Annotated in this window: 48 protein-coding genes (2 of these 48 running past the window's edge); 29 read left to right on the top strand and 19 right to left on the bottom strand. The window is 68.4% G+C overall.

All coding sequences use genetic code 11. The features are described from left to right. The 3 genes in view from DMB80_RS06105 to DMB80_RS06095 are tightly spaced (at most 43 nt apart) and all read right to left on the bottom strand, a layout consistent with a single transcriptional unit that may run on beyond the window. Window positions 1-2,443, bottom strand: the 5' portion of a protein-coding gene (locus DMB80_RS06105) for a circularly permuted type 2 ATP-grasp protein (RefSeq protein WP_111509009.1). It extends 191 nt beyond the left edge of the window; the window shows 2,443 of its 2,634 coding nt (coding positions 1-2,443); the start codon lies at window positions 2,441-2,443; its stop codon lies beyond the left edge, outside the window. Then, window positions 2,443-5,802 (bottom strand): transglutaminase family protein, encoded by a 3,360-nt coding sequence (locus DMB80_RS06100; protein ID WP_111509008.1) that lies wholly within the window; start codon window positions 5,800-5,802, stop codon window positions 2,443-2,445. Before DMB80_RS06100 ends, DMB80_RS06105 begins: the two co-directional genes overlap by 1 nt. A gap of 43 nt (window positions 5,803-5,845) precedes the next feature. Next, window positions 5,846-6,778 (bottom strand): DUF389 domain-containing protein, encoded by a 933-nt coding sequence (locus DMB80_RS06095; RefSeq protein ID WP_111509007.1) that lies wholly within the window; start codon window positions 6,776-6,778, stop codon window positions 5,846-5,848. Between the two features lie 185 nt (window positions 6,779-6,963). Here DMB80_RS06095 and DMB80_RS06090 point away from each other — a divergent pair, with 185 nt between their 5' ends. From DMB80_RS06090 to DMB80_RS06050, 9 genes are read left to right on the top strand one after another with little or no spacing between them, the layout of a single operon-like run. Then, window positions 6,964-7,770 (top strand): DeoR/GlpR family DNA-binding transcription regulator, encoded by an 807-nt coding sequence (locus DMB80_RS06090; protein ID WP_162938426.1) that lies wholly within the window; start codon window positions 6,964-6,966, stop codon window positions 7,768-7,770. Next, window positions 7,767-9,248 carry an FGGY-family carbohydrate kinase gene (locus DMB80_RS06085; RefSeq protein ID WP_111509006.1) on the top strand — a complete coding sequence of 494 codons (1,482 nt, stop codon included), beginning with the start codon at window positions 7,767-7,769 and terminating at the stop codon, window positions 9,246-9,248. The genes DMB80_RS06090 and DMB80_RS06085 overlap by 4 nt, the downstream gene beginning before the upstream one ends. 14 nt (window positions 9,249-9,262) lie before the next feature. Next, entirely contained in the window at window positions 9,263-10,588 is a 1,326-nt protein-coding gene (locus DMB80_RS06080; protein WP_111509005.1) for an ABC transporter substrate-binding protein, read from the top strand. A gap of 53 nt (window positions 10,589-10,641) precedes the next feature. Continuing rightward, the gene (locus tag DMB80_RS06075) at window positions 10,642-11,505 is read left to right on the top strand and encodes a carbohydrate ABC transporter permease (protein WP_111509004.1); all 864 of its coding nucleotides are present in this window, start codon (window positions 10,642-10,644) and stop codon (window positions 11,503-11,505) included. Next, on the top strand, window positions 11,502-12,317 hold the full coding sequence (locus DMB80_RS06070; protein WP_111509003.1) for a carbohydrate ABC transporter permease: 816 nt from the start codon (window positions 11,502-11,504) through the stop codon (window positions 12,315-12,317). The genes DMB80_RS06075 and DMB80_RS06070 overlap by 4 nt, the downstream gene beginning before the upstream one ends. A 10-nt stretch (window positions 12,318-12,327) precedes the next feature. Then, a complete protein-coding gene (locus tag DMB80_RS06065) occupies window positions 12,328-13,392 on the top strand; it encodes an ABC transporter ATP-binding protein (RefSeq protein ID WP_111509002.1) in 1,065 nt (354 codons plus the stop codon). A gap of 25 nt (window positions 13,393-13,417) precedes the next feature. After that, complete coding sequence (locus DMB80_RS06060) at window positions 13,418-14,188, top strand: SDR family NAD(P)-dependent oxidoreductase (RefSeq protein WP_111509001.1); 771 nt, start codon at window positions 13,418-13,420, stop codon at window positions 14,186-14,188. A 44-nt stretch (window positions 14,189-14,232) separates the two neighbouring features. Beyond that, window positions 14,233-15,054: a BtpA family protein gene (locus DMB80_RS06055; RefSeq protein WP_111509000.1), complete on the top strand. Its 822-nt coding sequence runs from the start codon at window positions 14,233-14,235 to the stop codon at window positions 15,052-15,054. After that, window positions 15,051-15,395 (top strand): cupin domain-containing protein, encoded by a 345-nt coding sequence (locus tag DMB80_RS06050; protein ID WP_111508999.1) that lies wholly within the window; start codon window positions 15,051-15,053, stop codon window positions 15,393-15,395. Before DMB80_RS06055 ends, DMB80_RS06050 begins: the two co-directional genes overlap by 4 nt. Here DMB80_RS06050 and DMB80_RS06045 read toward each other — a convergent pair. Further along, window positions 15,388-15,849: a winged helix-turn-helix transcriptional regulator gene (locus DMB80_RS06045; protein ID WP_111509062.1), complete on the bottom strand. Its 462-nt coding sequence runs from the start codon at window positions 15,847-15,849 to the stop codon at window positions 15,388-15,390. The two genes, DMB80_RS06050 and DMB80_RS06045, sit on opposite strands and share 8 nt — an antisense overlap. A gap of 94 nt (window positions 15,850-15,943) precedes the next feature. Here DMB80_RS06045 and DMB80_RS06040 point away from each other — a divergent pair, with 94 nt between their 5' ends. Continuing rightward, the gene (locus DMB80_RS06040) at window positions 15,944-17,128 is read left to right on the top strand and encodes a thiolase family protein (RefSeq protein WP_111508998.1); all 1,185 of its coding nucleotides are present in this window, start codon (window positions 15,944-15,946) and stop codon (window positions 17,126-17,128) included. A 1-nt stretch (window position 17,129) separates the two neighbouring features. Continuing rightward, the gene (locus DMB80_RS06035; RefSeq protein ID WP_111508997.1) at window positions 17,130-17,618 is read left to right on the top strand and encodes a DUF302 domain-containing protein; all 489 of its coding nucleotides are present in this window, start codon (window positions 17,130-17,132) and stop codon (window positions 17,616-17,618) included. On the opposite strand, the gene DMB80_RS06030 is transcribed toward DMB80_RS06035, so the two are convergent. Beyond that, entirely contained in the window at window positions 17,608-18,000 is a 393-nt protein-coding gene (locus tag DMB80_RS06030; protein WP_111509061.1) for a nitroreductase family deazaflavin-dependent oxidoreductase, read from the bottom strand. The genes DMB80_RS06035 and DMB80_RS06030 overlap by 11 nt on opposite strands. A gap of 89 nt (window positions 18,001-18,089) precedes the next feature. Then, complete coding sequence (locus DMB80_RS06025) at window positions 18,090-19,517, bottom strand: APC family permease (protein WP_162938421.1); 1,428 nt, start codon at window positions 19,515-19,517, stop codon at window positions 18,090-18,092. A 115-nt stretch (window positions 19,518-19,632) separates the two neighbouring features. Between DMB80_RS06025 and DMB80_RS06020 the strand changes: the two genes are divergently transcribed. Continuing rightward, entirely contained in the window at window positions 19,633-21,315 is a 1,683-nt protein-coding gene (locus DMB80_RS06020) for a serine hydrolase domain-containing protein (protein ID WP_162938420.1), read from the top strand. Here the strand turns inward: DMB80_RS06020 and DMB80_RS06015 are convergent. After that, the gene (locus DMB80_RS06015) at window positions 21,305-22,054 is read right to left on the bottom strand and encodes a glucosamine-6-phosphate deaminase (protein ID WP_240431032.1); all 750 of its coding nucleotides are present in this window, start codon (window positions 22,052-22,054) and stop codon (window positions 21,305-21,307) included. The two genes, DMB80_RS06020 and DMB80_RS06015, sit on opposite strands and share 11 nt — an antisense overlap. A gap of 115 nt (window positions 22,055-22,169) precedes the next feature. On the opposite strand from DMB80_RS06015, the gene DMB80_RS06010 reads away from it, so the two are divergent. Continuing rightward, window positions 22,170-23,021: a GntR family transcriptional regulator gene (locus DMB80_RS06010; RefSeq protein WP_111508993.1), complete on the top strand. Its 852-nt coding sequence runs from the start codon at window positions 22,170-22,172 to the stop codon at window positions 23,019-23,021. A gap of 19 nt (window positions 23,022-23,040) precedes the next feature. On the opposite strand, the gene nikE is transcribed toward DMB80_RS06010, so the two are convergent. The 3 genes from nikE to DMB80_RS05995 are packed head-to-tail and all read right to left on the bottom strand — an operon-like array spanning window position 23,041 to window position 26,614. After that, window positions 23,041-24,717 (bottom strand): nickel ABC transporter ATP-binding protein NikE, encoded by a 1,677-nt coding sequence (gene nikE, locus DMB80_RS06005; RefSeq protein WP_111508992.1) that lies wholly within the window; start codon window positions 24,715-24,717, stop codon window positions 23,041-23,043. Then, window positions 24,714-25,661: an ABC transporter permease gene (locus tag DMB80_RS06000; protein ID WP_111508991.1), complete on the bottom strand. Its 948-nt coding sequence runs from the start codon at window positions 25,659-25,661 to the stop codon at window positions 24,714-24,716. The genes nikE and DMB80_RS06000 overlap by 4 nt, the downstream gene beginning before the upstream one ends. Further along, window positions 25,658-26,614, bottom strand: coding sequence for an ABC transporter permease (locus DMB80_RS05995; RefSeq protein WP_111508990.1), 957 nt, complete (start codon window positions 26,612-26,614; stop codon window positions 25,658-25,660). The genes DMB80_RS06000 and DMB80_RS05995 overlap by 4 nt, the downstream gene beginning before the upstream one ends. A 124-nt stretch (window positions 26,615-26,738) precedes the next feature. Here DMB80_RS05995 and DMB80_RS05990 point away from each other — a divergent pair, with 124 nt between their 5' ends. The 5 genes from DMB80_RS05990 to lysA all read left to right on the top strand — a co-directional run bounded on the left by DMB80_RS05990 (window position 26,739) and on the right by lysA (window position 34,035). After that, a complete protein-coding gene (locus DMB80_RS05990; RefSeq protein WP_111508989.1) occupies window positions 26,739-28,376 on the top strand; it encodes an ABC transporter substrate-binding protein in 1,638 nt (545 codons plus the stop codon). Beyond that, on the top strand, window positions 28,376-29,842 hold the full coding sequence (locus DMB80_RS05985; protein ID WP_162938419.1) for a leucyl aminopeptidase family protein: 1,467 nt from the start codon (window positions 28,376-28,378) through the stop codon (window positions 29,840-29,842). The genes DMB80_RS05990 and DMB80_RS05985 overlap by 1 nt, the downstream gene beginning before the upstream one ends. Window positions 29,843-29,910: 68 nt before the next feature. Beyond that, a complete protein-coding gene (locus tag DMB80_RS05980; RefSeq protein WP_240431030.1) occupies window positions 29,911-31,275 on the top strand; it encodes an aspartate aminotransferase family protein in 1,365 nt (454 codons plus the stop codon). Further along, complete coding sequence (locus DMB80_RS05975) at window positions 31,265-32,749, top strand: xylulokinase (RefSeq protein WP_111508987.1); 1,485 nt, start codon at window positions 31,265-31,267, stop codon at window positions 32,747-32,749. Before DMB80_RS05980 ends, DMB80_RS05975 begins: the two co-directional genes overlap by 11 nt. Then, window positions 32,746-34,035, top strand: coding sequence for a diaminopimelate decarboxylase (lysA, locus tag DMB80_RS05970; RefSeq protein WP_111508986.1), 1,290 nt, complete (start codon window positions 32,746-32,748; stop codon window positions 34,033-34,035). Before DMB80_RS05975 ends, lysA begins: the two co-directional genes overlap by 4 nt. On the opposite strand, the gene DMB80_RS05965 is transcribed toward lysA, so the two are convergent. The 4 genes from DMB80_RS05965 to DMB80_RS05950 form a co-directional block, all read right to left on the bottom strand. Then, window positions 34,032-34,481, bottom strand: coding sequence for a nitroreductase family deazaflavin-dependent oxidoreductase (locus tag DMB80_RS05965; protein ID WP_111508985.1), 450 nt, complete (start codon window positions 34,479-34,481; stop codon window positions 34,032-34,034). The genes lysA and DMB80_RS05965 overlap by 4 nt on opposite strands. Further along, a complete protein-coding gene (locus tag DMB80_RS05960; protein ID WP_111508984.1) occupies window positions 34,478-35,392 on the bottom strand; it encodes a DUF4436 domain-containing protein in 915 nt (304 codons plus the stop codon). Before DMB80_RS05960 ends, DMB80_RS05965 begins: the two co-directional genes overlap by 4 nt. Before the next feature lie 2 nt (window positions 35,393-35,394). Beyond that, complete coding sequence (gene aspS, locus DMB80_RS05955) at window positions 35,395-37,167, bottom strand: aspartate--tRNA ligase (RefSeq protein WP_111508983.1); 1,773 nt, start codon at window positions 37,165-37,167, stop codon at window positions 35,395-35,397. Window positions 37,168-37,248: 81 nt separating this feature from the next. Further along, window positions 37,249-40,035, bottom strand: coding sequence for an AAA family ATPase (locus DMB80_RS05950; RefSeq protein WP_111509059.1), 2,787 nt, complete (start codon window positions 40,033-40,035; stop codon window positions 37,249-37,251). A 25-nt stretch (window positions 40,036-40,060) separates the two neighbouring features. On the opposite strand from DMB80_RS05950, the gene DMB80_RS05945 reads away from it, so the two are divergent. Then, window positions 40,061-40,558, top strand: coding sequence for an SRPBCC family protein (locus tag DMB80_RS05945; RefSeq protein ID WP_111509057.1), 498 nt, complete (start codon window positions 40,061-40,063; stop codon window positions 40,556-40,558). On the opposite strand, the gene DMB80_RS05940 is transcribed toward DMB80_RS05945, so the two are convergent. Continuing rightward, on the bottom strand, window positions 40,552-42,129 hold the full coding sequence (locus DMB80_RS05940; RefSeq protein WP_205538553.1) for a carboxylesterase/lipase family protein: 1,578 nt from the start codon (window positions 42,127-42,129) through the stop codon (window positions 40,552-40,554). The genes DMB80_RS05945 and DMB80_RS05940 overlap by 7 nt on opposite strands. On the opposite strand from DMB80_RS05940, the gene ypfJ reads away from it, so the two are divergent. Together ypfJ and DMB80_RS05930 are read left to right on the top strand one after the other, a co-directional pair. Next, complete coding sequence (gene ypfJ, locus DMB80_RS05935) at window positions 42,110-42,997, top strand: KPN_02809 family neutral zinc metallopeptidase (protein WP_111508981.1); 888 nt, start codon at window positions 42,110-42,112, stop codon at window positions 42,995-42,997. The two genes, DMB80_RS05940 and ypfJ, sit on opposite strands and share 20 nt — an antisense overlap. After that, on the top strand, window positions 42,990-44,621 hold the full coding sequence (locus tag DMB80_RS05930; RefSeq protein ID WP_111508980.1) for a DUF885 domain-containing protein: 1,632 nt from the start codon (window positions 42,990-42,992) through the stop codon (window positions 44,619-44,621). Before ypfJ ends, DMB80_RS05930 begins: the two co-directional genes overlap by 8 nt. Here the strand turns inward: DMB80_RS05930 and DMB80_RS05925 are convergent, their stop codons facing one another. After that, window positions 44,622-45,641 (bottom strand): Rv2578c family radical SAM protein, encoded by a 1,020-nt coding sequence (locus DMB80_RS05925; protein WP_111509058.1) that lies wholly within the window; start codon window positions 45,639-45,641, stop codon window positions 44,622-44,624. It abuts the gene before it with no gap. Window positions 45,642-45,696: 55 nt separating this feature from the next. Between DMB80_RS05925 and helR the strand changes: the two genes are divergently transcribed. Beyond that, the gene (helR, locus tag DMB80_RS05920; RefSeq protein WP_111509056.1) at window positions 45,697-47,892 is read left to right on the top strand and encodes an RNA polymerase recycling motor ATPase HelR; all 2,196 of its coding nucleotides are present in this window, start codon (window positions 45,697-45,699) and stop codon (window positions 47,890-47,892) included. A 29-nt stretch (window positions 47,893-47,921) separates the two neighbouring features. Here helR and DMB80_RS05915 read toward each other — a convergent pair whose 3' ends face one another. Then, entirely contained in the window at window positions 47,922-48,341 is a 420-nt protein-coding gene (locus DMB80_RS05915; protein ID WP_111509055.1) for a hypothetical protein, read from the bottom strand. 276 nt (window positions 48,342-48,617) lie between these two features. On the opposite strand from DMB80_RS05915, the gene urtA reads away from it, so the two are divergent. The 6 genes from urtA (at window position 48,618) to DMB80_RS05885 (ending at window position 54,782) form a co-directional block, all read left to right on the top strand. Continuing rightward, a complete protein-coding gene (gene urtA, locus DMB80_RS05910; protein ID WP_111508979.1) occupies window positions 48,618-49,883 on the top strand; it encodes an urea ABC transporter substrate-binding protein in 1,266 nt (421 codons plus the stop codon). Window positions 49,884-49,887: 4 nt separating this feature from the next. Further along, window positions 49,888-50,772, top strand: a complete 885-nt coding sequence (urtB, locus tag DMB80_RS05905; protein WP_048423151.1) for an urea ABC transporter permease subunit UrtB — start codon at window positions 49,888-49,890, stop codon at window positions 50,770-50,772. Continuing rightward, entirely contained in the window at window positions 50,769-51,869 is a 1,101-nt protein-coding gene (gene urtC / locus DMB80_RS05900; RefSeq protein WP_111508978.1) for an urea ABC transporter permease subunit UrtC, read from the top strand. Before urtB ends, urtC begins: the two co-directional genes overlap by 4 nt. After that, a complete protein-coding gene (gene urtD / locus DMB80_RS05895; RefSeq protein ID WP_048423149.1) occupies window positions 51,866-52,681 on the top strand; it encodes an urea ABC transporter ATP-binding protein UrtD in 816 nt (271 codons plus the stop codon). Before urtC ends, urtD begins: the two co-directional genes overlap by 4 nt. After that, window positions 52,678-53,373, top strand: coding sequence for an urea ABC transporter ATP-binding subunit UrtE (gene urtE / locus DMB80_RS05890; RefSeq protein ID WP_111508977.1), 696 nt, complete (start codon window positions 52,678-52,680; stop codon window positions 53,371-53,373). Before urtD ends, urtE begins: the two co-directional genes overlap by 4 nt. A gap of 89 nt (window positions 53,374-53,462) precedes the next feature. Then, complete coding sequence (locus DMB80_RS05885) at window positions 53,463-54,782, top strand: DUF2254 domain-containing protein (RefSeq protein ID WP_111508976.1); 1,320 nt, start codon at window positions 53,463-53,465, stop codon at window positions 54,780-54,782. 7 nt (window positions 54,783-54,789) lie between these two features. On the opposite strand, the gene hisS is transcribed toward DMB80_RS05885, so the two are convergent. Then, window positions 54,790-56,061 carry a histidine--tRNA ligase gene (gene hisS, locus DMB80_RS05880; protein WP_111508975.1) on the bottom strand — a complete coding sequence of 424 codons (1,272 nt, stop codon included), beginning with the start codon at window positions 56,059-56,061 and terminating at the stop codon, window positions 54,790-54,792. Further along, window positions 56,058-56,735, bottom strand: a complete 678-nt coding sequence (locus DMB80_RS05875) for an MBL fold metallo-hydrolase (protein WP_111508974.1) — start codon at window positions 56,733-56,735, stop codon at window positions 56,058-56,060. Before DMB80_RS05875 ends, hisS begins: the two co-directional genes overlap by 4 nt. Window positions 56,736-56,852: 117 nt before the next feature. On the opposite strand from DMB80_RS05875, the gene DMB80_RS05870 reads away from it, so the two are divergent. After that, window positions 56,853-57,671 carry the 5' portion of a peptidylprolyl isomerase gene (locus DMB80_RS05870; protein ID WP_111509054.1) on the top strand. The gene runs 78 nt beyond the window's last position, so the window shows 819 of its 897 coding nt (coding positions 1-819); the start codon lies at window positions 56,853-56,855; its stop codon lies off the right edge, out of view.

Raw genomic sequence — 57,671 nt, 5'->3', positions numbered from 1 at the left:
GCAAGCGCATCGCGATCTCCTCGACCAGCCGTTCCGGGCGCGAGGACCCCGACGACCCGGGCAGCGACTTCAGATGCGCGCGGAGCCGATCCAGTTGGAACACCAGCGATCTCGGGTTCTCGGCATCGAACAGGACCAGCTCGGCCACCCCGGCGACACTGATCGTGCCGGGGTTGCGCCTGCGGTAGATCACCAGCGATTCACACACCGAGAGCGTGGATTCGATGACCGTCTGCTCGGCTTCGGGCGGTCGCGCCGTGGTGAGTGTCGCCCGCAGCAGCGCGGTCAGCACCTGCGCCCGCTCGATGCGCTTACCGATGTCGAGCATCGTCCAGCCGACGTCGTGGACCATGGATTCGGCGATCACCCCCGACAGCGCCAGCAGCCCGGCGAGGGCGACGGTGTTGGTCGAGCTCAGGAACGTCTCGCCTTCGCTCTGCGATTCCGGCGGGCTGTCCCCCGCATGCAGCAGCGTCCGCTCCAACGTGGAGAGCAACATCCAGGTGTCGTTGGACATCTGATCGCGCACCGCACGGGCCGCCGACCCGAGTCGCTCGACCGACTGCGCGAGCGATCCGGGCCGGTGCCGATCAGCGGTCAACGACCACAGCGTCGTCGGCGCGGTGGCCACCATCTCGTGGTGATCGCCCGCGCCGGTGTCGGTTCCGGTGATGTCACCCAATGCGGCAAGAAGTACCGGCACGCACTGGCTGCCGTCCATCGCCTGCCTGCGCCGGAATTCGTGGTACCGCTCCCGGGTCACGGTCAGCAGACGCGCGGTGTGCTCGGCACGTTCGGCGTAGCGACCGATCCAGAACAGGTCCGACAGCACACGCGGCGAGCTGATCTCGTGCGTCGGGCTGGCCGTGATCGGGGCAGGCAGGGCATCCTCGGGCGGGGGCACCACCACGGTCTCGGCAGTGACGCGCGCCGGGGTGCGAACCCAGACATCTTTGGCGGCAAGGCTGTTCAGGTCGTAGGCGGCCGATCCAGGCGCCAGCAGGTAGCCGAGCCCACCGATCATCGGCGCGTACCCGCTCCGCTGGGAGACGGTGAACAGCCGCATCCCGACCGGCGACAACGACAATCCGCCGGGCAGGTAATCGGCTGGGGCCGAGGAGAATTCGGGCAGCTCCTGGCCCACCCACTGCCACGGGGTGGCCGCAATCCGTGCCGCCAAGGCCTCGCGGCTTCGCGCCGACAGATCAGGGCCGACGATCGGTTCGCCGCCGGTGACCGGCCGGATCAGCAGAGACGACAGATGAGTCAACAGATGGGAACGTTCGACATCGATGCCGCCCCAGTACATCGGCACGGTCGACAGCAGCGGGGTTTCGCCGAGCAGCGCTTCGGCCAGCGCGGGCAGGAAGCGCATCACACCCGGGCTTTCCAGCACCCCGCTGCCGAGAGTGTTGACGACCGTCACCGCACCGCGGCGCAGCACCTCCACCAGACCCACCACACCCAGCCGGGAATCAGCCCGCAGGTCCAGTGGATCGGCGTAGGCCGCGTCGACCCGGCGCAGCACCACGTCGACGCGCTTGAGCGTGCCCATCGACCGCATCCACAGCTTGCCGTCCCGCACCACCAGATCCGCACTCTCGACCAGCGGCACGCCGAGCACGCCGGCGAGGTACGCCTGGTCGAACGCCGTCTCGGAGTGGATGCCCGGGCTGAGCACCACCACGGTCGGCTCCTCAGCCGATTCGGGTGCGGCGTCGACGAGGGCCAGCCGCAACGCCTGCGCCCACGGCGACGCCGGCTGCGGCCCGATCTGCTCGTAGAGATCCGGGATCGCGTGCGCGATGACGCGGCGATCAGCCAGGGCGTAACCCGCCCCCGACGGGGCCTGCGTCCAGTCGGCGTTGACGACGAACTCGCCGGAGCCGGCCCGGCTGATGTCACAGCCGTGCAGGAACAGCTGATGCCTGCCCGGGATCTGGATGTTCTGCGCGGCACGCACATACCCCTGGTGGGCGAACAGCAGCTGTGGCGGGAGGACGCCGCCGGTGATGAGGCGCCGCTCGCCGTACAAGTCGGTCAGCACGGCGTCGAGGAGTCGCGAGCGCTGCACCAGGCCGGCTTCCACGCGATTCCAGTCGGCGGCCGAGACGATCAGCGGCAGGGCATCCAGTTGCCACGGGCCGGGCATCCCGGACTCGTCGCCGCTCCCGCTGTAGGTGATGCCGTCGTTGTCGACCAGGGCCCGCACCACTGCGCGCAGACGGTCGAGCCCTGCCCTGCCGCGGTCGGTGACGCATTCCGCCAGCTCGTGCCAATCGGCCCTGATTTGTCCTGCGACGTCGAACAATTCGTCGTACCCGCTGACCGGTGCGCCCACCCCGTTGCGCACGTCGAACAGAGTCTGCTGAGCGCGCATCGCCGCATAGGGCACCAGCGGATCGTCGTGGCTGGGTGAATCCAGTCCGCTCGGTAGGGCCATCAGGAGAGCACGGTACGCACTCGCCGCATGTCGAGGATCCCCGGCGCGCCCACATCGGTGGATTGGCGGGCCTGCTTCTCGCGCAGACCCTGCAGATCCACCGCCCCGGCGGTGAAACCGGTCGCCTCGAAGCGGCGTCCCCGCCGGGACTCGGCTTCCACGGCGTTGACCGGCGGGGTGTCGTAGGAGCGCCCGCCGGGGTGCGACACGTGGTAGGTGCAGCCGCCGCGGGCCACGCCGGCGGCGGTGTCGACCAATTCGAAGCGCAGCGGCCCGTCCACGGTGATCGTGGGGTGCAGCGCACTCGGCGGCTGCCAGGCCCGGTAGCGCACGCCGCCGACCTGGACGTCCGGATTGTCGGTCGCCAGCAGCGGAATCGGGTGACCGTTGACGGTGACCACGAAGCGCTGCCGATCGGCGCCGATCAGCCGGACCTGCAGGCGTTCCACCGAAGAATCCACGTAGCGCGCGGTGCCGCCGGCGGTGGCCTCCTCACCGAGTACGTTCCACGGTTCGATGGCGCCGCGCAGTTCGATCTCCACGCCCCCGAACACGGCGGTGCCGATGCGCGCGAAGCGGAACTCCGTGAACGGGTCCAGCCAGCTGGTGTCGAACTCGATGCCGTGGTCGCGCAGGTCGGCAGCGACCTCGGCGATGTCGCCGATGATGAAGTGCGGCAACAGGTATCGACCATGCAGGTTTGCGCCGTGGCGGATCAGCGGAGCGCGCAGCGGCTTCTCCCAGAAGCGTGCGACCAGTGCACGCACCAGCAGGGACTGCACCATCGCCATCTGCGGATGCGGCGGCATCTCGAAGCCACGCAACTCCAGCAGGCCGAGCCGGCCGCGCGCACTGTCGGGGCTGTAGAGCTTGTCGATGCAGAATTCGGCGCGGTGGGTGTTGCCGGTGATGTCGGTGAGAAGGTGACGCAAGGCGCGATCCACGATCCACGCGCGCGCACCGTCACCGTCACCGTCACCGTCGCCGTCATCGTCGTCGTCACTGTCGTCACCGCCCGTCGTCAACCGGGCGATCTCGGCGAACGCGATCTCCAGCTCGTAGAGCGATTCGGGGCGACCCTCGTCCACCCGGGGCGCCTGCGACGTCGTGCCGATGAAGCGTCCGGAGAACAGGTACGACAGCGAGGGATGGCGCTGCCAGTAGGTCAGCAGGGACACCAGCAGGTCGGGCCGGCGCAGCAGCGGCGAGTCCGCGGGGGTGATACCGCCGAGGGTGATGTGGTTCCCGCCACCCGTACCGCCATGAGTGCCGTCGACGTCGAAGGATTCGGTGGACAACCGGGCCAGCCGCGCGTGGGCGTACAGCGTCTCGAGCTGGTCTCGTTGCTCGGCGAAGCTCGCCGTCGGCGCGACATTGACCTCGATGACACCCGGATCGGGGGTGATCGTCATCGACTGCAACCGCGGATCGGCGGGCGGCCCGTACCCCTCGATCACCAGTGGGCAGCCCACCGCGGCCGCCCCCGCCTCGATGCGCTCGACCAGATCGACGAAGTGGTCGAGCTCTTCGGTGGGCGGCAGGAACACGTAGAGGATGCCGTCGCGGATCTCGGCCACCAGCGCGGTGGTCGGCACCGCGTCGGCGTCGGTGATCTCGGCGGACTCCTTCTGGCCCGCTTGCAGCGGACCGGTCTCGCGAGTGGGGTCGGCCTCGGCGCGCTGCGGCGGCGGCTGCCAGCTGATGGAGGTCAGCGGTAGCCGCAAGCCCGCGGGAGAATCACCCTCCGACAACACGATCCGTCCTCGTCGCAGCGTCCAGTCCGCGCTGGCCCAGCCGGCGTCGTCGTCGCGGCGGTGCAGCGGCAGGACGAACGCGGCAGGTTCGGTGACCGAATCGTCGAGTTTGGTCAACAGCTGCGCCCTCGCCCACGCGCTGTCGACCGCCAGATCGTCGCCCTCGGCGACCGCCTGCCCGGCAGGGCGGCGCACCGCCGCCGCCAGCCGGCTCAGCGGATCCTCGAAGGCGGGCCGGACCTGACTGCGCGGCAGCCCGAAGTCGTCGGCGATCTCTCCCAGCAGCTTCTGCGGAGCCTCGGGGTCGATCTCTGCGGCGTCCGGCTGGTCGGACCACGGGTCGGCCAGCAGGGCCGGATCGCGCCACAGCGGTTCGCCGTCGGCTCGCCACAGCAGCGCGATCTGCCAGCGCGGCAACGGCTCTCCGGGGTACCACTTGCCCTGACTGCGCTGCACGAGACCCTGCGGCGCCCACACCGCCTTCAGCCGCGCCGCCAAGTCCGAGGCGCGCTGACGCTTGTGCGGTCCGTCGGCGTCGGTGGTCCACTCCGGATCCGTCTGGTTGTCGATCGACACGAACGTCGGTTCGCCGCCCACGGTGAGCCGAACGTCACCTGCGGCCAGTCGGTCGTCGACGCGGTGGCCGAGTGCGTTGATCGCCGCCCAGGCCGCCTCGGTGTAGGGCAGCGTGACGCGCGGGTCCTCGTGCACCCGGGTGACGACGTTGCTGAACTCCAGCGTGGTCTCGCACGGTTCGGTGGCACCGGTGATCGGGGCCGCCGACTCCGGGTGCGGGGTGGCCGACAGCGGGATGTGACCCTCGCCGGCGAACAGGCCCGAGGTGGGATCGAGTCCGATCCAGCCGGCGCCGGGGATGTAGACCTCGGTCCACGCGTGCAGGTCGGTGAAATCCGCGGCCGGGCCGGACGGACCGTCGAGCGCCTCGACGTCGGACGTGAGCTGAACCAGATAGCCGGACACGAAGCGGGCGGCCAGGCCCATCTGACGCAGGATGGAGACGAGCAACCACGCCGAGTCGCGGCACGAGCCGATGCCGGTGCGCAAGGTGGTGTCCGGTGTCTGCACACCGGGTTCGAGCCGGACGCTGTAGCCGACGTCGGCGTTGACGGCGCGATTCAGCGCCACCAGGAAGTCGATGGTGCGGGTGTCGGGCGCCACCGAGAAGTTGCCCACCCACGCCTCGACCAGGTCGCCGGGTCCGGAGCCGGCGTGCTCCTCGTCGACCGGACGCAGATAGGGCTTGAGATCCTCGGCCAGCGCGCGCGGATACGTGAAGCCCACCGTCTCGGCGTAGTCCTCGATGAAGAAGTCGAACGGGTTGATCACCTTGAGGTCGGCGATGAGCCCGACGGTGATCGTCAGGCTGCGGGCCCGGGTGGGGAAGACGAGCCGGGCCATGAAGTTGCCGAAGGCGTCCTGCTGCCAGTTGACGAAGTGATCGTCGGGTTCGACGGTGAGCGAGTACGCCTCGATCGGCGTACGCGAGTGCGGGGCCGGCCGCAGCCGGACCACGTGCGGGAGCACCTCTACCAGCCGATCGAATGTGTAGCTGGTGCGGTGTTCGAGGGCGACTTTGATCCCCATAGCGCTAGATCCCACCACACCCCATGCAGCGCCGCAGGTTGCGTCAGGTCTGCGCGCGGCGCGGAATGAGGTTGGCGCGCGGGCGAAGCACCAGCACCAGCACGCAGGCGATCACGATGCCGATCAGGTTCACCGCGAGCTGGGTGGCCGATCGAGCGGCCATCCCCCAGTCGCCCAGCACGCCTGCGACCGCGGTGAATCCCGCCGCGGGCACCGTCGTGACGGAGATGAACACCCCGACCAGTGCCGCCGATTTGGCGGACACGAGCGACAGCATGCCGGCGGCGCCGGCCAGCAGCGCCACCACGAACGAGATCGGCCCGACCTGGAAGATGAAGTCGACGTTGTCGACGGAGCGCACGGCGTCGAGGTTCACCCAGCCCACCGCGTGCGCGGCCATGGTCAGCAGCGCGGTGACACCCATCGCGATCGGGAATCCGGCCAGCAGCGCGATCGCGGCGCGCCGGGCCAGATCAGCACGGCGCTGCACGATCGCCACCGACACCGCCGCCAGAGGTCCGAACTCGGGTCCCAACACCATCGCACCGACGACGGTCACCATGGAGTCGGTCACCGCACCTACCGCGGCCAACAGGCACGCAAGGGTGAGGAAGAGCACGAACGTCACCGACAGCGTCGACTCCTCGCGTGTGCGGCCGATGAGTTCGTCCCACACCACCGCGTCGGCGGGATCCCCCTCGGCGTCGTCCTCGGCCTCGTGCGCACTGGTGGAGAGCACGGTGTCGAGCACCGTGAGCAGGATCGCGCCCCGATGCTGGGCGTCGAGGGCTTTGAGGGCCTTGATGACGTCGTTGGCGCATTCTCGGGCGATCACCGCGGTGATCTCGTCTCCCCCAGATGGTTCCACGGCCGCCCCGGGGTGGATCAGGATGTGCGCGACGCCGACCTGGCGGCGCAGCACGGCCACCACGTCGTCTCGCATGTCCGCAGGCACGATGACGCGCAAGTCCAGCACCGGCGCCAGTTAACAGGCGTCGGGCCGCCGCTGGATCTGGTTGGAGACAATTCGCCGCTAAGTGTGGCGAGTACACAGAACTCTGTTATAGATTCACACGCCAGTAAGCCTTCACCGCGAACCGCCACCTCGATCGGGAGATTATCTGTGAATTTTGAACAGAACGCGGTGGGACTGTGGGAGCTGTGCCCGTGGATGTGAAGTCCCGGCGCGACCACATCGAGCAGCGGGTCCGCGCGGCCCGCGAGATCACCTACGCCGAGCTGGCCACCGAGTTCGACGTCTCGGAGATGACGATCCGTCGCGACGTCGAGGCCCTCGAGGCCAGCGGCGTGGTGCGGCGGGTGGTCGGCGGGGCGATCGCCCTGCAGGGCAAGGACACCGAGCCGTCGTTCGCCACACGCATGGCCGATGCCGCGCAGGAGAAGATCCACATCGCCGATGTCGTCGCCGATCTGATCGGCGTCAACGAGACGCTGATCCTGGACTCCGGCAGCACCGCGCTGGCAGTGGCGAATTCGCTACGCGGACGCGGACTCGGCCTGACCGTCGTGACGCCGAGCGTGCTGGCCGCACTCGCACTCGTCGACGAACCAGACACGACGGTGGTGCTCACCGGCGGCGAATTACGGTCCGGCGAGCTGAGTTTGATCGGGGCTGCCGCCGAGGACACGCTTTCCAACTACAACTGCGACACCTATGTGATGGGCGTGGCCGGTATCGACGGAGAGCGCGGCATCTCCGACTACCACCAGGCCGAGAGCCGGGTCAAACAGGCGGCCAGCCGGCGTGCCGACCGGGTGATCGTCGCTGCCGACAAATCGAAGCTCGGTCGCGTCACCTTCGTCAGCATCACCACGCTCTCCAGCGTCGCGATCATCGTCAGCGACGGTCCGCCGGAGCATCCCGCGCTGGTCGCCGCCCGTGACGCCGGCGTCGAGGTGATCTGTGTGAGCGCCCATGAGGACGCGACGGCGGCGGGAGCCCCATGACCCGTTACACCATCGGCATCGACATCGGCACCACCGGAACCAAGACCGTGCTGCTCGACACCGAGAGCGGCATCGTCGCGACCGCCACGCGCGAGACGGCCCTGCACTCCCCCGCCCCCGGATACGCAGAAGCCGACACCGGACAGTGGCACCGCAATGTCGTCGAGTCGATCCGCGAGGTGGTGCATGCTTCGGGCGTGCCGACCGAGCAGGTGGGCGCGCTGGCGACCTCCGGCATGGTGCCCGCCGTCGTTCCCGTCGACGATGCGGGCCGCCCGCTGCGCCACGCCATCCTGCAGAACGACGCCCGCGCCCACCGCGAAGTGACCGATCTGGCCGCCGCACTCGCCGACACCGACCTGGTGCACCTGACCGGGTCGGCCCTGACCCAGCAGTCGGTGGCACCGACCACGGTGTGGCTGCGCGACCACGAGCCCGAGATCTCTGCGCGCACAGCGCACTGGGTGGGCTCCTACGACTGGGTGCTGACAGCGCTGGGCGCACCGGTGCACGTCGAAGAGAACTGGGCGATCGAATCGGGACTGTTCACCCTCGACGGACAACTCGCCGAGATGGTGCTCGCCGCAGCGAAACTCGATCCCACGACGCTGCCACCGGTGCGGCGCCCCGGCACCCCGGTCGGTGAACTCAGCTCGGCCGCCGCCGAAGCCACCGGACTGCGGGCAGGCACCCCCCTGGTGGTCGGCGGCGCCGACCACGTGCTGTCGGCGTTCGCGGCGGGTGTCAACGGTCCGGGCGACGCACTCGTGAAACTCGGTGGTGCGGGCGATATCCTGGTCGCCAGCCAGACTCCCGTCGTCGACGAGCGCCTCTATCTCGACGCCCACCCGGTACCCGGACACTGGCTACCCAACGGCTGCATGGCCACCAGCGGCAGCCTGATCCGGTGGTTCCAGGCCCTGTTCGGCGGCACCGCACTGACCGATCTCGACGACGAGGCGGCTCAGCGACCGCCTGCCGAGATCCTCTGCCTCCCCTACTTTCTCGGCGAGAAGAGCCCGCTGCACGACCCCGACCTCCGCGGAGTGTTCGCGGGCCTACACCTCGGCCATGGCCGCGCCGACATGTACCGCGCTGTGCTGGAGGCCATCGCCTTCGGGTTCCGCCACCACGTCGACGTCTTCGCCGAGATCGGGATCCCGTTGCACCGCGTGATGATCACCAACGGCGGCTCGAAATCCACCCTGTGGAAGCAGATTCACGCCGACGTCCTCGGCATGGAGATGAATCCAGTGCACGGGCACCCCGGCGCGTCCCTGGGCGCGGCGGTGATCGCGGCGATCGGCGTCGGCGCCCTCGACGACTGGTCCGACGCCGCACGGTTCATCACGCTCGACGAGCCCTACGTCCCCGACCCCGCCCGCACCGAGCGCTACGACGCCGCGTACGCGACATGGCGCGAACTCGGTGACGCACTCACCCCGATCTCGCACTCACTGGCACGCACCACCCGATGAAAGGAGCACTACACATGAGAATCACGCAAACACCCGTCCCCCGGCGGCGGGGCCGTACCGTTCGCTCCGTCGCCGTCGCCCTGCTCGCCGTTCTCGCCCTGATGCTCTCCGCGTGCGCGGGCAGCGGGGGCCCGGAACAGTCGCAGGCCACCGGCACCGGCGAGGTGGCCAAGGACACCTCGGGCACCGTCCGCATCCTGATGGAGAACGTGCCCGACACCGACATCGTGAAATCGATGGTGGCCGACTTCAACAAGAGCTTCCCCGACATCAAGGTCGACATCGAATCCCTGACCTATGACCAGATGCGCGACAAGCTGGTGTCCTCGTTCCAGTCGTCGGCACCGAACTACGACCTGATCGTCGTCGACAACCCGTGGATGGTCGACTTCGCCAACGCGAAGTTCCTGCAGCCGCTCGACGCGCGCATCGACAGCACCCCCGACTACGACGCCGCCGACTTCTTCAAGCCCCTGACCGACATCACCACCGTCGACGGGGTGCGCTACGGCGTGCCGTTCTACAACTACGCGCTCGGATACCTGTACAACGCAGACGATCTCGCGGCCGCCAACCAGCAGGTGCCCACCGACCTCGACCAGTTGGTCAGTGTCAGCAAGGCGCTCAAGACCCCCGAGCGCGCCGGCATCGCGATGCAGCCGCAGCGCGGCTACAAGATCTTCGAGGAGTGGGGCAACTGGCTCTTCGCCGCGGGTGGCTCCATCTACGGCGCCGACGGCAAGGTCAGCCTCAACACCCCCGAGGCGAAGCGCGCGCTCGAGGCCTACATCGACACCTACAAGACCGCGGCGCCGGCCAACAGCCTGAACTGGAGCATGGACGAGGCCCAGCGGTCGGTGTCGGCCAACCAGTCGGCGTCGATGATCAACTACAACTGGCAGCTGCCCGCGATCAACGAGCCCGGCTCGGGACCGGCCGCCGGCAAGGTCAAGCTGGCCCCGATCCCCGGCGGCAAGCAGGTGCTGGGTTCATGGAGCTGGGCGATCCCCGCCAACTCTGCGAGCTCCGACGCGGCGTGGGCCTTCGCGTCGTGGATCACCGCCAAGCCCAATGACGTCACTCGCGTCGAGAATGGTGGGGCCGCGATCCGCAAGAGCACGCTCTCCGATCCGGCTGTGCTGCAGGGCAAATTCGGTGCCGACTACTACAAGACGGTCGAGCAGCTGCTCGCCAATTCGGCGCCGTTGAGCCAGGGGCCCAGCGGTGAGGAGATGATCCAGGCCGTCGGCACCGAACTGAACGAGGCCGTGGCCGGTACCAAGAGCGTCGATGACGCGCTGGCCGCCGCCCAGGCCGCGGCCGAGAAGATCCAGGGCTAGCCGGGCCCCGAGAGCCGGAAGCCGACCACCCCACGAAAGGAGCGCAGACCACCATGAAATTCGCTCATGGCATGGTCACCCCCCTCGTCGCCCTTTTCGTCGGGGTGGTCGGTTTCCCCCTCGGGTACGCCGCGTACCTGTCGGCCACCGACTACAAGCTCACCGACCGCGGGGCGCCGAAGATCGTCGGCGCCGAGAACTACGCCGCCACCTTCGGCGACGCCGCCTTCTGGCATGCATTCGGCACCACCGCGCTGTTCGTCGCGGTGGCCGTCGGAATGGAGTTGATCCTCGGCCTGGCAATTGCCTTGGCATTGCAGAAGCAGCGATGGGCGCGCGATCTCACCCGGTCGATGCTGCTGGCACCGATGTTCATCACCCCCATCGCGGTGGGGCTCACGTTCCGCTTCCTGCTCAACGACCAGATCGGGGCGATCCCGGAGCTGCTGCGCGCACTCGGCATCTCCTATGACTTCTTCGGGCCCGGGCGGGCGCTGTTCACGATCGCCTTCATCGACGTCTGGCAGTGGACACCGTTCATGGTGCTGCTGCTCCTCGCCGGCCTGGAATCGATTCCGCGCGAACCGATGGACGCCGCGCGGGTCGACGGTGCGGGCGCCTTCTACGTGTTGCGCCGAGTGACGCTGCCGCTGCTGGCGCCGGTCCTGGTCGTGGCGATCCTGCTGCGCTGTCTGGATGCGATGAAGGTGTTCGAGTACGTGTTCGCGACCACCCGCGGCGGCCCGGGCACCGAAACCGAGACCCTGCAGTACTTCATCTACCAGACCGGTATCCAGTTCTTCCGGCTCGGATCGGCGTCGTCGATGGCGTTCGTGGTGCTGGTGGTGGTGCTGGCCGTCATCGTGGTCGCGTTCCGCCGCATGGACCGGGCCCGAGAGAGGACCCAGACGCGATGAGCCGCTTCTCACTCCTCGGGGTGCTGCGGGTCGCGCTGCTGTGGGCGGCCGGCATCACCGTCGCGTTCCCGCTGCTGTGGATCGCGCTGGCCAGCGTGAAAACCCCTGCGCAGCTCGATGATCCGTTCCTGCTGAGCTTCACCCCGACGTTCGCGAGCTGGCGCAACGTGCTGGCTTCGGACATCCTGGGTGCGGCGGGACGCAGCGCTCTGGTCGCGTTCGTGACCGTCGGCATCAGTGTCGTCGTCGGCAGCATGGGGGCCTACGCCATCGCCAGGTTCCGGGCCGGCGGCACCCTGACCCGGTTCGGGATGCTCGCCGCACAGGTGCTGCCGCCGGCGGTTCTGGTGTTCCCGTTCCTGACCATGGCCTACGCGCTTCGGCTGACCGACACCCTGGTACCGGTGATCTTCGCGCATCTGAGTTTCGTTCTGCCCGTGGTCACCTGGTTCCTGATCGGGTTCTTCGAGGCGGTGCCGCGCTCCCTGGAGGAGCAGGCGCAGGTCGACGGCTTCACCCGGTTCGCCGCGTTCCGGTTGGTGGTGCTCCCCCAGGTGCTCCCCGGCATCGGCGCCTCGGCGATCTTCGGATTCACGCTGTCGTGGAACGACCTGTTCTACGGCCTCATCCTGGCGCCGGGCAAGGCGGCGATCCTGCCGGTGGCCATCGCCGGATTCAACACGTTCCGCGGAGTTCAGATCGGCTCGATGAGCGCGGCGATCCTGATCGCGGTCATTCCCGTCGTCGTGGCGAGCTTCTTCATCCAGCGCAGGTTGGTGCAGGGCATCAGCGGCGGCGCGGTGAAGTTCTAGGAAGGCATCTATGGCGAATGTCCGCTTCTCCGGCGTCACCAAGGCGTACGGAAACACCTCGGTGGTCAGCGATCTCGACCTCGAGCTGCCTGATGGCTCGTTCACGGTGCTGGTCGGCCCCTCGGGCTGCGGCAAGTCGACGTCACTGCGCATGCTCGCAGGACTGGAGACCGTCACGTCGGGCACCATCACGATCGGCGAGCGCGACGTCACCCACCTGCAGCCACGCGACCGCGACATCGCGATGGTGTTCCAGAACTACGCGCTCTACCCGCACCTGACCGTCGCGGAGAACATCGCGTTCCCGTTGCGGGCGACCCGCACGCCCCGCCGCGAGGCGCTCTCGCGCGCCGGCGAGATCGCCGAATCACTCGGCCTGGACAAACTGTTGTCCCGCAAGCCCAAAGATCTCAGCGGCGGCCAGCAGCAGCGGGTCGCGATCGGCCGGGCCATCATTCGAGAGCCGTCGGTGTTCCTGTTCGACGAGCCGCTGTCCAACCTCGACGCGAAGCTGCGCGTGGAGACCAGGACCGAGCTGCTGCAGATCCAGCGGCGGCTGGGGATCACGTCGGTGTACGTGACCCACGATCAGGAAGAGGCGATGACGCTCTCGGACCGGATGGTGGTGATGCGCGACGGCCACATCGCCCAGCAGGGCCCACCGCAGGAGGTCTACACACAGCCCGCCGACACCTTCGTCGCCACGTTCGTCGGCAGCCCGAAGATGAACCTGCTCGACGGTGAGTTCAGCGGCCGGGAATTCCTGCTGGCCAACGGCTTTGCGCTGACCACCGATCAGGCCGGCGCCGACGGGCAGCTGACACTCGGCGTGCGACCCGACGATCTGCAGCTCACCCCGACCGACTCGGACACCGCTGCCGCGGCCCGCGTCACGCTGATCGAGAATCTCGGCCCCCGCGCCATCGTCACGATCGACGCGCGCGGCACCGAGATTACCGCCGTCGTCGAGGGTCCCGCGCTCGCGGGTATCGCCGAGGGCACCCCGGTCGCGCTGTCCGTACGGCCGGGAGCCACCCACCTTTTCGACGCCGCCACCGGGCAGCGATCCGTTTAGAGACACGAGAGGAACACAACACCTGATGAGCAGAACCGTCGTGGTGACCGGCGCAGGCTCGGGCATCGGCCGAGCGATCGCCGGTGAACTCGCCCAGCGGGATTGGCGGGTGATCGTCACCGACCTCGATGCCGACGCCGCCGCGGCGGTAGCCGGCGCGCTGCCCGGCCCCGATGCCGGACACGAGTCCGCCGCACTCGACGTCACCGACGCGGCCGCCGCCTCCGCGCTGGCTGCCGACGTCGCCGAACGGCTCTGTCTGCACGCCTGGGTGAGCAACGCCGGCATCTCGTTCATGCACCGTTTCCTCGACGCACCCGTCGAGCGCTACGAGCAGACGATGGCGGTGAACCTCAAGGGCGTGTTCGTCTGCGGTCAGGCCGCGGCCCGGGAGATGGCGCGGACCGGGGTGGCGGGCGCGATCGTCAACACCGCCTCGATGGCCGGCAAGCAGGGGCGCGTGCCGTACCTGTCGGATTACGTCGCCTCCAAGTTCGGGGTCGTCGGCCTCACCCAGGCGATGGCCTACGAACTCGGCGAATACGGCATCACCGTCAACTGCGTGTGCCCGGGTTACGTCGAAACACCCATGCAGTCCCGTGAATTGGAGTGGGAAGCGCAGCTGCGCGGCACCACGCCCGACGGGGTGCGCGACATGATGCTCGCCGACACTCCCCTGGGCAGGCTCGAACAACCCGAGGACGTCGCGCGGGCGGTCGCGTTCCTGCTCTCCGACGACGCCCGATTCATCACCGGGGAAGCGCTGGCCGTCAACGGCGGCGCCTACATGGACTGAGATCCCGCAACTCTTTCGAAGCTGTACAACAGAAAGGCACTCCTGTGACCACCACCTGGCTCGACGAGGTTTTCGGCGTCCGCAAGCCCGTCATCGCCATGCTGCACCTGTCCGCCCTGCCCGGGGACCCGGGCTACGACTCGGCCGGCGGCATCGCCGCGGTGCTCGATCGGGCCCGCACCGAACTCGACGCACTGCAGGGCGGCGGCGTCGACGGGATCATGATCAGCAACGAGTTCAGCCTGCCCTACCTGACCAAGACCGAACCGATCACCGCGATCACGATGGCGCGCATCATCGGGGAACTGCTGCCCGACATCAGCGTGCCCTACGGGGTGAACGTGCTCTGGGATGGCCGCGCCTCGATCGATCTCGCGGTCGCCACCGGGGCGTCATTCGTGCGGGAGATCTTCACCGGCGTCTACGCCAGCGATTTCGGTCTGTGGGACACCAATGTCGGTGAGGTGGCCCGGCACCGGGCCCGCGTCGGCGGCGCGGGGGTCAAGCTGCTGTTCAACATCGTCCCGGAATCGGCGCAGTACCTGACCGACCGGGATCTGGCCGCGATCACCCGCACCACCGTGTTCGCCACGCTGCCGGACGCGATCTGCGTCTCGGGCGCCACCGCCGGCTCCCCGACCGACACCGAGGCGCTCAAGGTGGTCAAGGACGCCGCCGGCGCGGTGCCGGTGTTCGTCAACACCGGTGTGCGGGCCAACAACGTCGCGAGCCAGCTCGCCATCGCCGACGGCGCGGTGGTGGGCACCTACTTCAAGAAGGACGGCGTGTTCACCAACCCTGCCGAGAAGTCGCGGGTGGAAGAACTGATGACCGCGGCCAAAGAGTTCCGGCAGACCCAGCGATGACGGCGCTGCAGCCGAACGGGGTGCTGCGCGCCGCGCACGTGCCCGTGGAGCTGGTCGACGTGCCAGCCGATCAGAGTGTGGCGGGGCGGCCGCAGACCGGCAGCGTCGAGCTGGGCACCCTCGGTGAGGTCGAGGTCGGCATCTGGGAGATGACCGAGGGCACGATGACCGATGTCGAGAGCGACGAGATCTTCGTCGTGTTGTCGGGCCGAGCCACGGTCGAATTCGCCGATGGCACAGCGCCATTGACGCTCGTAGCGGGCGATGTCGTGCGGCTGGCCGAGGGTGCGCGCACCACTTGGACCGTGACCGAGCGGCTGCGCAAGGTCTACCTCACCTGATCGCGATCCCCAGTTCGTCGGGTGGCACCACGTGCCCGTTGTCGCAGACGATCTCGACGCGCGCCTGGGCCCCACACTCGAGGTGCTTCAGCCGTAGCGCCGAGTCGCCGAGGTGCTTGCGGCCCCACTCGAACATCGCCCACACCACCGGCATGAACTCCGTCCCGGCCTCGGTGAGCACGTACTCGTCGCGGACCCGCTGGCCCGGTTCGCGGTAGGGCTGCTTGGCCAGCAGACCGGCGTCGACGAGTTCGGAGAGCCGGGCGGACGTGGCCGCCTTGGTGATGCCGACGCGGCGGGCGAAATCGTCGAAGCGAGTGGTGCCGTAGAAGGCCTCCCGCATGATCAGCATCGCCGACTTGGTGCCGACCAGCCCCATGGTCTTCTCGATCGGGCACTTGCCGATGGCCGACCAGGCGTCGCGGTCGGCCAACGGGCCCTGCAGCACTGTCATGCAGATCACTCCCCTGCTGGGTTGTTGTCGGTGAACTCAGCTGTTACATCTGAGTATAGAGAGCAGTACTCAGAGTCGAGTCTCAGGAGGACCCATGGCCGAATACTCCGACCGCGACGCCGTCATCGTCGGCGCAGTGCGAACCCCCGTCGGTAAGGGTAAGGCCAGCGGCGCGCTGCACGACGTGCTGCCCGCCGATCTACTCGCCCACAGCCTGCGCGAGGTCGTCACCCGCACCGGCATCGACCCGGCCGACGTCGACGACGTGATCGCCGGTGCAGTCACCCAGGCCGGTGACCAGGCACTCAACATCGCGCGAAACGCCGTGCTGGGCGCAGGATTCCCCGAGTCCGTTCCGGGTACGACGGTCGATCGCCAATGCGGCAGCAGCCAGCAGGCGATCAGCTTCGCCGCCCAGGGCGTGCTCGCCGGTGCCTACGACATCGTCATCGCCGCGGGTGTCGAATCGATGAGCCGGGTGCCGATGGGCGCGGCCGTCCTGCCGGGTAGCAGCCCGTTCGGCGACGGTGTGGCGCAGCGCTACCCCGACGGCCTCGTAGCCCAGGGCATCAGCGCCGAACTGATCGCGGCGAAGTGGAATCTGTCGCGCACCGAGCTCGACGAGTTCTCTGCCGAAAGTCACCAGAAGGCGGCCCGCGCTGCCAAGGACGGGCTGTTCGACGCCGAGCTCACACCGATCGCGGGGTTGACCCACGACGAGATCATCCGTCCCGACACGACGGTGGAGACACTCGCCGGGCTGAAGCCCGCGTTCTACAACGAGGCCATCGGCGCACGCTTCCCGCAGATCGACTGGCGGATCACCCCGGGCAACAGTTCGCCGCTGTCCGACGGCAGCGCCGCGGTGATGATCACCAGCGGGGCCGCCGCGCGCCGGCTCGGTCTGACACCGCTCGCCCGCATCCACACGACGGTCGCGGTGGGCTCGGACCCGCTGTACATGCTGACCGGCGTGATCCCCGCGACCGCGAAGGTGCTGGCGCGTTCGGGCCTGTCGCTCGACGACATCGACCTGTTCGAGGTCAACGAGGCGTTCGCCCCGGTCGTGCTGTCGTGGGCCCGCGACACCGGCGCGGATCTGACCCGCACCAATGTCAACGGCGGCGCGATCGCGATCGGGCATCCGCTGGGGGCCAGTGGCGCCCGCATCATGACCACGCTCGTCAATGCGCTGCACCAGCGAGGGGGTCGCTACGCCCTGCAGACCATGTGTGAGGGCGGCGGGATGGCCAACGCCACGATCATCGAGCGGCTCTGACATGCCGACCGAGACCCGCTTCGACGGAGTCCGGGTGCGCTACGACAGCGCCAAGAGTTACGACGACCTGGTCGCCGCGCTGCTCGCCGACATCGGCGAGCAGCCGGTGCCGATCGACGAGATCGGCGCCACCGGCGGCGATTGGGAGGCCTACCAACGTCGCGTCGAACCCTACGTCGGACCCAGCGGATTCATGCTGTTCGCTCAGCTCGATCACGGGGCCTGGATCGGCAAGGCCGGCATCGAGCGCAAGGTGCTGCGGGTGATCCTCGGCAATCCGCTGATCGCGATCACGATGCTGAGGCACGACCAGACGGCGGGGCTGTTCGTCCCCGTCGAGGTGCTGATCCTCGACGAGAACGGGAGCAGCAGCCTGACCTACGTCAGGCCGTCCTCGTTGATGCCGGTCGACGACAATGCGCAATTGCGTAGCGCCGCTGAGGCACTCGACGTGAAATTGGCAGCGTTGGCCGCCAAGGTCACCTCGTGAGCTCGAACAGCGGGATGACCCGGCTCGTCTTGGCCTGGTACTCGCCGAACTGGGGAGCCTTCTCGACGACACGCGGGTACAGCGCGTCGCGCTCTTCGCGGGGCAGCTCCCTGGCCTGCGCGTCGTAGGCCTCCTCGCCGATCTCCACGTGCACCGCCGGGTGGGCGCGCAGGTTGTGCACCCATGCCGGAGCCTTCGGCGCGCCACCCATCGAGCCGGCGATCAGGATGCGGCCGTCGATGTCGAAGTACACCAGCGGGGACACGCGCGGCTGCCCCGACTTGGCGCCGGTGGTGGTCAGCAACACGATGGGCGAGCCCTCGAACGGTCCGCCGACCTTGCCGCCGTTGGCGCGGAACTCGTCGACGACCTGCCGGTTCATCTCGTTGAGCGCGTCGGCGTTGTTGACCAGTTCTTCTGAGTTGAATTCGGTGTCACTCACACCTGGACACGACCCGCAGGACGCGAAATCTATTCCCCGTAGCGTCGGCGGCCCGCCGTGTAATACGGCGCTTTGCCGATGCGCGCCGAGAGGAACGACAGCACCAGGCCGAAGGCCGAAAGCCCCACGCCGAAGGCGATCTCGATCCCGTTGAGGGAACCGGACGCCAGCGCATAGACGATGACGAAGGCCAGGAAGAGGGCACCCAGGCCCGGCATCACGCCACCGATCACGAAATCGCCGACCGAGCGGGTGATCTGGGAGCGATAACACCAGATGGCAGTGCTGGCGGTGAGCAGGTAGAAGATGGCAGCCATCAGGCCCAAGGTGCTGACGATGTCTGCCAGCGCGGCGCCCACTGAGCTGATCATTGTCGAACCCCAGAGGAACACGACGTTGAGCAGGCCGAAAACCAGCGTGGCGTTCCACGGTGTGCCGAAGCGGGCGCTGACTCCGGCGAACCAGGAGGGGATGACGCGGTCGCGGCCCATCGCGAAACCGATGCGCGACGAGCTGACGATCGCGGCCAGAAGCGACGCGAGCGTGCCGCCGAGCACGGCCGCGATCATCACCTCTTTCCAGAAGCCACCGCCGAGGCGCTCCCCCACGAAGGCCAGGATGTTGGCGGCGTGGTCCTGCATCTCCTGCATGGGTGCGATGCCCTGGAACGCGAGCACGGTCACCGAATAGATGACGAACAGCAGGACGACGCTCGTCACCGCAGCCCGCCCGGCTTTCTCGCCCGAGGCCTCCTCACCGACGTAGGCCGCGGTGTCCCAGCCCGAGTAGAGGAAGATCGCAAGCAGGACACCGGCGATGAGCGAATCGAAGCCCCCGGCGCCACTGACGGTGAACCACGACGAGTCCACCGCTACCACTCCGGGGTGATCGGAACTGATGTAAACGACCGCGGCAACCGCGAATCCGAGAACCAATGCGTATTCGAAGACTGCCCACATCCACTGGAACTTCGCGGACAGCTGAGCACCCAGTGCGGCGATGACGAGCACGACGACGTTGAACACGGTACCGACGGCGGCCACCGCGACGGCGTCATTGGCCGCGTCGTCGGAGAAGAAGCTCAGCAGGTAGCTCCCCAGGGGGATCGTCAGGCTGGTGGTGCCGACTGTGTAGTAGAGCAGCATGATCCAGCCGGCGAAGAAGCCGATGTGCGGGTTGAGGACCCGGCCCACCCACGAGTAGGTCGCGCCCGCACTGGGTTGCCATGCATGGAGCCGCTGGTAGCCGAGCGCGATGCCGAGCATGGGCACGAAACAGATCAGGATCGGCAGGAAACCCGCGTACGAGACGGTGGCGAGGATTGCCGCGAGCGTGACCGCGACGCTCTGGGTGGGACCTGAACTCGCGAGCGCCATCACGACGACGTCACCGGCGCGCAACGCCCCGGACCTCAGCGTGCCTCGCTGTTGATTCTGCTCAGATGCGGTGTCAGACACGGCGAATACTCCTCGGGCTTGGCCCCCGCGCCAACATAATACTCAGTATATTGTCCTGCAACTCGAAGGTTGGTCGGTGCGAGACCTCGCCCGACGATGCGAATGGAGTTCTGGCGTGACGTCATCCGAGTGGGCCCGGACGGACCTGACGGCCCTCATCACGACCATCGCCCGGCAGTGGTCGATCCCGGGAGGTGCGGTCACGGTCGTGGACCGGCACGGTGAGGTCTTCAGTCATTCGTTCGGCTACGCCGATCTGGCTGCCGGCATCGCGGTCGCTCCCCGCCATCGCTTCCAAATCGGCTCCATCAGTAAGACATTCACTGCGATCGCGGCACTGCGCGCCGTGCGGAGTGGACAGCTCTCGCTCGACGAGCCGGTGAGCGCCGTCCTGGACTGGTTGCCCGAACCGCTCGATGACGACGCGCTCACAGTGCGGAGGTTGCTCAATCACACTGCGGGCCTGGTGTCCAGCGTCGACGCCGTGCCCGACGACATCGGTCAGGCGATCTGTTTTCGGGGCTCGCTGTCATCAGCCGCGCCGGGCAGCTTCTTCCACTACTCCAATCTCGGGTACATCCTGACCGGCCTCGCAGTCGCCCAGATCTCCGGCCGGAGTCTGGTCGAGTTGGTCTGCGACGACATCCTGCGACCCCTCGGCATGTCGGACAGCACCGCCTGCGTCACCTACGACGACGACCCGGCCATGGCCCGCGGCTACCGACCGCTGCGCGACGATCGTCCCTGGATTCCGGGCGACCCCGTGACGGCCGTGCCCTATCTCGAAGTGGCCGGCGCCGACGGCAACATCGCGGCGACGATCGCGGACCTCGCGCGTTTTGCTCGGATGCTTCTGGGGCGAGGCACCATCGACGGCCACAGCTTCCTCGAGGTCGAGGAATTCGCCGCCATGGTGCACGCCACCGCACCGTCGGGAGAGGATGTCCTCGCGCTGCCGGGTGTGCCGGCATCGACGACCAGTCGGTACGGCCTCGGCGTGAACGTCGAGCAGATCCATGGCCGCACTGTGCTGTCGCATGGAGGCGGAATGGTCGGGTACGCGTCGTTTCTGCTCGCCGACCTCGACCACGGGCTGGCCGTCTGTGTCCTGACCAACGCCAACGGTGACTCGCCGGTGGCCGAAGCGCTTGCCCGCACCGTCGCCGCGGAGTACGAACACCCCGGTTCGGTGCCTCGGGACGACCTGGACCCCTCCTGGTGGGACGCCGAGCAGGCCGCCGAACGCGTCGGTGAATTCACCCACACGGCAGCTGGTTCCGAACCGCGCATCCTGCGATGCCTTGTCACCGAGCGGGCCGGTACTCGCGTCCGGCTCGGCATCGACTCCGGGGGCGACACCGGAGGCGACACGGCACCGCTGCTGCGCACGTGGGGCGACACGGCGCTGACGCGATACCGTGGCCTGCGCGCCTTCCCGTTGCACTTCGACTCCGGCGCATGGCATTGGGGCCCGCGCACTTTCACTCGCGGCGACAGCCGGGGACAGCGACTGCCAGAGCCGGCGGACGCCGCGCTGTGCGGGCGCTACCGTTCCTACACGCCGTGGTTCACCAACTTCCGCGTGGTGGCACGGGGCGGTCGACTTCTCCTGATCGCGCCGGGTGGTGTCGAGGCGCCCGGCGGCGAGGTCGAACTGGTGCCCCTCGGCGATCGTGTCTATCGCATCGGTGCCGATCCCCGCCTCCCAGAACGCCTCACCTTCGGGCCGCTGGTCGGCGGTGCGGCGGCATGGGCCGAACGCGACGGCTGCCGCTACTCGCGCGCTTTCACCGACTGAACATTCGGTCGTTCATCTCGAGGGCGGCCGCAGCAGGCGGGTCGACGATCACGACCGCATGCGGATGGCGCTGCAGGATCGACGCCGGGCACTGCGTGGAGACCGGTCCGCGGACGGCGGCGGCGAGCGCCTGAGCTTTCGCCGCTCCGGTCGCGATCAGGACGGCGGTGCGCGCCTGCATGATCGTGGCCAATCCCTGCGTGACACAGCGGGTCGGCACGTCATCCAACCGGTCGAAGAACCGGGCGTTGTCCCGCCGGGTCGACTCGGCGAGAGCCGCGACCCGCGTGCGTGACGCGAACAGCGACCCCGGCTCGTTGAACCCGAGGTGCCCGTTGCGGCCGATCCCCAGGATCTGCAGATCGACTCCGCCGGCCGCACGGATGGCGTCCTCGAAGTCGCAGCACGCGGCGTCGAGATCGTCCCCGATCCCGGTGGGCACTCGAACACGCAGGGGGTCGAGGCCCAGGGGCTCGGTGACGTGGGTGCGGATCACCGCGGCGTAGCTCCGCCGATCCTCCGGTGGCAGACCGACGTACTCATCGAGGGCGAAAGCACGTACCTGGCTCATGTCGAGACCGCCCTGCACATGCCGGACCAGCTCGGAGTACAGGCCCAACGGGCTCGACCCCGTCGCCAGCCCCAGCACCGCGGTAGGCCGTCGACGGACGAGCTCGACTACCTGCGCTGCCGCGGTCACCGCCACCCCGGCGGCGTCGTGAGCGACGACGATTTCCACGTTTGTCCTCATTCCTTGTATAACGATGTCGACACTATGCGGGACGGCAGCGACACCGCAGGTGCCGGAAGGCAAGACTGGGGCATGATCGGTCGTAGCCCACCTTGGAGGAGATGTGACCGGAGGGGTATCGGACAAGCCCACAGCGACGGACACGAGTCGGCCGCCGCGTGCCCTGCGCTATCAACATGTCTACGACCTGGTCGTGAACATGATCGAAGAACAAGGCCTGCGCGAGGGCGACCAACTGCCGAGCACCGCAGAACTCGCCGAGATCGCCGGAGTCAGCGTCATCTCGGTGCGCCGCGCCCTGGACGAACTGACGCGCAGCGGCAAGATCGTGCGACACCAGGGTGTGGGCACCTTCGTTGCGCCACAGCGATTGGTCAGTGAGCCGTCGCGGCCCGGCGCGCTGCTGGACACCCTGACCAGCCCGGGCGGCGATGTCGAGCTCACCACCGAGCTCGTCAGCATGGTCGTGGGACTGCCCAGCGCGAAACACGCTGCAGCGCTGGGAATCGACGCCGGCCAGCCGGTGTGGGAGATCAGCCGACTGCGTCGCCTCGGCAGCGCGCCGAAGGTCCTGGAGAAGGCTGTCCTCCCTCTGCAACTCGTGCCATCGCTGGACGAGACGCGCATCGCCGACGGCGGATCGCTCTATGGCTTTCTCTCCGAGCGTTACTCGCTCACAGACGATTTCGTCGAGCAGGTCTTCGAGGTCGATCAGCCCAACTCCTGGGAACGCGAACATCTGCAATTGTCGGCGAAGGTCAATGTGGTGCGGATCCGCGGAATCAGCGTCACCGCTGCCGGCGTCGCCTTCGACAGCTTCCAGCAGACCTACCCGGCTCGCGAGTTCCTGTTCTACGTCTCGGGCAACTCCGGGCCGCGGTTGATGGAGTCGCACGACAACGGACCGTGGTCGGTGCGACCGCTCGGCGCACCGCCGTCGGCCGGCGACGACTGAGGTCATCGGCACGCTCGGGTCACAGCCGCCTCCGCGCGGGGTCGGGGCTCGGCACACTCGCCAGCAGTGTGCGGGTGTAGTCGGCGCGGGGCTCGTGGACGACCTGCCACGCCGCCCCTTCCTCGACGATCGCGCCGTCTCGCATCACGATGATGCGGTCGGCGTAGGCAGCGGCCGTCGACAGGTCGTGGGTGATCATCAGAATCCCCATCCGGTGTTCGCGGCGCAACGCGTCGAGCAGTTCCAACACACCCGTACGCACCGACACGTCGAGCATCGACACCGGTTCGTCGGCGAGGAGCAACCGTGGCCGTAGGACGAGGCTGGCCGCTATCGCCACGCGCTGACGTTGCCCGCCCGACAGTTCGTGCGGGAACCTGTCCGCGAACGTCGCGGGGTCGAGCCCCACGTCGCGCAGCGCTTGCGCGGCCAAAGTCCGTCGCTCACCCCTGCCGGTGCCGATGCGATGGACCACAAGCGGCTCGGCGACGGTGTCGGCGACGCGCAGTCGACCGTCGAGCGCCTCGTACGGATCCTGGTAGATCATCTGGACGTCTCGACGCAATGGTCGCCACGCCGCAGCATTCAGGGTGGTGATCTCCTTGCCACCGATTCGGATGGAACCCGACCGCACCGGCTGCATTCCCAGGATCGCCTGCAGCGTCGTGGTCTTGCCGCACCCGGACTGGCCGACGAGAGCGACCAGCTCACCCTCGCCGACCGTCATGCTGACGTCGGCGACCGCGTCCGGCGGTCGCGAGGACGTGTCCTCGTCTGCTTTGTGGCGTGTCCACCGTCGCTGCCGCGGGCGCGCCACGTCGCCGAATGTCACGCGCAGGTCCGCCACCTCGAGCAAAGGTGTTGTTGGCAGCGGACTTTCGCGGGCATCACCGACAGCGGCAAGGTCGGGCGTGGACTCGAACAGTTGACGGGTGTAGGGATGGGTGGGCCGTCGATACAAGTCCTCGACCGTGCCTTGCTCGACGATCCGGCCGTCGCGCATCACCGCGGCCCGCGTGCACGCCTGCGCCACCACACCGAGGTCGTGAGTGACCAGAACCAACGCCAACCCGAGCTCGCTGGACAACGAGACCAGCAGGCGCAGCACCTGGTCCTGCACCACGACATCGAGAGCCGTGGTCGGTTCGTCGGCGAGGAGCACCTTGGGTTCGCACGCCAGCGCCATGGCGATCACCGCACGCTGTTTCATCCCGCCGGACAGTTGGTGTGGGTACCGGGCGTCGGTGCCCGGTGCCAGCCCCACGAGTTCGAGGAGCTCGCGGGTGCGTTCGACTGCACGGCGGCCGTGGGCGATCCCGTGGACCTCGAGCGCCTCGCGGATCTGCCGGCCCACCGTCATGACCGGGTTGAAAGCACTCATCGCACCCTGGAACACCATCGCGACGTCGGTCCAGCGGTGCGCACGGATCCCCGCCTCACCGCCGGCGAGGATGTCACGGCCGCCCACGCGGATCTGCCCGCCGACCGTGGCGGTGGGGGGCAACAAACCCAGCGCGGCGAGAATCGTGGTGGTCTTCCCGCACCCCGACTCGCCCACGAGTCCGACCCGCTCCCCCGGCGCCACGGTCAGCGACAGATCCTTGACGGTGTGAACCTGGTTGCCGCCGTGGTGATCTCGCGGATCGAACCAGACGTCGAGACCCACGAATTCAAGGGCGTTCGCCGGCGCGGTCACAGCGCATCACCCCCGCGTCCCACGAGGGGCCGCATCCGCCACGACGACGTCGACAGGTACGACGAACGCAACCGGGGGTTCAGTCCGTCTTCGATCGAGTTGCCCACCAGGTAGCAGCCCACGATCAACGCCGCGACGCACAGCCCTGCCGGAACGATCGCCCACCAGGCACCGGTGCTGATCGCGCCCCGTTCGAAGGCGTGCTCCATGATGGTCCCCCAGGTGACCGCGGTCGGATCGGACAGACCGAGAAAGGCCAGCGCCGTCTCGTTGAAGACGGCCAGCGTGATCGCCAGAACCGTGTTGGCGATCACCAGCGGTCCCAGCTGCGGCAGGATGTGCGTGGCGATGATGCGGGTGTGGCTGGCTCCGATGGAGACCGCCCTGCGGACATAGACCCGCTCCCTCAGCGATTTGACCTGTGCGCGAATGACTCTGGCTGTGCTGGTCCACATCAGCAAGCCGATGACCATGATGACGTGCGTCAAGCTCGGCCCCCACACGGCGGCGACGACGATCATCAGCACGATCTGCGGAACCACCATGAAGTAGTCGGTGACACGCATCAACACGCTGTCGACCCAGCCGCCGAAGTATCCGGACAGCACACCGACGATCGTTCCGATCACGATGGCGATCACCGCGGCCGTGAACCCGACGAACATCGACACCTGGCCGCCCTGCACCACGAGACTGAGTACGTCGACACCGCCGTCGTCGCAGCCAAGCCAATGGCGGCCCGAGGGCGGATCGAACACCGGACAACTGGGGGTCGAGGTGCTATAGGGCTTGAGCACCGGCGAGAAGACGGACACCACAAGGAAAACCGAGATGACGGCGAGACCTACGAGGGCGGGCGGCCGCTTCATGGCGGTACGGAGAGCTCCCCAGGCACCACTGCGCTGTTCCCGCCGCGCCGGGACGAGGTTTTCCTCGGCAGTCATTGCGACACCCGGGGGTCGAGCCGGAAGTACAGCAGGTCTGCGAGGTAGTTCAGCACGACCACGGTCACGGTGATGGCCAGGAAGCCTCCCTGCAGCATCGGGTAATCCCTCTGCAACACAGCATCATAGAGCGCCCTCCCGATGCCCGGCCAGGAAAAGATCACCTCGACGAGGATGGAGCCGCTCACGACAGCGCCCAACGACAGCGCAACCTGGGTGATCGTCGGTAGCGCGGCGTTGCGCAGGGCGTATGACCAGATGATCCTGCGCCGCGACAACCCCTTGGCCCGGGCGGTCAGGATGTAATCCTGACCGAGGGTCTCCACCATCGCCGAGCGCACGATGAGCGCATTCTCGGCGTACAGCGTGAGCACGAGGGTCAGTACCGGCAATGCCATGTGCAGGAGGAGATCGGCGAACTGCTCTCCTGGCGAGAGGGCAACGGCGAAGGGGTCGCGCATACCCACCGAGGGCAGCACCCCGGCGAACAGGATGAGCAACATCATGCCGAGGAACTGCGTCGGAAAAGCGTAGAACGCGACGGCGATGCCGGTCGAGAGGTGGTCGGCCACGGTGTTGCGCCGTACGGCGGCGTACACGCCGACGGCCACGCCGAGGAGGATCGCCAGGATGGTCCCGGTCGCGACCATCGGCAGCGTGTTACCGAATGCTTCGATCAGGTTGTCCAGCACCGGTTGCCGATTGGTGAACGAGACACCCAGGTTGCCGCGGCAGAGTTGCTCGACGTACAGCAGGTATTGCTGCCAGAGCGACTTGTCGAGACCGAATTCGACCTCCAGTGCGTGACGTAGCGCCGGCGAGGCGTTGGGGATTCGCGACACCCGGGTGACCGCGTCTCCGGGCAGCACCCGGAACAGGACAAAGTTGACCGTCAGGGCGATGACGATGGTGGCCACGGCGAAAAGCGAACGCTTCCAGAGGTACCCGCGCACCCACTCCCCTTCCTCCAGTTGACAACCCGCTCATGTGAGTCATGATACTAAGCACAACAAGTGACCATGCGCACCTCGAACCACGACGTCGAGGGAAAGCCTTGTCCAGAGAGGATGCCCGTTGATGAGGTGTAGAGGTGCGCTCGCGGCGCTGATCGCCGTCGCCGTGATGATCGCCGGGGCCGGCTGTAGCTCTCGCGATTCCGGCTCGACAGTTCTGCGGATCGGGGTCAGCGCGACCATCGACTCCCTCAATCCGTTCGTGTCCAGCTCCGACTACAGTAGCGTCGTCTTCGAGTACGTCTATCCGCATCTGACCGAATACGACACGAAGAACATGTCGCTGCAGCCGTCGTTCGCGACCTCGTGGAAAACCTCGCCCGACGGTCTCGTGTGGACGTTCGACACGGCCGAGAACGCGACGTGGTCGGACGGGAAGCCACTGACGGCCAAGGATGCAGCCTTCACCCTGAACACCATCGGCAAGTTTCGCGACGGCGCCGCCGGCAAGCTGGCTGGGTTCATGCAGGGGCTGACGTCGGCCACCGCCGACGGCGACAACCGCCTGACCCTCACCTACTCGGCGCCGGTGTCCAATGTGCTCGCTCAGATGACGCAGCTGCCGATCCTGCCCGAACACATCTGGTCGCAGTACGCCTCCGGGGACGGCAAGGAGCTCACGACCTTCGCCAACGAGGCACCGATGGTGTCCGGCGGGCCCTTTCGGCTGACCGAGTACCGCAAGGACCAGCTCGCCCTGTTCGACCGCAACCCCGCCTGGTGGGGCACGGCGAAGCCGACCATCAACGGCTTCGGCCTCCAGATCTTCGCCAACTCCGACGCGATGGTGACGGCGCTGCGGACCGGCCAGGTCGACATGATCGGCGAGTCGACCCCCGCTACCACCGTGCCCTCCCTCAAGGAGGCCAACATGGTGGTCGACACTGCGCCGGGCACGGGTTACTACGAGCTGATCGTGAACACCAACCCCAAGAAGAAGAACCATCCCGAACTCCTGGATCCCGCGGTGCGCAAGGCTTTCGAGTACGCGATGAACCGATCCGAGATGGTCAGTACGGCATGGCTCGGGATGGCCACACCGGGCTCGACGATCGTGGCTCCCGCCACCGGGTTCCACGACAGTTCGATCCAGGGTCTGCCCTTCGACCTCGCGCAGACCAATGCGATCCTCGACGGCCTCGGTTTCCGGCGGGGCGCCGACGGCATCCGTGTGGCCAACGGGGTGCCGATGAGTTACGACGTCGTCTTCCCGACCGAGATCAACGGTGCCGGCGACCGGATGTTCCAGACCATGCAGAACGCCCTGCGCGAGGCGGGCGTCAACCTGGTGATGCGCAAGATGGACACCGATGCTGCCAGCGCGGCGATCATGGGACCGGACAACACCTACGACGACTTCGACCTCGCCATGTGGGACTGGATCCCGCCGGTGGATCCCGACTTCCAGCTCAGCGTGCTCACCTGCGCACAGTGGGGCAACAACAACGACAGCGGTTATTGCAATCCCGAGTACGACAAGCTCTACGCCGCCCAGGGAATCGCCCGCACCCGGGAGGAACGCCAACAGATCGTCGACAAGATGCAGCAGTTGGCCTACACCGACCGGCCCTACATCGTGCTGGTGTACCAGAACGTCATCGAGGCGCACAGTCCCGCGTGGACGGGTTTCCTGCTCTCGCCGCTCGTCGGCTCGGTCAACAACCTCTCCACGCAGACGCTCATGCAGGTCAGGCCGGCCTAGTGGACACCGTATCGCTGACGTACCACCACTCGGCCGAGCTCGCCGCGTTGCTCGCCGACCCCCAGGGGGCGACCGTCGTCGTCGGTGTGCCGCGCGGATCGCGCGGCGTGTACCCGGGACCAGGAGCGGCACTGCTCACCGAGGCACTCGGCGTTGACGTCGTCGATCTGGTGGTCACCGATCCGGAGTTCGACGGCGGCGCCACCTCGCGATCAGTGCTCGCCGTTCCCGGACCGTCCGGCGCGGTCCGGGTGGTGGCGGTGGGCCTCGACGGCGGACGCCCGACATCACACGGGCTGTTCGACGCCGCTCTGGCTGCGCGGGCCGGAGTGACGGTGCTGTCGCTACTGGCGCTCGAGGCCGAGAACGCTCTGGGCGCGGTCGCCGAGGGCCACGCGCTCTCGGCGTGGCAGTACCACCGCGACGGTGGTCCGGCCGAGGCACGAATCCACCTCGTCGGCGCGACCGCGACCGATTCGGACGCCGTCCTCTCGCGTGCCGCGACGGTGGCACGAGCCACTGGATGGGTCCGCCAACTGGTGGAGACTCCCCCGAACACGTTGTCGCCCTTGGCTTTCGCCGCAGCCGTGACCGATTTTGCCGAGCAGACCGCGCCCGGTTCGGTGGTCGTCGAGACGTGGGACGCCGATGCACTGCGTGACCGCGGGTTCGGCGCCACCCTGGCGGTGGGCGAGGCGAGTGCCCGCCCGCCGCTGGCCGTCGTGGTGCGGATCGAGGGTGAGGCGCAGGGGATCGGGCTGGCGGGCAAGGGCATCACCTTCGACTCCGGGGGGATCAACCTCAAGCGCGACGGCGGCGAGTTGAGCTGGATGAAATCGGATATGGCGGGTGCGGCGGCCGTCGCGGCGGCGGTGATCGCGGCTGCGGCCCTCGGCCGGACGGCCCCCGCAGTGGCGGTGCTGCCGGTGGCCGAGAACATGCCAGGCGGAGCCGCTCTGCGGCCCGGCGATGTCGTGCGCCACCCCGGTGGACAGACCACCGAGGTCCTCGACACCGACTGCGAGGGTCGTCTGGTCTTGGCTGATGCACTGAGTTGGCTTGTCGGACAGAATCTGTCCGGCGTCATCGACGTCGGGACGCTGACCGACTCGGGGGGCGTCGGCCCCGCTTATTGGGGTTGCTGGACCAATGCGGTGGCTCTTGCCGACGATCTCATCGACTCCGGGAGAAGGGCATTCGATCCCGGATGGCAGCTTCCCCTGCACCCGACCTACGCCGCGATGCTTCCCTCGCGCGTCGCCGACATCGCCAACGCTGCGCCGGATTACCCCGATTCAGGGCAGCTCGCGGCCACGTATTTGAGCTCTCTCGTCGGCGACACACCCTGGGTGCACATCGACAACGGGTCGGCAGCCTGGCTGGAACGCGACGCTCACCCGTGGCCCGCCGGCGCCACCGGCACCCCGGTGCGCGCACTCGTGGAGTACCTCCATCCGTCGGCGTGAAGGCTTTCGCCATACATACTTAGTATACTAAGCTTGATCCTGAAGGCTCGGACTCCGAAGAAGAGGATATGGACACACACGCCATGACGTCGTTCGACACCGCCTACGCCGAGCGGACCACCGCCACCAAGGCCCTCTACGACCGCGCCCGCCGCACCATCCCCGGCGGCGCCGGCAGCACGGCGCGTCTGCCACGCAACGGCTGGAAGCCCTACCCGCTGTTCATGAGTGAGGGCAAGGGATCCCGGCTGCGCGACGCCGACGGCAACGAATACATCGACTACCTGCTGGGCCTCGGGCCGATGATCCTCGGACATCGCCACCCCCAGGTGACGCAAGCCGTCGTCGATGCGGTCAGCCAGTACGGCACGTGCTTCGGTCTGCCCTACGAACTCGAGATCGAGGCCGCCGAGAAAGTCGTCGCGGCCGTCCCCGGTCTCGAGCAGGTCCGCTTCACCAACTCCGGTTCCGAGGCCGTCGGGACGGCCGTTCGGCTCGCCCGCGCCACGACCGGGCGACGCCTCATCGTCCGCTTCGAGGGTCACTACCACGGCTGGCAGGACACGGTGTACTGGTCCAATCACGTCGATCCGGTGCTGGCCGGGCCCGCGGACAATCCGCGCCCCGTCGCCATGGGCCCGGGCGTGCCCGCCGAACTCGAGGACACCCTTGTCGTCCTCACCTGGAACGACCCGGAGAGCTTCGTCCGCCTGATGGAGCAGCGCGGCGAGGAGGTGGCCGCTGTGCTCACCGAGCCCGCGGTGTTCAACACCGGATGCATCCTGCCCGAGCCCGGCTACCTCGAACTGCTGCGGGAACAGACGACCAAGTACGGCGCCATGCTCATCTTCGACGAGGTCATCACCGGCTTCCGGTTCGCCCGCGGTGGGGCCCGCGAATGGTTCGGGGTGCACTCCGATCTGACCACCTACGCCAAGGGCGTCGGCGGCGGATTCCCCGTCGCCGCCATCGGCGGCACCACCGAGGCGATGCGCATGATCGCCGACGGCACCTACTCACACTCGGGCACCTACAACGCCAACGTCGTGCAATGTGCCGCCGTATCGGCCACCATGGACGTGCTGGCCACGCCGGGCCTCTACGAGCGCCAACGCGCACTCGGCGACCGGCTGGGCAGCGGACTCAAAGCGCTGGCCGACGAGAAGGGAATCGACGCGTACGTGGAAGGCATCGGCACGGTGTTCCAGTTCTGGTTCACCGATCGCCCCATCAAGAACTGGCGCGACGCTGCCGCCCACGCTCACGAAGACATCTTCACCCGCTGGTACCAGGAGATGGTGGTGCGCGGAATACTCTTCCACCCATTGCAATTCGAGAATCTGTTCGTCTCGCTCGTACACACCGACGCCGACATCGACGAAACCCTGACCGCGGCCGAGAGCGCCCTGACCGTGGTGGCGCGTGAGCGCTGAGGCACCGACCCTGGCGATCGGCCTCGATCTCGGAACCAGCAGCCTCAAGGCCGTCGCCGTCGACGACACGGGGCGGTGCGTGGCGCGTGCGCGCGCCGACTATCCGACGGAGCAGCCTGAAATCGGTGCGGCGGAACAGAATCCGAGTCGCTGGCTGGCTGCATGCGACACCGCGGTCCGCACCCTGGCGCGCGCCACCAACCCACGGTCGTGGCGGGCCATCGGCCTGTCTGCGATGTTGCCCACGCTGGTGAACCTGGACCTCAGCGGCGCCCCGCTCGGGCCGGCGGTGACGTGGATGGATGCCCGCGCCGAGGCCGAGGGACAGCGAATCCTGGCCCGCACCGACCCGGAGGTGTGCTACGCCAGGACCGGACAGCGGTTCGACGGCCGCTACCTTCTCGCAATGCACCTTCGTCGGGTGGAACGAGGGCTACCGAAAGACGCGATCACGTGCGGCGCCAAGGACTTCCTGTTCGCGACCCTGACCGGTGAACTGCTCACCGACCCGAGCACCGCCGCCGGCTACGGCGCCTACGACCTACATACCGGAGAGTGGGACGACGACATGCTCGCGGCGGCGTCCGTCCAGTCGGTGCCGGCCGTGGTTTCCTCCGCGACGACACGACCCCTTCGCGCCGACGTCGGGGGCCGATGGGGATGCGCGGCAGGCATTCCTGTCACCGTCGGAGCCGCCGACTCGGTAATGGGCGCGTACGGCTTGGACGTGCGCGGCCCCGGCGACGTCGCCTACATCGCCGGTACCAGTAACGTCATCCTCGGGTGGGCTCCGAACCCCGCGACCGATCCGCAGGGGCGCTACCTCGTGACCCCTCTGGCCGGCGACGGGTTCGGCCTCGAAATGGATTTGCTCGCAACGGGTTCAGCTCTGGAGTGGCTCGCCGGCCTGCTTGCCGTCGACGGCCCCGCGGCGGTGGCCGAACTGGCCGCGTCCGCAAGTCTCGACGATGCTCCCCTGGTGCTGCCCTACCTCTCGCCCGGCGAACAGGGTGCGCTGTGGAATCCAGATCTCGTCGGTGCGATCGAGGGACTGACCCTGCGTACCACGCCGGCCGACCTCGCCCGGGGGCTGACAGCAGGGATCGTGCTGGAGTCGCGGCGTTGCACCGAAGTACTGGCCGAGGCCACAGGTTCATGTGGTCCACTGGCGCTCAGCGGCTCGGGTGCGGCGTCGACGACGTTCCGCCGCGACCTCGCCGACGCCACCGGACGCACCGTCGTCTTCGACCCCCATGAACGCGACCACTCCGCGGTCGGTGCCGCGACGTTCGCCGGATGCGCGGCGTTGGCGTGGTCACCGCACGTGGACCGGCAGACCCACCGAGCCGAGGTCACCGAACCCGATCCGGGCCGCGCCGAGCGGTGGGCCGAACGCTTTGCCCGCCACGACGATTCCGTGCGATCGCTGGCCGCGCGCGTCGCCACGAATCATGCCGCGGAGCAGAAGCGATGACCCAGATCGGCACACCCGGCGACATCGATCTGTCCTTATACCCGGACGGCACGACACTGGACTCCGCCGGGCGTCTCCTCGTCGGCGGATGCCGCGTCGATGAACTGGTCCACCGATACGGCACGCCCGCGTACCTCATCGACGAGGGCGCGTTGCGCCGGACCGCCCGCCGCTACCTCGACGCCTTCACCCGCCGCCACCCGCGATCACTGGTCCTGTTCGCGGCGAAGAGCTTCCCGTCGGCATCGGTGATCGGTGTGGTCCAGGAAGAGGGGTGCGGCGTCGACACCGCTGCGGCAGGTGAATTGGCTCTCGCGCTCGCCGCCGGCGCCGACCCCCGTCGAATGGTGTTCCACGGCAACGCCAAGACCGACGACGACATCCGCGCCGCGCTGCGCGCACGGGTGCGCTACACCGTCGTCGACAACCTCGATGACGTCGAGCGCCTCGCCAGACTCGCGGACGAACCCGTTCCGGTACTTCTGCGGGTGAGCCCCGCACTCGACGCCAAGACACACCAGGCCATGATGACCGGCCACGACGCGTCCAAGTTCGGGATCCCGTCCGACCAGGTCGACGAGGTGATCGGGATCATCACCCGGGAACCTCGACTCGACCTGCGAGGCCTGCACGCACACGTCGGTTCGCAACTGCTCGACCTCGACCAGTTCTCCGCCGCGGTGCGCGCTCTCGCCCAATTCGGCCGATTCGGCGCCTACGACCTCGGCGGCGGCCTCGGTGTCCGATACACCAGCACTGATCATGCGCCCTCGGTCGAGGACTATGCGCAGCACATGGTGTCAGCTGTCCACCGCCACCTCGGCGAGGGCGTCGAACTGCTGGTGGAGCCGGGGCGGTCGATGGTCGCGCGCAACGGCATCACCGCCTACCGCGTCGTCACCGTCAAACGGGGGGCACGCACGCACGTCGCTGTCGACGGAGGAATGGGCGACAACCTCGAGGTGTCGCTGTACGGCCAGCCGTTCCAACCGTCGGTGATCGATCGCAGCGGACCGACTGAAACCGTCGACATCGTGGGCCGGCACTGTGAATCAGGCGACGAGATCGCCCACGGCATCACAGTCGTCCAGCCGCAGGTGGGCGATCTGATCACCGTGCCGGTCACCGGGGCGTACTGCTACACGATGGCAAACAACTACAACACGGCTCTCCGACCACCCGTGGTGTTCTGCCGCGACGGAGTCGCGCGACTGGCGGTGAGGCGGGAAACCCTCGACGACCTGATGCGGCGCGAACAGCTGATCCCACCGCAGGCGCCGAACTAGACGCGGTTCAGCTCGAACAGCGGGATGACCCGCGACGTATTGGCCTGGTAGCCCGCGAACACCGCCGAGTACTGGACGACTTTCGGCCAGGTCGCGTCACGCTCGTCGGCGGGTAGTTCGCGCGCCACCACGTCCCACGTCTCGGTACCGACCTCGATCCGTGCCCGCGGGTCGACGCGCAGGTTGTGCACCCACGCCGGATTGTTGGGTGCGCCGGCATACGAACCGACGATGATCATCTTCTCGTCGATGGTCAGATAGGCCAGCGGGGAGAGCCGCGGTTGACCCGATTTCGCCCCGACGGTGTGCAGCAAGAGCAACGTGCCGCCCTCGAAGGGACCGCCGACCTTACCGCCGTTGGCCCGGAACTCCTCGACGATCTTCCGGTTGAAGTCGTCGAGGGCCGCCGTGTCGGAGACGAGCTTCGTCTTGTCGATCTCACTCATGATGTGGTGGTCCTTTCCGGCTTCGGATCTGCTCGTGTCTGCCGCCACCAGGCGACGACGAAGATGACCATCGCCGAGGCGAGCGCGACGAGGACCCACAGGATCACCGCCTGGTCGATCCACGCTCCGGGCGGCGGGGCCCCCGGCAGGATATTGCGCAATGGGACGACGGCGAACAGCATCGCGGCGAACCAGGTGATGAACGGCGGCTGGAACTTGCGGCGGTTCAGCAGCATCTCGATCGCGACGAACAGTGCTGTGGCAGGTAAAGCGAGCAGCACCAACAGGATGCCGATGTCGATGGCAAGAGCACCCCTGGTTCGTTCCAGACCGAACTGCACGGTGTTGATCTGGCCCCACGGCCCGTCCAGTGTGCTGATCCTGGGCTCGATCTGCCAGGCGTTGACACTGCCGGCCACCACGATCGATGCCGGCACGCTGCGTCGTGCGGCGCCCTGTCCTACGAAGGCCTCCACGCCGATGACATCGGTTCGGAAGGAGTCGAACGGCCAGTCGTCGGGCTCACCCACAGCGATCAACGACGTCGACGCTTGATTACCCCGGAGATCGTCGTGGATGTAGATCAACTGGCCTGCGTCGGTCCACGAGCTGAGCCGGATCGTCGCGTCTCGCGTGGCGTCAGGCCCGTCTGCGAGCAGGTCGGTGCCCGGGTGCAGCACCACATCGACGGCCAGTTCGTTCTCCGGCGCATCGACCTGCCGGAGCCGCACGATCACAGATGTCTGCGAGGACAGCGACGTCCCGTCGAACGCGAAGTGCTGAGGCGGTTGCTCGAGGATGCGGTAACCGACGAGCGACGCGATGTAGACGGCCAGGATTGCCAGGGCGGTGGTGAGCACCGTCGCTGTGAGCGTCCGCGGTCGAGTGCGTTCGTCGGTGGACCGCGACACGGCTAGGCGCTTTCTTTGCCGGGCTTCGCGTCGATGCCGGACTCTTTGCGCTGCTGCGGCGTGATCGGCGCCGGCGCATCGGTCAGCGGGTCGACTCCGCCGCCGGACTTCGGGAACGCGATCACCTCGCGTATCGAGTCCACCCCGGCGAGCAGCGCGACGATCCGGTCCCAGCCGAACGCGATGCCCCCGTGCGGCGGTGCACCAAAAGTGAACGCGTCCAACAGGAATCCAAACTTGTCCGCAGCCTCGTCGTGATCGATGCCCATCATCGCGAACACCCGCTCCTGGACATCGCGGCGATGAATACGGATCGAACCGCCGCCGATCTCGTTGCCGTTGCAGACGATGTCGTAGGCGTCGGCGAGCGCGGAGCCCGGGTCGGTGTCGAACGTCGCCTCGGAATCGGGCTTGGGCGAAGTGAAGGCGTGGTGCACGGCGGTCCACGCGCCCGATCCGACGGCGACGTCGCCGGAGGCGGTCGCGTCGTCGGCCGGCTCGAACAGCGGCCAGTCCACCACCCAGGTGAACGCCCACGCGGTCGGGTCGATCATGTCGAGACGCTTGGCGATCTCGATGCGCGTGGCGCCCAGCAGCGCGCGCGCCGCCTTCGGAGTGCCTGCGGCGAAGAACACACAGTCCCCGGGCTGCGCCCCCACATGGGCGGCCAGGCCGTCACGTTCGGCGTCGGACAGGTTTTTGGCGACCGGTCCGGCCAGCTCACCGTCCTCACCGACCAGCACATAGGCCAGCCCCTTGTGGCCGCGCTGCTTCGCGAACTCCTGCCAGCCGTCCAGCGTGCGCCGCGGCTGCGATGCTCCGCCGGGCATCACCACGGCACCGACGTAGGGGGCCTGGAACACCCGGAACGGGGTGTCGGCGAAGTACTCGGTGCACTCCACCAGTTCCACCCCGAAGCGCAGGTCGGGTTTGTCGCTGCCGAAGCGACGCATCGCCTCGGCGTAGCTGATGCGGGGCAGCGGAGTGGGCAGGTCGTAGCCGATCAGCGCCCACAGTGCACGCAGCACCTCTTCGGAGACGGCCATCACGTCGTCGGCGTCGACGAAGCTCATCTCCATGTCCAGCTGGGTGAACTCGGGTTGACGGTCGGCGCGGAAATCCTCGTCGCGGTAGCAGCGCGCGATCTGGTAATAGCGCTCCATGCCTGCGACCATCAGCAACTGTTTGAACAGCTGCGGGCTCTGCGGCAGCGCGTAGAAGGAGCCGGGCTGCAGGCGGGCCGGGACCAGGAAGTCGCGCGCGCCCTCGGGGGTCGAGCGGGTCAGCGTCGGCGTTTCGATCTCGACGAAGTCGTGATCGGCCAGCACGCCGCGGGCGGCCGCATTCACCTTGGAACGCAACCGAATTGCGTGCCCGGGACCCTCACGGCGCAGATCCAGGTAGCGGTACTTGAGCCGCGCTTCCTCGCCGGCGGTCTCGTCGAGCTGGAACGGCAGCGGCGCGCTCTCCCCCAGCACCGTCAACGAGGTCGTGTTGACCTCGACCTCGCCCGTCGCGATGTCGGCGTTGGCGTTGCCCTCGGGACGGATCTCGACGACGCCGGTGACGGCAACGCAGAACTCCGAGCGCAACCGGTGTGCCTGGGCCAGCACCTCACCGTCGCGGAACACCACCTGAGACACCCCGGACGCGTCACGCAGGTCGATGAAGATCACGCCGCCGTGGTCGCGGCGGCGCGCCACCCAGCCGGCCAGCGTGACCGTCTGCCCGGCGTCGGCGGCACGCAACGATCCGGCGGTGCGGGTACGCAGCACGAAACACTCCTTGTAAGACGGCGCTGATCGAAAAGCGGCGATGATCGACAAATCAGTCTAGAGGTGGGGTCCGGCGGGCCGTCAGTGGCCGAGCGACATGGTGCGCAGCTGCCGCCGCGACGTGATGCCGAGCTTGGCGAACACCTTGCGCAGATGCCACTCCACGGTGTGGGCGCTGATGAACAGCGCGGCGCCGATCTCGGCGTTGGTCATCCCCTCGGCGACCAGCCCGGCGATCTGGGCTTCCTGCGCAGTCAGCGCACTCGCGGAGCCGCCGGCCTTCGACGCACGCACCTTCTCGCCGGTGGCGACCAGCTCTCGACGCGCCCGCTCGGCGAACCCGTGCGCACCCATGCCCGTGAACATCTGGTGCGCCGCCGTCAGCTCCCGGCGCGCGTCGGTCCGGCGGTTGTTCCGGCGCAACCATTCGCCGTACTGCAGCCGGGTCCGCGCCAGGTGCACGGCGGCTTCACTGCGGCTCAGACATTCGACGGCCTCGCCGAACAGATCCGCGGCTGACGCGTCATCGGCCACCATCGCCCGGGCCGCCGCCACCACGCCTCGACCCCAGTCGGTCGCACCGGCACCGGCCTGCAGGCGGGCCACCGCATCGCGAGCCGCCTCGATGGCGCCGGTGCGCGTCGCGGATTCGACGAGTTCGTACAGGCACACCCCGTGGAATCCCAAGTTCTCGGTCGCGCAGCAGTCCTGGGCAGCCGCGAGCGCCTCCGCATACCTCCCCTGGCCGTTGCGCAGAACAGCGGCGGCGTAGCTCAGCAGGCTCTGCAGCCGGCCCTCCCCGCGTGACGCCGCCTCGGCGGTCAGGGTGCCGATCACCTGCTCGGCGCCGGCCGCATCGGCGCGCCACGCGGCCAGCAGCACCTCGTGGTAGCGCACCGGAGATCGCGCCGCGGTCGCCGACGCGATGGCCGTGGCCTCGTCGAGAAGCTGTGCAGCCGTATCGAATTCACCGTTCAACTGGTGGGCGCCCGCGCGGTAGGCCAACGCGCGGGGCAGCCCGGCCAGCGCCCCGCCGCGGCGGGCACAAGCGACCGCGGCGCTCGAGAGGTGAACGACCGCGCTCTGGTCCCACAGTTCGTGAGCCGCCGATTCCTGCAGGATCGGGAACGCGGGCACCTGCAGCCAGCGGCCGACGGCGGCATCATCGGTGTCGGCCTGCTCACGCATCGCTGCCAGCGCCCGTCCCAGTGCTGCGCTCCCTGCGCCAGGGCCGCCGGTGATGCGTTCGGCGGTGCCCTGCAGCAGGAGGTCGACGGGACGCAGAGGCTCACGAGCTCGGGCCAGGACCGCGAGCGCCGCTTCGGCTGCTTCCTCGAGTCGGCCCGCCGGCGCGGCGCGGCCGGCGTACATCAGCGCCGCGATCGCCTCGATGTAGCTTTCCCGGGACGCGTGGTCGTCCAGCCCGTCCAGCGCGCCGGCAGCGGCGAGCAGTGGCGGTGCGGTCTCGGCGACTGCGGGGGCACCCGCGGCGCCGGATCGGCTGCGGACGAACTGCATCTGCGCGCGCAGCCGGGCCACCTGCGCCTGCTGCAACGGTGTCAGCTCGGCCAGCTCCGCAACCGCGAGCAGCGCGTCGGCCGCGTCGGTGTCGGCCGCGTCCCGTTTCGCGTGCGCCGCGGCCAGCGCGCGGGCGGCACGCAGCGCGGAGTCCGCGGTCAGCGCAGTGGCCCGTTCGTAGAACGTGGCCGCCGCCGCGATTCCGCCCCGGCCCTGCGCACGCACCGCGCAGCGCTCCAACTCGGCGGCGACGTCGTCGTCGGGACCGTCCGCCGCCTGCGCGGCGTGCCAGGCCCTCCGGTCCGGGTCCAGCTGCGGGTCGGTGGCACCGGCCAGCGCCCGGTGCACCTCGCGACGGCTCAGTAGATCACCCGCGCGGTAGGCCGCCGACCTGATCAGCGGGTGATGGAACCGCATCCGCGACCCGAACTCGATGAGGCCGTCGGCCTCGGCAGGCGCCAGTGCGGACACCGGCACGTCGAGGTGCTCGGCGGCACGCACGAACAGCCCGGCATCGCCCAATGGCTCGGCAGCGGCGAGCAGCAGCAGTCGCTGAGTGTCGGCCGGCAGTGATCGGATACGGCGGATGTAGGTCTGTTCGACGGCCGCCGGGGACGACCGCTTGCCCGCGATCCAGAAACCGCCGGACAGTTCCGCGGCCGACACGCTGCGCGGCACCTCCAGGATCGCCAACGGCAGCCCCCGCGTCTCGGCGATCACCCGGTCGCGAACCCGAGGATCGAGGCCGGCGAACATCACGGAGTCGAGCAGCTCGCGGGCATCCGCGTCGGAGAGGCCGCGTACCGCCAGTTCGGGCAGGCCGACCAGCAGCTCGGGGTGGTCCCGCACACCGAACAACAGGGCCACCGGCTCGGCGAGCAGCCGGCGGGCCACGAATGACAGCGTCTGCAGCGACACCTGGTCGAGCCACTGCGCATCGTCGATGACGGCCAGCAGCGGCTGTTCTGCGGCCGCGGCGGCGAAGAGGCTGAGTACGGCCAGCCCCACCAGGAACCGGTCGGGGGTGTCGCCGGACCCCAGACCGAAGGCGACCTCGAGGGCCTCGCGCTGTGGTGCGGGCAGCGCGTCGAGATGGCCGAGCAGCGGCGCGCACAACTGCTGCAGCCCCGCATACGCCAGCTCCATATCGGATTGCACGCCGGAAACCGCTACGCGGCAGAATCTTTCAGCACGGGTGCCGACGTAGTCCAACAGCGCGGTCTTGCCCGCGCCCGCCTCACCCCTGAGTACCAGGACGCGGCAGGCGCCGGGCGTCACCGCAGCGATCGTCTCGTCGAGCAGAGCGCACTCGGCAGCGCGGCCGCGAAGGGGCGGCTGCGGGATCGGCATGGGTTCCACCTTAAAGTTTGTGGTCATGCACGCCTGCGCCCGCGTCGGGCTGGATTTCCTGGACTCCGCGCCGTACCGAATCGTCAGCACCGTCGATCTCGCGATCACGCCTGCGCAGCTGTTCGAGGTGCTCGCCGACGAGAACTCCTGGCCGCGCTGGGCCACGGTGATCACCAAGGTGACCTGGACCAGCCCGCCACCCCGCGGTGTCGGTACCACACGCACCGTCACGATGCGCGGAGGGATCGCAGGCAATGAAGAGTTCCTGGCCTGGGACCCGTTCGAACGCATGGCTTTTCGTTTCAACGAGGTCAGCACGTCGAGCATGGCCGCGTTCGCCGAGGACTACCGCGTGGTACCGACGTCGCGGGGCTGCCACCTCACCTGGATCATGGCGCTAGAGCCCGCCAACCTCGCCGGCCGCATCGGTTTGTCACTCGGCGCGCCGGTGATGAACCGCCTGTTTCAGCGGTTCCTGCACAACCTGCGGCACTACACCGACGAACGGTTCTCGGCTCAGTAGATCGCAGCCCACGCGCGGCGGCGCGTCCGGTCCGGATCGTCCTCGACCGCATCCCGGCGGGTGGCGATCAGCCGGGTCCGCCGATGCTCGACGTCGTAGAGCGGCCAGTTCGCCTCGTCGTGCACGCGGTCGCTGCACGCGAAGTCCAGCCAGGTGCGCTGCATGCGCACGCCCACAGACGGCGGAAAACGCCGGCCGAGCGGATGCAATTTGCGCCCGATGAACGAGGCGTAGCTGTGCTGCACGTGCACGATCTCGCTGCCGTGGGTGGCGCCCAGGCCCAGCAGGCGCAGGCTCAGCCCGGCGTGGTCGAACCGGTACATCCGGGTCGGCGCGCGGCTGCTGTAGGCGTCGGCGAACGCCCACGCGGGGCCGCCGAACATCACATCGGAGCCGATGGCGATCAGGGCGCTACGCCGCGGATAGCGCGGATACGCCTGCAGTACAGAGCTTTTGGCGGTGGGCGCCACCCGGTCGAAGTACGCGTGCACCGTCGCCTGCGTGGTGGGCAGCATCGGTGGCCGGGTCCAGGCGAACATCGTCGCCTCGTGGCTGTTGGTGCCGATGATCAGCGGGACACGGGCGAGTTCGCCGGCGCGGGCCGCGTCGATCGGATGGCGGGGCAACAGCTCGGTGCCGTGAGTCAACCCGTAGGCGAGCGTGGGCGTCTGCGCCGCACTGGCCAGCTGCACCTGGCCGGCGGCACGCCGCAGCTGCCGCTGCGGCAGATCCTTGACGTCGGCGGCCGGCACACCGAGGTGGGCGAGGAAGTCACGCGCCCGCGCCGCCCGCAGCTCCCGGTCGGCGATCAACGGCAACGCAGGGCTCTGCGCGATCGCCCGGTGGAACAGCCCGCTCGCCTGCGGGCAGGCCAGCAGCGCCAGCACCGATGTCGCGCCGGCCGACTCACCGAACACGGTGACCCGATCCGGGTCGCCCCCGAACGCCGCGATGTGCTCGCGCACCCAGCGCAGCGCCGCGAGTTGATCACGCAGCGCCAGATTGTCGTCGAAACCCGGTCCCAGATCACCGAGCTCGAGGCCACCGAACACGCCGATCCGATACGTCACGTTGACGACGACCACGTTGCCGTTGGCCGCCAGACGTGACCCGTTGTAGAGCTGGAACTGCCCGGCGCCGTAGACGAATGCGCCACCGGGAATCCACACCATCACCGGCAGCGACGCCGTCGTATCGGGTGACCACACCGTCACGGTCAGGCACGCCTCGTCGCGGGTCTTGGGGTCGTCGCGACCGCCCCCGACGAACGACGTGGTCTGTGGAGGTAGCGGCCCGTGCTCGAGCGCCTCACGTACCCCGGTCCAGGGCTTCTGAGCCGCCGGCGCCAGGAACCGCCGCGGCCCGACCGGCTGCTCGGCGTACGGCACGCCGCGCCACACCCCGATGCCGCCCTCGATGTCGCCGCGTAGCTCCCCCAGCGAGGTGCGCACGACGGTGGATGGTCCGGCGACGACTGCCACAGGGCGAATCGTAGTGTGCGATTCTTGACGGGCCCGGCACACGGGCCCGGCGGCGAAGCGAGGTAGAGCCATGACCTTCAACGAGGGCATGCAGATCGATACCAGCACCACGTCGAGCAGCGGAGGTGGACGCGGCCCCGGCCGGGGCATCGCCGTCGGCGGCGGCCTGGGCGGCCTGCTGATCGTCGTCGTGGCACTGTTCCTCGGCGTCGACCCCAGCTCGGTGATCCCGCAGCAGCAGGCCGGCCCGCAGACCGCCGACACCCCCGGCTTCGACCTGAGCCAGTGCAAGACCGGCGCCGACGCCAACGAGATCGTGCAGTGCCGGGTGGTGGCCACCGGCAACTCCGTCGACGGCGTCTGGCAGCAGCTGCTGCCGGGTTACACGCGCCCCAAGGTGAGCTTGTTCTCCGGATCGGTCGACACCGGATGCGGACCGGCTACCAGCGACGTGGGGCCGTTCTACTGCCCCGTCGACCAGACCGCCTATTTCGACACCGACTTCTTCGAGATCCTGAAGACGCAATTCGGTTCCAGCGGAGGGCCATTGGCGCAGGAGTACGTCGTCGCCCACGAGTTCGGCCACCACGTGCAGAATCTCGAAGGCGTCCTCGGCCGCGCCCAGCAGGGCGCGCAGGGCGCCAACGGCAACGGCGTGCGCACCGAACTGCAGGCCGACTGCTATGCGGGCGTGTGGGCGCACTTCGCGGCCATCACCAAGCAGGAGAGCACCGGCGTGCCGTTCCTGCAGCCGCTCACCGACAAGGACATCGCCGACGCGCTGTCGGCGGCCTCCTCGGTCGGCGACGACCGCATCCAGGAGTCCGCGACGGGCCGGGTCAACCCCGAATCCTGGACGCACGGGTCGTCCGAGCAGCGGCAGAAGTGGTTCACCACCGGCTACCAGACCGGTGACCCGGCCCAGTGCGACACGTTCTCGGCCCGCGACCTTGGGTAGGACACCAACGGACGTCGACGCCGTCGCCGAACGCTACCTCGACACCTGGGCACAGTTGGACCCGTGCGGCGCGACAGAGGCGGGCATCGCCGGGTTCGACGATCAGATCACCGACTACTCCCCCGCCGGCTGCGCGGCCCGCGCCGACGCCGCACGCACCGCCCTACGGGAGCTCGCCGGCACCGCACCCGCCGACGACGCCGACGTGGTGACCGCGGCCGCACTCACCGAACGCCTCACGGTCCTGCTCGACCTGCACGACGCGGGCCTCGACGTCGGCGAGCTCAACGTGATCGCCTCGCCGCTGCAGACCATGCGCGACGTGTTCGACCTGATGCCGACCGACACCGCCGAGGACTGGGCGACCATCGGCCGGCGCCTGGCACAGGTGCCCGAGCGGGTGTCCGGGTACGCCGACGCACTGCGGGCGGCGGTGGCGGCCGGTCGCGCTCCCGCCGCGCGCCAGGTGCGTCGCGGCATCGCCCAGGCCGGCCAGATCCAGCACCTGTACCTGGACATGGTCGCCGGCGCGGCGCCCGACGATCTCACGCTGCACGCCGAGCTGCGCCGCTGCGCCGAGGACGCCGCCAACGCCTACGCCGCGCTGGTCGGGGTGTTCCGCGAGGAGATCGGTCCGCACGCCCGGGAGGTCGACGCCTGCGGACGCGACGATTACGCGGTGCTGTCACGATCCTTCCTCGGCGCTTCGGTGGACCTCGACGAGGCCTACGCGTGGGGTCTGGATCAGTTGAACGCGATTGTGGCCGAGCAGGATTCGATCGCCAACCGGCTCTACCCCGGCTCGAGCGCCACCGAGGCTCTGCGCCGCCTCGACAGTGAAGACCGCTATCTCGTGCAGGGCACCGACGCGCTCGCGCAGTGGATGCAGGACCTCTCCGACCGCACCGTCGACGCTTTGGCGGACACGCACTTCGAGATCGCGGAGCCCCTGCGCCGGCTGGAGTGCCGCATCGCGCCGACGAACACCGGCGGCATCTACTACACCGGGCCATCGGAAGACCTGACCCGCCCGGGACGGATGTGGTGGTCGGTGCCCGCGGGCGTGCACACGTTCCACACCTGGCAGGAGATGACGACCGTCTTCCACGAAGGCGTGCCGGGCCATCACCTGCAGATCGGGCGTGCCGTCGTCCTCGCCGACCAACTCAACCGGTGGCGCAGGCTCGGCTGCTGGGTGTCCGGGCACGGCGAGGGCTGGGCGCTGTACGCCGAGCGTTTGATGGCCGAGCTGGGCTGGCTCGACGACGCCGGCAACCGGATGGGGATGCTCGACGCGCAACGTTTCCGCGCGGCACGCGTGGTCATCGACATCGGCGTGCACTGCGGGCTCTCCGCGCCTGACGGCGGCACCTGGGACGCCGCCCGGGCCTGGACGTTCCTGCAGGCGCACAGCGCGATGGCCGAGGAGAACCTACGGTTCGAACTGGATCGCTACCTGGGGTGGCCGGGACAGGCGCCGTCATATGCGATCGGTCAGCGGATCTGGCAGGAGCTGCGCGACACGGTGACGGCAAAGGGAGTGCCGCTCAAAGAGTTCCACCGACGCGCCCTGGATCTGGGCGGGCTGCCGCTCGATGTGCTGCGATCAGCGCTGCTCGACTGATCAGAACAACGCCGGTTGGGTCGGGGCCGCCGCGGCGGCGACCGTCGGCCGCGCACCGGACTCCCGGAACGACCCTCCCCGCGCCAGGCCGTGTTTGGCGACCAACGGGGCGGCGCGCTGCGCGAGCATCGCCCGGTAGTCGGCAGGCAGGTAGGCGCCACGGCGGTACAAGTGCCGGTACTCGCCGACCAGCTCCGGGTAGGCACCGGCCAACCAGTCCATGAACCACCCGCGCGTGCTGCCCCGCAGGTGCAGACCGAAGACCGTCACACTTGTCGCGCCCGCGGCGGCGATCCGGCCCAGGAGATCGTCCAGATGCGTCACCGAGTCGGTGAGCCGCGGCAGCACCGGGGCCACCATCACATGGCAGGGCAACCCCGCCTCCCGGATCGCGGCGATCAACCCGAGCCGCGCCTGGGGCGTCGGCGTTCCTGGCTCGATCGCACTGTGCAGCACCGGATCCCCGACCGCCAGTGACACCGCGACGCTGACGTCGACGCGCCGCACGGCCTCGGTCAGCACCGGCAGGTCCCGGCGCAGCAGCGTGCCTTTGGTGAGGATCGAGAATGGGGTGCCGGAGTCCGTGAGCGCACCGATGATGCCCGGCATCAACGCGTAGCGCCCCTCGGCCCGTTGGTACGGGTCGGTGTTGGTGCCCAGCGCGACGGTTTCACCCGTCCACGACGGACGACGCAGTTCGCGCCGGAGCACGTCGGCCACGTTCGTCTTCACCACGACCTGGGTGTCGAAATCCTGGCCGCTGTCGAAATCGAGGTACTCGTGCGTGGGGCGCGCGAAGCAGTACCGGCAGGCGTGCGAGCAACCGCGGTACCCGTTGACGGTGTACTGGAACGGCAGCATCGAGGCCGCGGGCACCTTGTTGAGGGCCGACTTGCACAACACCTCGTGAAACGTGATGCCCTGGAACTCCGGTGTGCGCACGCTGCGGATCAGACCGAGGCGCGCCAATCCGGGAAGTGCCCCGTCGTCGACGTCGACGCTCTGTCCGGACCAACGCATACCCCATGCGAACATACGTTCGATCCCGTGTCAAGCAAGTAGCGTGGCAGGCATCATGTCGACTCACGACCACGACACCGAACTCGCCGCCGAACAGCGCTATGTCGCCACGCTCTACGACCACCTCGACGCCGAACGCACGCGCGTGAGCGACCGGTACCGCGGCGCGCTGCGCGGCACCGGCGGCACCCTCGTGGAACGCGACGCCGAGGTGCGCGCACTGGCCCGACAGATGGCGAGGCTCAACGTCGCCGACAGCGGACTGTGCTTCGGCAGACTCGACAGTGCCGACGGGGAAACCGTGTACGTCGGGCGCATCGGCCTCCTCGACGAGGCCGACGATTTCGCGTCCCTGCTCGTGGACTGGCGGGCACCGGCCGCGCGGGCCTTCTACGTCGCCACCGGCGCCTCCCCGGAGAACATGCGCCGCCGTCGCCAGTTCCACACCATGGGTCGCCGCGTCCTCGACTTCACCGACGAGATCCTCGGCCGCCCCGACGCTTCCGGCGACCTCGGCGCCTCGTCGGGCACCGGCGACGCAGCGTTGCTCGCCGCGGTCAATGCACCGCGCGGTGAAGGCATGCGCGACATCGTGGCCACCATCCAGGCCGAACAGGACGAGATCATCCGGCTCGACCATGCCGGAGTGCTGGTCATCGAAGGCGGACCCGGCACCGGCAAGACAGTCGTGGCGCTGCATCGGGTCGCCTACCTGCTCTACACGCAGCGCAAGCGGATGGAGAGCCACGGCGTGCTCGTCGTCGGCCCGAACGCGGCGTTCCTCGATCACGTCGGGCGTGTGCTGCCCTCGCTGGGTGAGACCAACGTCGTGTTCATGACCACCGGAGACCTGTATCCGGGCCTGCAGGTCGCCGCCCGCGACACACCCGAGGTCACCCGCGTCAAGGGCGCACTGGACATGCTGGGCGTGCTCACGGCCGCCGTCGCCGACCGGCAGCGGGTTCCCTCCGAGCCCATTCCGATCGACCTGGCCGACGTGTCCGTACGCATCGATCCCGACATCGCGCAGTGGGCGGTGGACGAGGCGCGCGGCAGCGGCAAGACCCACAACGACGCCCGGTCGGTGTTCGCCGACGTCCTGACGTGGGCGCTGACCGAGCGCGCGATCGCCAAGATCGGCAAGGGCTGGCTGACCCGCGAGGACCGCAACGCGTGGGAGCACCTGCGGTCAGAGCTGGTCGAAGAGCTCGACGAGCACGCCGGTTTCGCCGCGGCCCTCGACCAGCTGTGGCCCATGCTGACTCCGGAAACGCTTCTGGCCGAACTGTATTCATCCCCCGACCGGCTCAGCGCGGCCGGCGCCGACCCGATCCTGTTGCGCGCTGACGGGCACGCGTGGACGGTGTCCGACGTGCCGCTGCTCGACGAACTGATCGACCTGCTCGGCCGCGACAAGAAGGCCGAGGCTGCCGCCGAGAAGGACCGCCGTGAGGAAGCCGCCTACGCGGCCGGGGTGCTGGACCTGATGATCGGGCGGGAAGATCTGATGGACGACGAGGACCAGCTGCTGGCCTCCGACGTGATCGCCGCCGAAGAGCTCGCCGAGCGTTTCGAACAGCGCGACACCCGCGAGCTCGCCGAACGTGCTGCTGCAGACCGGGACTGGACGTACGGGCACGTCGTGGTCGACGAGGCCCAAGAGCTCTCCGCGATGGAGTGGCGGGTCCTGATGCGGCGCTGTCCGCGCCGATCCTTCACGATCGTCGGCGATCTGGCCCAGCGCCGCTCCGCGGCCGGGGTGACCTCCTGGCAGGCCACGCTGGAGCCGTACGTCGATCGCCGGTGGCTGTATCGCCCACTTCTGACGAACTACCGGACGCCCAGCGAGATCATGGCTGTCGCCGCCGCGGTGCTCGCCGAGTTCGCCCCGGACGTGACACCGCCGGAATCGGTGCGCTCGTGCGGAGTGCCGCCGTGGTCACGCCATGTCACCGCCGGCGAATTGTCCTCTGCCGTCGATGAATTCGTGCGCAGCGAAGACGGACAGGAAGGCACGAGCGTGGTGATCGGACCGCCCGGCACCTCCGGCGCGGTCGCACCGGCGGACACCAAGGGCTTGGAGTACGACGCGGTGCTCGTCGTCAACCCGGAGACGATCATGGCCGACGGCCCGCGCGGGGCCGCCGACCTCTACGTCGCTCTCACCCGGGCCACTCAGCGGCTCGGTGTGCTGCACACCGGGCCGCTGCCCGACGCGCTGCGCGGACTGACCGAACAGCGCAGGGGCTGACTCGGGACGGCTGACTCGGGGCGGCTAACTCACCACTGAGCGCCCTGGCACAACGGGCTGTAGGGGTGATCGCCCTGGATCACGACCTGTCCGTCGACGGTGACCTCGCAGTGCGCATTCGGCGCTGCCTGACCGCCCTTGGTGGTGCTGCTCGCCCACACGTACGCCCACTGCGGGTCGGCCAACGTGGTCTCGAACGTCCACGGCTGCCCGGGGGCGATGGTGACGGTGTCGCGCTTGATGAAGCTGTAGGCGTCGGCGTTGTATGCAGCCTTGTCCGCCGGCTGGTTCACCAGATACGTCACGTCGAACTGGTACGGGCCGGCGACGCTGACCGTGTACTCGACCTTGTGGGCCTCCGGCTGGGCGCTCGCGACACCAGGAGTGAGCGCAATCGAAGCGGCCGCGACCATCAGGGACACCCCGACCTTGGCTGTAGCTGTTCGCATGTCCATCACATCGCCCGACGGTACCCAAACCGTTACCGCGGGGTGGGGCGTGCACGCCAGTCCAGGTGAACGGCAAACCAACCGGCGCGCTCGCCACACAGGTTAACCGTCCCGTCACACACAGACATTTGGCAGAAACACAGGCGCTCTAACGTCCGAAATCGACACCGACCCGTGTCGACAATCCCGCGTTCGCCCGTCGTCACTCATGCCGACAAGACACTTCGTGCCCAGGTGAACCCGGGTGAGCGCTGTCGACCTTCAGAAAGGCCCTCAATGGAGCATCCTCGGCGCCACCCGTCCCGGCGCACCGCGCTCGCCGCGGGGAGCATCGTCGCGGCGGCCAGCTTGCTGTTGGCAGGCTGTGGAAGCAAGGCAAGCGAGACAGATTCAGCAAATGCGCAGTCCTGCGTGGACACCTCCGGGTCCACCGTCAAGGTCGGATCGCTGAACTCGCTGTCGGGCACCATGGCGATCTCCGAGGTCACCGTCCGCGACTCGATCAAGCTGGCCGTCGACGAGATCAACGCCGCCGGCGGCGTGATGGGCAAGCAGATCCAGCTGGTCGGCGAGGACGGCGCGTCCGAACCCACGGTGTTCGCCGAGAAGGCCGAGAAGCTGATCAGCAGCGATTGCGTGGCCGCGGTGTTCGGCGGGTGGACCTCGTCGAGCCGCAAGGCGATGCTGCCCGTCTTCGAGTCCAACAACTCGCTGCTCTACTACCCCGTGCAGTACGAGGGTCTCGAGTCCTCGCCGAACATCTTCTACACCGGCGCGACCACCAACCAGCAGATCGTGCCCGCACTGGACTACCTCAAGGAGAAGGGCGTCAAGTCGCTCTACCTGGTGGGCAGCGACTACGTGTTCCCGCAGACGGCCAACCGCATCATCAAGGCCTACGCCGGCGCCAACGGTATCGAGATCAAGGGCGAGGACTACACGCCGCTGGGCTCCACCGACTTCTCGACCATCGTCAACAAAGTCCGCACCGCAGACGCCGACGCGGTGTTCAACACCCTCAACGGTGACTCGAACGTCGCGTTCTTCCGCGAGTACAAGAACGTGGGCCTGACCCCACAGCAGATGCCGGTCGTGTCGGTGTCGATCGCCGAGGAAGAGGTCGGCGGCATCGGCGTGCAGAACATCACCGGGCAGCTGACAGCCTGGAACTACTACCAGACCATCGACACCCCGGTGAACAAGAAGTTCGTCGAGGCCTACAAGAAGGCCTACGGCGCCAACAAGCCGACCTCGGATCCGATGGAAGCCGCCTACACCTCGGTGTACCTGTGGAAGAACACGGTGGAGAAGGCGAAGTCGTTCGACACCAAAGCGATTCAGGAGAACGCCGGCGGCGTGACGTTCGACGCCCCCGAAGGCCTGGTCACGATCGACGGCGAGAACCACCACATCACCAAGACCGCGCGGATCGGCGAGATCCGGCCCGACGGACTGATCTACACCGTGTGGCAGTCCCCCGGCCCGATCCAGCCGGACCCGTTCCTGAAGTCCTACCCGTGGGCCGCCGGCCTCTCCGGCTGACCCCATGGATGTCCTGATCGGGCAGCTGGCAACAGGATTGAGCCTCGGCTCCATCCTGTTGCTGGCCGCTCTGGGCCTGTCGTTGACGTTCGGCCAGATGGGCGTCATCAACATGGCGCACGGTGAATTCATCATGGCCGGCTGCTACACCGCCTACGTGGTGCAGCAGGTGATCTCCAGTGCCGGTGTCTCGCTGATCATCTCGCTGGTCATCGGGTTCTTCATCGGCGGCGCGATGGGCGTCGCGCTGGAGGTGGGACTCATCCAGCGGATGTACGACCGGCCGCTGGACACGCTGCTGGTCACCTTCGGCGTCGGTCTGATCCTGCAGCAGGTGGCACGCGACATCTTCGGCGCCCCCGCGGTCAACGTGGTGGCACCGGCATGGCTGTCGGGCGGGGTGGAGATCCTCGGCGCCGTCGTGCCGAAGACCCGCATCTTCATCCTGGTGCTGGCCGTCGTGTGCGTCGCGGTGCTGGCCACGGTGCTCAAGGTCAGCCCGATGGGTCGGCGCATCCGCGCCGTCGTGCAGAACCGCGATCTCGCCGAGACCAGTGGCATCTCGTCGCGGCGCACCGACATCACGACGTTCTTCATCGGCTCGGGCCTGGCGGCCGTGGCTGGTGTGGCGCTGACGCTGATCGGCTCCACCAGTCCGACGATCGGTCAGAGCTACCTCATCGACGCGTTCCTCGTCGTGGTGGTCGGTGGCCTCGGCCAGATCAAGGGCACCGTGATCGCGGCGCTGGCGCTGGGCTTCCTGAACTCGTTCATCGAGTACAACACCACCGCATCGCTGGCCAAGGTCGTCGTGTTCGTGATCATCGTGATCTTCCTGCAGGTGCGGCCGCAGGGGTTGTTCACCGTGCGGACAAGGAGTTTGGTGTGAGGACCCTCATCGGCCGCTGGCAGACGTGGGCCGGCTTCGGAATCGCCGCGTTGGTGCTGTTCGTGATCGCCCCCGCCGTGCTGTCGGACTTCCGGCTCAGCCTGCTCGGGAAGTTCCTGTGCTTTGCGATCGTCGCAGCGGGAATCGGGCTGGCGTGGGGCCGCGGCGGCATGCTGGTACTGGGCCAGGGCGTGTTCTTCGGGCTGGGCGGTTACCTGATGGCGATGCACCTCAAGATCGCCGACGCACAGCTGCGCGGTGACGACGTGCCCGACTTCATGCAGATCCAGGGCATGCGCGAGCTTCCGTCGTACTGGCAGCCGTTCGCCTCCCCCGCGGTGACGCTCATCGCGATCGTCGTGCTGCCCACCGCGATCGCCGCCGCGCTCGGCTTCGGCGTGTTCAAGCGCAAGGTCAAGGGCGCCTACTTCGCGATCCTGTCCCAGGCGCTGGCCGCCGCGCTGGCCATCCTGCTGGTCGGCCAGACCGGCCTCGGCGGGTCCAACGGGCTCAACAGGTTTCGCACGTTCTTCGGGTTCACGCTCAACGACCCGGTGAACCGCCGCATGCTGTACTTCATCGCCGCCGCGGTCTTGTTGCTGGTGGTCGCCGTGGTGCGTCAACTGATGCAGAGCCGCTACGGCGAACTGCTGGTGGCGGTCCGTGACGGCGAGGAGCGAGTGCGCTTCCTGGGCTACGACCCGGCCAACATCAAGGTGGTGGCCTACACCGTCGCCGCGTTGTTCGCCAGCATCGCCGGCGCGTTGTTCGCGCCGATCGTCGGGTTCATCGCGCCGTCACAGGTCGGGATCCTGCCCTCGATCGCGTTCCTGATCGGGGTCGCGATCGGCGGCCGCACCACACTGCTCGGCCCGGTGCTCGGTGCCATCGGGGTGGCGTGGGCGCAAACCCTGTTCTCCGAACGCTTCCCGTCGGAATGGACTTACGCCCAGGGCCTGCTGTTCATCGTCGTCGTCGGATTCTTCCCGGCCGGACTCGCGGGGCTGGGCGTGGTCCTGCGGCGGCGACGGAAGAAGGCCGCTTCGCCGGCCGAGGACAACGCTCCCGACGACGAGAAAGTGGGGGCCACTTCATGACCGAGGTCGACGCCGCGACGGCAGGCAAAGAGCCCGTCGAGGGCGGCAACGCCGGCATGGGTACGCAGTACCTCGAAGTACGCGGCCTGACAGTCGATTTCGACGGCTTCAAAGCGGTCAGCGGCGTCGACCTGACGCTGTTCCAGGGCGATCTGCGCTTCCTGATCGGGCCCAACGGCGCCGGCAAGACCACCGTCATCGACGCGATCACCGGGCTGGTGCCGGCGACCGGATCGGTGAACAAATCCGGCGTCGATCTGCTCGGCAAGAAGGTGCATCAGATCGCGCGCCGCGGAGTGGGACGCACGTTCCAGACCGCGAGCGTGTTCGAGCAGCTGACCGTTCTGCAGAACCTCGACATCGCCGCCGGCGCGGGACGTTCGGTGTGGACCTTGCTGCGGCGACGCTCCGGTGTGCTGCCGATCATCGAACAGACCCTGCACACCATCGGCCTGACCCATCTCGCCGACAAACCCGCCGGCGTGCTGGCCCACGGGCAGAAGCAGTGGCTGGAGATCGGCATGCTGCTGGTCCAGAACGCCGACGTGCTGTTGCTCGACGAACCGGTGGCCGGCATGAGCACCGAGGAACGCGAGGAAACAGGAAATCTGTTGCGGCGCATCGGCGCCGAACGCACAGTGGTCGTCGTCGAACACGACATGGACTTCATGCGAGCGTTCGCCACCTCGGTGACGGTGCTCGCTCGTGGCCAGGTCATCGCCGAGGGCTCCGTGGCGCAGGTACAAGCCGATCCCAAGGTGCAAGAGGTCTACCTCGGCACTGCCGCCGCAGGCGCGGAAGGAATCTCGTGACACTCGAACTCGTCGACGTCCACACCGGCTACGGCCGCAGCTCGGTGATCCACGGCGTCAGCCTCGAGGTGCCCTCTGACGGCGTCGCCGCCGTGATGGGGCACAACGGCGCCGGCAAGACCACGCTGCTGCGCGCAGCCGTCGGCCTTCTCAAATGCTCTAGTGGCACAGTGCGTTTCGGCGGTGAGGACATCACCAGACTGCGGCCCAGCGCTCGCGTGGCGCGCGGGCTGGCCTATGTGCCGCAGGGGCAGCAGTCCTTCGGTCAGCTGACCACCGCGGAGAACCTCCAGGTGGTGGCCGACGGGCGGAAGAACGGCAAGGCGCTGATCGACGAACAGCTCGACCTGTTCCCGGCGCTCAAAGAGCTGCTGACCCGGCGCGCCGGGCTGCTCTCCGGCGGCCAGCGCCAACAGCTCGCGATCGCCCGCGCGCTGATCACCTCGCCGAAGTGCCTGATCCTCGACGAGCCCACCGAAGGCATCCAGCCGTCGGTGGTCGCCGAGATCGAAGCGGCCATCACCGCGCTCACCGCGCGCGGGGATCTGGGCGTGCTGCTGGTCGAACAGCACATCGGGTTCGCGCTGGAATCCTCGCAGCGCTACTACATCCTCGAAGCCGGCCGCATCACGTCGAGCGGCACCGGCGGCTCGGCGTCCGAGGCCGACGTGCGCGCCGCCATGGCCATCTGAGACGCCCACTCGCCGAGTGCCGCGTATGCGGCACCGCGCGATCGGGTACTGCAGACAGCGTGAGAAGAGCCCTCGAACAGCGGCGGACCATGGTGCGCGATGCGCTGCGCAGCCGGCTGTGGCCGGTCCCGGCGCTCGGGGTCGTCGTCGCAGTCGCCGCCGGAGTTGCGGTGCCACAGCTGGACCGCACCTACGATGCTGATCTGCCGCCCATCGTCGAGGCCTACTTGTTCGGCGGCGGCGCCGATGCGGCACGCGAGATCCTCGGCACCATTGCGTCCGCGTTGATGACTGTCACGTCACTCACGTTCTCGCTGACCCTGGTCACGTTGCAGTTGGCCAGCAGTCAATACACCCCTCGGCTGTTGCGGACCTTCGCATCCGACCACCTCGTCCAACGCACACTCGCGCTGTTCGTCGCGACGTTCGCCTATGCGCTGACGGTGCTGCGCAGCGTGCGCAACGACAGTGACACGATCACACGCTTCGTGCCGAAGATCGCCGTCACCGTCGCATTCGTTCTCGCCGTGGCGAGCATCATCGCGCTCGTACTGTTCCTCGGGCACCTGGTGCGCCAGATCAGGATCGAGACCATGCTGCACCACATCCGCACTGATGCCATCGACACCGCCGATCGCCTCCTCGATCCGTGCGATGACCCGCAGAGTCCCGATGAGGCACCGCCGGTGCATCCCCGCGCGGTGCCGGTGGCGGCGCGCGCATCGGGATTCCTCGTTGGCATCGACGAACAGGCCCTGCGCAGCGCCGCGTGCGCAGCGAACGCCGTCGTCTGGGTCGACCAACCCGTGGGCTCAGCCGTCGTCAGCGGCGTCCCGGTCGCATTCTGCAAAGTTGCCGACACCGCGACCGACGACGACCTGACGGGGCTCTACGACCAAGTGGCCGCGTCGCTACGCACCGACATCGAACGCACTGCGGCTCAGGACATCGGCTACGGATTGCGGCAGATCGTGGACGTCGTACTGCGCGCGTTGAGCCCCGGCGTCAACGATCCCACCACGGCCGTCCACGGGTTGCACGCCTGCAGCGCCATGCTCTGCGAATTCGCTTGCCGCCACATGACTCCCGCGGTACTTCGCGACCAGAACGACGAGGTGCGCGTGGTGATCGCCCGGCCGTCGTTGGCTGACCTGCTGGACACCGTGTGCGGGCAGACGATCCTCTACGGCGGTAGCGACGCCGTGGTGGTGGCTCGAGTGCTGGTGTTGTTACGCGAAGTCGGCTGGATGTCCCGGCCCCCCGAACACAAGGCAGCGGTGGCCGACCAACTGGCCCGCGTAGAACGTGACATCACCGGACGCGACATCGATCCCGTCGACCGGGAGCGTCTGACGCGCCTGAGCAACGACGTGCGCGCCGCCCTCGAAAGGCGGTGGTCACCGCGCTGACGATGTGTCAGCGCGGCGCGGCACGAACCTGAGCGATGACCTGGTCCACCACCTGATCGATGGGAACGTCGGCCTGCTCGCCCGTCGTCAACGTCTTCACCCCGACGGTGCCCGCCTCGAGGTCACGATCCCCCGCGACCAGCGCGATCGACGCGCCGGACCGGTCGGCACCCTTCATCGCACCCTTGAGGCTGCGATCGCCGTACGCCATGTCCACCCGAACGCCCGCGGCGCGAAGCTGTGCTGCCAGCACCGCGAGCCGGATCTTGGCGTCGCCGCCCATCGGCACCGCGTACACGTCGACGCGCGCCGCCTCACCGGCGGTCTTGCCTTCGGCCCGTAGCGCCAGCAGCGTGCGGTCCACGCCCAACCCGAACCCGATGCCGGAGAGATCACGGCCGCCCAGCTGGCTCATCAACCCGTCGTAACGGCCGCCGCCACCGATCCCCGACTGCGCACCGAGACCGTCGTGCACGAACTCGAACGTCGTCTTCGTGTAGTAGTCCAGCCCGCGCACCATGCGCGGATTGATCACATACGGCACACCCAGTGCATCCAGATGCGCCAGCACCGTCTCGAAGTGCGCCTTGGCCACCTCGGAGAGGTGATCGAGCATCAACGGTGCGTCGGCGGTCATCTCCTTGACGTGCGGGCGCTTGTCGTCGAGCACCCGCAGCGGATTGATCTCCGCACGGCGGCGCGTCTCTTCGTCCAGGTCGAGTCCGAACAGGAACTGCTGCAACAACTCCCGGTACTGCGGCCGGCAGGTGTCGTCGCCGAGTGAGGTGATCTCCAGTCGGAACCCGTCGAGACCCAGCGAGCGGAAGCCGGCGTCGGCCACCGCGATGACCTCGGCGTCCAGGGCCGGATCGTCGACCCCGATCGCCTCCACCCCGACCTGTTGCAGCTGCCGGTAGCGGCCGGCCTGCGGCCGCTCGTACCGGAAGAACGGCCCCGAATAGCACAGCTTCACCGGCAGCTGACCGCGGTCGAGTCCGTGCTCGATCACCGCGCGCATGACACCGGCGGTGCCCTCGGGACGCAGCGTCACCGACCGCTCCCCGCGGTCGGCGAAGGTGTACATCTCCTTGGACACCACGTCGGTGGACTCCCCCACGCCTCGGGCGAACAGCGCGGTGTCCTCGAAGATCGGCAGCTCGATGTCGCCGTAGCCCGCGCGCCGGGCAGCGCCGAGCAGCGCGGCGCGCACCGCGACGAACTCGGCGGAGTCCGGCGGGAAGTAATCGGGAACGCCCTTGGGGGCCTTGAAATCGGTCACGTCGTCAAACCTTCGAGGAACGGGTTGGTGCGGCGTTCGGCGCCGATCGTGCTGCGTTCGCCGTGCCCGGGAAGCACCATCGTGTCGTCGTCGAGCACCAACAGTTTCGTCACGATCGAGGTCAGCAGATCACGACCGCTGCCCCCGGGCAGATCGGTGCGGCCCACCGACTGCTTGAACAGGGTGTCGCCGGTGAGGGCCAACTGGTCGGGTCCTTCCTCGACGCGGAAGACCACCGAACCCTGGGTGTGCCCAGGGGTGTGGTCGACGGCCACCGTGATCCCGCCGAGGTCGAGCTTGTCGCCATCGCGGTCGAGTTCGACGACCTGGCGCGGCTCCCGGAACAGCGCCCCGACCGCGAGGGACGCCAGTCCGAGGGCGAAGCCCTGCCCGAGCGCCTTCACGGGGTCCTTGAGCATGTACCGGTCAGCCGGGTGGATGTAGGTGGGGCAGCCGTAGGTGTCGGAGACCTTCTGCGCCGACCACATGTGGTCGATGTGGCCGTGGGTGAGCAGCACCGCGGCCGGGGTGAGCCGGTTCTCGTCGAGGATGCGGCGCAACGGCCCCATCGCACGCTGGCCGGGGTCGACGACGATCGCATCGGCACCCTGTCCGGGGGCCAGCACGTAGCAGTTGCACGCCAGGACCCCGGCGGGGAATCCGGTGATCAACACGCCGTCCAGCTTCCCATGCCGAGCTCACAGCGCAGTTCACGAGGGGTCACAGCCGCCATCTCAGCGAGCCCTGGCACACTCGGTGCCGACCTGACCGACCCCGAGGAGGACCGGCCCGTGCCGACGAACGAACAACGGCGAGCCACCGCCAAGCGCAAGCTCGAGCGCCAACTCGAACGGCGCGCCGAGAGGGACCGCAAGCGCCGCACGTACACGATCATCGGGTCGGCCGTCGCGGCCGTCGTCGTGATCGCCGCGGTCGTGGCGACCATCGTGCTGACCAACCGCGACAGCGGCACGCCGACCGCGTCGACGCCGACGAGCGCGGCGACATCCGACGCGGCCTCGCCACTGGACGCCCCGGAGCCGGGTAAGCCCGGTGCGCTGCCCCCGTTCGCCGCGCCGGCCGGCCTGGGCAGCAACTGCCAGTACGCCAAGTCCCCCGAGCCGGCCAGCAAGCCGGTCGAACCGCCGCGTGCGGGCAAGGTGCCGACAGATCCGGCGACGGTCAGTGCCAGCATGGAGACCAACCAGGGCAACCTCGGCCTCGAGCTCGACAACGCGAAGTCACCCTGCACGGTGAACAGTTTCGCCAGCCTGGCCAACAAGGGCTTCTTCGACAACACCCCGTGCCACCGGCTGACCACCGGTGAAGGCCTGGCCGTGCTGCAGTGCGGCGATCCGACCGGCCAGGGCACCGGCGGGCCGGGCTACCAGTTCGCCAACGAGTACCCGACCGACCAATACCAGCCGGACGATCCGAAGCTGCAGCAGCCGGTGGTCTACCCCCGCGGCACGCTTGCGATGGCCAACGCGGGGCCGGGCACCAACGGCAGCCAGTTCTTCCTGGTCTACAAGGATTCGACGCTGCCGCCGAACTACACGGTGTTCGGCACCATCGACCAGACCGGCCTGGCCACGCTGGACAAGATCGCC

This window comes from Mycobacterium kyogaense (genome assembly GCF_003254575.1).
Classification (GTDB): domain Bacteria; phylum Actinomycetota; class Actinomycetes; order Mycobacteriales; family Mycobacteriaceae; genus Mycobacterium; species Mycobacterium kyogaense.
Note: the sequence above shows the minus strand (reverse complement) of the source record. Positions and strands in the feature narration are given on the sequence as shown.

Coding starts and splice junctions, on each gene's coding strand:
- DMB80_RS06100 (WP_111509008.1), bottom strand. CDS start 5,802: ATGGGGATCAAAGTCGCCCTCGAACACCGCACCAGCTACACATTCGAT.
- DMB80_RS06085 (WP_111509006.1), top strand. CDS start 7,767: ATGACCCGTTACACCATCGGCATCGACATCGGCACCACCGGAACCAAG.
- DMB80_RS06080 (WP_111509005.1), top strand. CDS start 9,263: ATGAGAATCACGCAAACACCCGTCCCCCGGCGGCGGGGCCGTACCGTT.
- DMB80_RS06075 (WP_111509004.1), top strand. CDS start 10,642: ATGAAATTCGCTCATGGCATGGTCACCCCCCTCGTCGCCCTTTTCGTC.
- DMB80_RS06070 (WP_111509003.1), top strand. CDS start 11,502: ATGAGCCGCTTCTCACTCCTCGGGGTGCTGCGGGTCGCGCTGCTGTGG.
- DMB80_RS06065 (WP_111509002.1), top strand. CDS start 12,328: ATGGCGAATGTCCGCTTCTCCGGCGTCACCAAGGCGTACGGAAACACC.
- DMB80_RS06060 (WP_111509001.1), top strand. CDS start 13,418: ATGAGCAGAACCGTCGTGGTGACCGGCGCAGGCTCGGGCATCGGCCGA.
- DMB80_RS06050 (WP_111508999.1), top strand. CDS start 15,051: ATGACGGCGCTGCAGCCGAACGGGGTGCTGCGCGCCGCGCACGTGCCC.
- DMB80_RS06045 (WP_111509062.1), bottom strand. CDS start 15,849: ATGACAGTGCTGCAGGGCCCGTTGGCCGACCGCGACGCCTGGTCGGCC.
- DMB80_RS06040 (WP_111508998.1), top strand. CDS start 15,944: ATGGCCGAATACTCCGACCGCGACGCCGTCATCGTCGGCGCAGTGCGA.
- DMB80_RS06035 (WP_111508997.1), top strand. CDS start 17,130: ATGCCGACCGAGACCCGCTTCGACGGAGTCCGGGTGCGCTACGACAGC.
- DMB80_RS06030 (WP_111509061.1), bottom strand. CDS start 18,000: ATGAACCGGCAGGTCGTCGACGAGTTCCGCGCCAACGGCGGCAAGGTC.
- DMB80_RS06000 (WP_111508991.1), bottom strand. CDS start 25,661: ATGACTGCCGAGGAAAACCTCGTCCCGGCGCGGCGGGAACAGCGCAGT.
- DMB80_RS05990 (WP_111508989.1), top strand. CDS start 26,739: ATGAGGTGTAGAGGTGCGCTCGCGGCGCTGATCGCCGTCGCCGTGATG.
- DMB80_RS05980 (WP_240431030.1), top strand. CDS start 29,911: ATGGACACACACGCCATGACGTCGTTCGACACCGCCTACGCCGAGCGG.
- lysA (WP_111508986.1), top strand. CDS start 32,746: ATGACCCAGATCGGCACACCCGGCGACATCGATCTGTCCTTATACCCG.
- DMB80_RS05965 (WP_111508985.1), bottom strand. CDS start 34,481: ATGAGTGAGATCGACAAGACGAAGCTCGTCTCCGACACGGCGGCCCTC.
- DMB80_RS05950 (WP_111509059.1), bottom strand. CDS start 40,035: ATGCCGATCCCGCAGCCGCCCCTTCGCGGCCGCGCTGCCGAGTGCGCT.
- DMB80_RS05945 (WP_111509057.1), top strand. CDS start 40,061: ATGCACGCCTGCGCCCGCGTCGGGCTGGATTTCCTGGACTCCGCGCCG.
- ypfJ (WP_111508981.1), top strand. CDS start 42,110: ATGACCTTCAACGAGGGCATGCAGATCGATACCAGCACCACGTCGAGC.
- DMB80_RS05940 (WP_205538553.1), bottom strand. CDS start 42,129: ATGCCCTCGTTGAAGGTCATGGCTCTACCTCGCTTCGCCGCCGGGCCC.
- DMB80_RS05925 (WP_111509058.1), bottom strand. CDS start 45,641: ATGCGTTGGTCCGGACAGAGCGTCGACGTCGACGACGGGGCACTTCCC.
- helR (WP_111509056.1), top strand. CDS start 45,697: ATGTCGACTCACGACCACGACACCGAACTCGCCGCCGAACAGCGCTAT.
- DMB80_RS05915 (WP_111509055.1), bottom strand. CDS start 48,341: ATGCGAACAGCTACAGCCAAGGTCGGGGTGTCCCTGATGGTCGCGGCC.
- urtA (WP_111508979.1), top strand. CDS start 48,618: ATGGAGCATCCTCGGCGCCACCCGTCCCGGCGCACCGCGCTCGCCGCG.
- urtB (WP_048423151.1), top strand. CDS start 49,888: ATGGATGTCCTGATCGGGCAGCTGGCAACAGGATTGAGCCTCGGCTCC.
- urtD (WP_048423149.1), top strand. CDS start 51,866: ATGACCGAGGTCGACGCCGCGACGGCAGGCAAAGAGCCCGTCGAGGGC.
- DMB80_RS05885 (WP_111508976.1), top strand. CDS start 53,463: ATGGTGCGCGATGCGCTGCGCAGCCGGCTGTGGCCGGTCCCGGCGCTC.